The sequence below is a fragment of the Acinetobacter sp. YH16044 genome (assembly GCF_013417145.1).
Classification (GTDB): Bacteria; Pseudomonadota; Gammaproteobacteria; order Pseudomonadales; family Moraxellaceae; genus Acinetobacter; species Acinetobacter amyesii.
Map to the genome: position 1 here is coordinate 1 of NZ_VPEK01000018.1, position 57671 is coordinate 57671.

Here is a 57671-nt window from a genome sequence, read left to right on the forward strand (position 1 = left end):
AAATATTAAAGTGACGGAAAATAGCAAGTAACTTGGACCAGTGTTGATCATTTAGCATTGTTCGAGGCATAGCGAGTGTAAAATTGGGTTTGGCGATTTAATTTTACTATCTCGCTATTTTTTTAATCAACAAATGTCAACAGACCCTAATATCTTCACGAATACTTTGGTTTTTAATTTCACCTTCGCAGTTCACGGCAGCAAAAGTCGTAAACGAACATAAAATTAAACTGATCGAGACGAAATATTTTTTCATGGGCTTACATCTTCCTGAAATAAGCAATTGACCTAAAATTCATGTTAAAAATACTGAAATACCGACAAAGATGTAAGTCTAGACCATCAGGTTTGCGGCTCATTTTTATTATATTTGTGTAATCTCTAACTTGATGAATATCTACAGATATGTGGAAAGTGCTAGAGCGTTAAAGTTGTATGAATAAAGTGTGAACTGCGTAGTAGGGTGTATAGAGGTACATGCTCGCCAATAATAGACATAAAAAAACCACGCTATAAAGCGTGGTTTTTGAATCAGTTCAATCTAATCTGTATTAGATTTTACCAACTAGGTCGATTGAAGGAGCAAGAGTTGCATCGCCTTCTTTCCATTTAGCTGGGCAAACTTCGCCTGGGTGAGCGTGTACGTATTGAGCTGCTTTAACTTTACGAAGAAGTTCTTGAGCATCACGACCGATACCACCAGCGTTGATTTCAACGATTTGGATTTTACCTTCTGGATCGATAACGAAAGTACCACGATCAGCAAGACCGTCAGCTTCGATTAATACGTCAAAGTTTTTAGCAAGAGTCCAGTTCGCATCACCAACCATTACGTATTGGATTTTTTTGATTTCTTCTGAAGAATCGTGCCAAGCTTTGTGAGTGAAATGAGTGTCAGTAGAAACTGAGTAGATTTCAACACCTAGTTTTTGGAATTCTGCATAGTTGTCAGCAAGGTCACCAAGTTCAGTTGGGCAAACGAAAGTGAAGTCAGCTGGGTAGAAGAATACAACAGACCATTTACCTTTAAGATCAGCTTCAGTTACTTCGATGAATTGACCATTTTGGAATGCAGTAGCTTTAAACGGTTTAACTTCAGTATTAATTAAGCTCATCATTATCTCCATGATTGAGGTTTGTTTTTGATTTCCAATAGGGTACAGAAATTTTTCTTATTGCTGAAATAGTATTTTTACATAACTAATATCGGAAAATCCGAATTAATAGTGATTTACTCATTTCCCAATAGACCAGTATTTCATCTCATTTAACCGCAGTTGTGTGAGGATTAAATGACAGGAACTACTCTAAACGTCCTACACAGACATGAAGTCACACCCCTTAAAATTCAAGGGTAAAATTTAAAAAAAGTGATTTAAATTTTTCTATTGTTGATTTAATCCATCTTTAGGCATGCCGATTCGCTCATCAGCGAAGCATTTCTTTTGTTCAATTAGGCGGATGAAGGGGGATATGGCGAATTCATCCTATTTTCAGATTTGAGATCTAAACCGCACCACGCCAGTCGCGCCAGATAAATTCACTTCGGGTTTTCAATTGTTGCATTGGGAAATGCGATGAAACCGAGTAGAATATCGGGTTTCATGTAGTTGTAAGGCGTATTCTTGGTGGCGAAAGATTTAAATGTAGATCAGATGGTGATGGCTCGTGATGTTCACCGTTTAAATCGATTGCGTAAGGGAAAAGACGCCAACGAAAAGCAGCATAAAGAACTGTTTGAAAAGTCGAATGCGAAAGTCCGCGAACGGATTGCCCGCATCCCAAATATTAAATTAAATCAAGACTTACCTGTTACGCAGTATGCAGACAAACTGATCGATGCGATTCAAAAGCATCAAGTGATTATTGTGGCAGGTGAAACCGGTTCGGGTAAAACCACGCAGTTACCGCAAATTGCCATGCTTGCAGGTCGTGGTTTAACGGGTTTGATTGGACATACGCAACCTCGTCGACTGGCCGCACGTAGCGTTTCGCAGCGTATTGCCGAAGAAGTGGGCGAAAAGCTGGGGGAGTCGATCTCCTTTAAAGTTCGTTTCAATGAACAAGGTTCACAAGATTCAATCGTTCGTTTGATGACCGACGGTATTTTATTGGCTGAACTGGCCAATGACCGATTCTTAAATAAATACGACACGATTATTATCGATGAAGCGCATGAACGTTCGCTAAATATCGACTTCATCATGGGCTATCTCAAACAGCTCTTGCCACGTCGTAAAGATCTCAAAGTTATCATTACCTCCGCGACATTAGACGTAAATCGCTTCTCTAATTACTTCAATGGGGCACCTATTTTTGAAGTCGAAGGTCGAAGCTTCCCTGTAGAATTGCGTTATCGTCCGATTTCAGAGCTGAGTATTGTCGGCAGTGATGATGATGAATTTGACGATTTTGAAGAAAATTTACCTCGTGCCGTGGTTTCAGCTGTAGAAGAATGTTTTCAAGATGCGCAGGAAAAAGGTCATCCTGAACATGCCGACATTTTGATTTTTGCCAGCACTGAACAAGAAATTCGTGAGTTACAGGAAACACTGCAAAAGTTTGGGCCAAGACATACCGAAGTTTTGCCATTATATGCTCGATTGGCTTTGGCAGAACAGCAAAAGATCTTTAATCCATCAGGCGGTGGGCGACGTATTATTATTGCCACCAACGTGGCAGAAACGGCTTTAACCGTACCGAATATTCGCTACGTAATTGATAGTGGCTTTGCACGGATATCCCGTTATAACTATCGCTCACGTGTACAGCGTCTACCGATTGAGGCTGTATCACAGGCGGCAGCAAATCAGCGTAAAGGTCGTTGTGGTCGTATCGCGCCGGGTGTGTGTATTCGACTATATTCAGAAGAAGACTTTATGAGTCGTCCTGAATTTACCGAGCCTGAGATTAAACGAACCAACTTGGCCTCGGTTATTTTGCAAATGCAAAGTTTGGGCTTTGGTGAATTAGAAGACTTTGATTTTATTGAGCCGCCAGATCATCGTTTGGTGAATGATGGTCGTAAGCTATTAATTGAATTAGGTGCTTTAAAAGAAAAATCGGCGTATGCACCGCAAGTTGCTTCGGAAAACCAAGCAAAACAAGGCACAAAACATGCGAATAATAAAAATGGTGCTTTAACCAAAATTGGTCAGCAAATGGCGAAAATGCCAATCGACCCGCGTCTTGCACGGATGATTTTGGGCGGAGCGCATTTTGGCGTATTAAATGAAGTCTTGATTATTGTCGCTGCTTTAGCGGTACAAGATCCACGTGAACGTCCTGCGGATAAACAAATGCAGGCCGATCAGAAACATGCTTTGTTCCGTGAGGCTGACTCAGATTTCTTGTTCTATATCAAGTTATGGGAAGCTTTAGTCGCTAACCGTGACATGAGTGAAAATAAGCGTCGAACCTTTGCACGCAACCATTTCCTTAGTTGGTTACGCCTCCGTGAGTGGAAAAAAACCCATGAGCTATTGGTGGATTTGGCTCAAGGCTTAAAACTGTCCTTTAATGAAAAGAAGGCCAATTATGAAAATCTGCACCGTGCGCTATTAACGGGTTTACTTTCATTTATTGCCAACAAAACCGATGAACGTAACGTGTTCATGGCGGTGCGTCAGCAAAAGGCACGTATTTTCCCTGCATCAACCTTGCATAAAACCAATACACCTTGGGTCATGGCTTTTGAGATGGTGGAAACCTCTCAGGTATATCTTCGTACATTGGCGAAAATTGAACCTGAATGGATTCTATTGGCTGCAGGCGATTTATTGAAGCATCATTATTTTGAGCCGCATTGGTCGAAAAAAGCTGGTGTGGTGAATGCTTATGATCAAATTTCTTTATTTGGTTTGATTATTGAGCCACGTCGTCAGATTAATTATGAAAAAGTGGATCATCTGGCGGCGCATGAAATTTTCCTACGCGATGCGTTGACGACGGGACATTTGGGTATTACGCCGCCGTTCTTAAAACACAATTTATTAAAACTCGAAGAAGTTGAGCGCGTTGAAGATAAACTGCGTCGTCGTGATTTGGTGGTGGATGAAGAAACCATCTACCAATTTTATGCTGCAAAAGTGCCTGAAGAGGTGGCAAGTCGTCGTAGTTTTGAAGACTGGCGTGCAACTGTAGAACCGAAAAATCCACGGCATTTATTTATCGATGATGATGCGCTTTGGATGAATGACCGTCCAACGACCCAGCAATTTCCAGACTACCTACGCAATGGTGAACTGCGTTTGGCTGCAAGTTATCGTTTTGACCCAAGTCATGATGAAGATGGTGCAACGGTCAAAATTCCAGTTCAAGCTTTGCCGCAAGTGGATGAAAATATTTGGTCATGGGGTATACCTGGTTGGCGACAAGACCTGATTGAAGCCTTGCTTAAAGCATTGCCTAAGGATAAACGCCGTCACTTGGTGCCAATACCAGATACAGCGCGTAAATTGATGGATCGTGTCGATGCCGTGCATTTGCGCGAGCATATTTTTAGTTTCTTGGCGTTCCAACTACGTGGTGAGCAAATCACAGATAAGGACTTTTCTTGGGAGCGCGTTGAGCAATATCTGCTGCCTTTAATCAAAGTCATTGATGAAAAAGGCCGTGTGATTGAGCAAGGTCGTGATCTAGATGAACTCAAAGCACGCTGTCGTACGGAAACTCACAGCCCAGTTAAGCAGTTAAAAGGTGAGTTTAAAACCTTCCCTGATAATTTTGTGTTCGAAGCATCACAAAAAGTCACGGGTGTGGTGGTGAAACAATACCAAGCGCTTGTTCCAGTCAAAGGCTTTGCAGAGTTGGATGCCAAAGACGAATCGGGTGTGGTGATTCAGACCTTCAATGACCAATTTGAAGCAGTTAAACAACACCGCGAAGGGATCATTCGTTTGGTTCATATGCAGCTGGGGGACTTAGTTCGTCAGTTGAAAAAACAGATTTCTAAACCCTTGGCATTGGCTTATTCACCGCTAGGTGACAAAGCCAAACTAGAGCAAATGTTAGTTTATGCCACACTTCAGCTTGCAATAAATGAGCTACCTGTCAATGTGCAGGAGTACCAAAACCTGATTTTAAATGTAAAGAAATCTTTCTTAACCCATGGGCAACAAGCATTAGCCGTTTTAACTGAAACCTATATTCAATGGCAGGATATACGTCGGAAATTGTTGGTTTTAGATGATTCTGTGTTTGGAAAGAACATTGATGACATTGAAGATCAACTCGATTTGATGCAACTTTCAGATTTTGTTTATGGCAAAACTTCCGATGTGTGGCTCGAATTTCCAAGATATTTGAAGGCATTAGTCTTGCGTTTAGACCGCTTGCCAAATAACCTACAAAGGGACAATTCTGCCATTGATCAAGTTGACCCATGGATGGAAAAATTATTTAAGTTTAAAAATGACACTCGCCTTAAAGAATTGTATTTCATGGTTGAGGAGTTACGCATCTCTATTTTCTCTCAACCAATGAAGACCAAGATGCCAATTTCTCCATCCCGCTTGCAAAAAGTATGGGATAAGCTCGGAATCAGTTAAGATATAGGTAATTTCTAAAAGGAGTTTTACATGGGCATCCGCATTACGGGTACAGGTCTTTATCATCCAGAAGACGTAATTACTAACGAAGAGTTAGTTGAAGCTTTAAATGCTTATGTGGAACAGTACAACAGTGATAATGCTGAAAAAATTGAAGCCGGTGAGCTAGAAGCGCGCCGTGGTTCAAGTGCAGAATTTATCGAAAAAGCATCTGGCGTAAAAGCACGTTATGTTGCTGAAAAAAGCGGTATTTTAGATCCAAAACGTTTACGTCCAGTATTGCATGAACGTTCAAATGATGAATTGTCTATTCAAGCGGAATGGGGCGTAGCTGCTGCAAAGCAAGCGATGGGAAATGCGGGTGTGACTGCTGAAGACATCGATGTTGTGATCTTGTCGTGCTCTAACATTCAACGTGCATATCCAGCCGTTTCAATTGAAATTCAAACTGCGTTGGGTATTCAGGGTTATGCCTATGACATGAACGTTGCATGTTCAGCTGCAACTTTTGGTATCAAGCAAGCCTATGACGCGATCAAATCAGGCGCTCGTCGCGTGTTATTGGTGAACGTTGAGATCACATCTGGTCATACAGATTTCCGTATGCGTGACTGTCACTTCATCTTTGGTGACGTTGCAACGGCTTCGATCATTGAAGAAACTGAAACCAAAGCTGGTTTTGAAGTGTTGGATATTGACCTGTTTACTCAGTTCTCAAACAACATTCGTAACAACTTCGGTTACTTAAATATGAGTGAAGTCGATGCTGACATCGACAACAACCGTTTCCGTCAAGACGGTCGTAAAGTATTTAAAGAAGTGTGTCCATTAGTGGCGAAAATGATCACTAAGCAATTGGATGACAATAAAATTGCGGCAACAGATGTAAAACGCTTCTGGTTACACCAAGCGAATGCCAGCATGAATGAATTGATTCTGAAACTGGTTGTGGGCAAAGAACATGCTCAGCCAGACCTTGTGCCAATCATTCTTGATGAATTTGCCAATACTTCATCAGCAGGTGTCATTATTGCATTGCACCGTACTGCGAATGAAGTAAACCATGGCGAATATGGTGTACTTTGCTCATTTGGTGCAGGCTACTCAGTAGGTTCTGTACTTGTTCAAAAACATGATGCTGCCTAAGGTCAGCACATTTGCAGGTTGAACATGATGCAAAATGGATAAAGCGTTTAAGCGCTTTATCCCGCATGTATTTCACGCCGACCTTTTTTGGCGCTGAATATATTGATGCATCAAAACCTGCAATGTATGTAGGGAATCATACAATTTACGGTGTACTCGATTCACCGGTGATTATTGATTATCTCTACAATGAACATAAAGTGGCTGTGGTCAGTATTGCTGATCATAGCCATTTTTATTTGCCTGGTTGGCGTGGCATGGTCAAAAAGTTCGGTGCAGTCCAAGGTATTCAGGACTATGTCAGAACAGTGATGCAACAAGGTTATTCCATTTTAGTTTTTCCCGGTGGCGGTCGAGAGGTTTTGAAGCGAAAAGGCGAAGCCTATCAACTGATTTGGAAGCAACGTTATGGCTTTTTAAAACTGGCGCAAGAATTTAATTATGATATCGTGCCTTTTGCCGCTTTAGGTGGAGATGAAGTCTTTGAACTGGGTTTTGATGCCAGTGTGATTGTTGAACATCGTTGGTTTAAACAACTATTAAAAATACAAAAAATCGATAAATTATTACGTCATGGTGATGTGATTCCGTCTTTACCCAAACGAATTATCCCCAAGCGCATTCCATTCTATTTTCAATTTTTACCCCGTCAAAGTTTGAGTCATATTCAGAGTGTGGAGGATTTAAAGCTCTATCGAGAGGCACTACAACAAGATATTTACACTGCGATAGAACAGCTGAAGAAAATCCGTTCAGAACAACATTCTACAGATCAATAATAGTGACTACTCTTCAACTTCATCCATTTTTATTCGTCACAGCTCAAAATCATGGTGAATTTTGTCACAACAATAGCTTTTAGATTTTTTTATTGAACGCCTTTGTATTGACCTTTTGTACAGCTATTTGGCTGATTAATGGCAGTAGTCGGAGCATTAAACTTTGACTATAGTGAAGGTTGAAAAATAATCAACGATCGTTAGGGCGGAAGATGGAAAAGAAAAGCTTGACCCCGCAGCTTGAGCATATTGCTCGGCAACTTATTCGAATATCTCCAAGTTTAAAGCAGTTGTATCAAGAGCAAATGGATCTTGCTACAGCACTCAATTCACAAAATATCTTTAAAATTGAACAAGAGCAGCACCGCATTCAACTGTGTAATGGACTGTGGACCTTACAGCTACAAAGTCGTGAATCGATTGGCTATCAGTTTCCTAGAAGTCCATTTAGACCCATCAAAATTGTTGAATTGCATTCGACCGTGCCATGTATTGAAGTAGTAGAAGATTTCTTATTTCATGAATTGTATTTTTTTACTGGCGACCTAAAGCCGCAACATTCACTCTTGCTCAGAGAAAAAGCACAGCAATTTAGACAATTGATCTTACAGTCGATTTTTCAACATCTAAATGGGCCAGCGCGTGTTCAGCAGTTTTTAGCACAGATGACAGCAGTTGAAGCGCAAATTTTTGATCAGCTGATGCAAGAGCAGCAGATTTATCAGACACCGCTATTACAAACGTATATCGAATGCCAAATCTGTCTACCACATTGGTTGATGCAAAAGATTGAGCAGATGTTCGCACTCAACTCACTTACAGAAGCTGAAATATTGCCGATACAGCTCTTGATGGATAGTTTGGACGAGATTTGTTTTGCTACAGCACAATTTTTAGATCCAACGATTTACCGGATCATGAGTTTGAGTTATGAAGATCGGTTCAATTTACAAGAATTAAATGAACATATAGAAGATATTATTTTGTTGCTCGACCATGCATATGAGCGTCCCAATTTGTTGGGTTTTATTCGTTTGATGCATCGGGATGTTTGGGCAGAGCAGGACATATTAAGCCACAGTAATTTTGTGCAAGCTACAGCAATTTGGCAAAAAAAATGTGGAAAACTCCCTTTACTCGATAACAACCGTGCAGTGCGATGGATGTTCAAGCAGTCAGTCGAAGTGTTGGATTGGCTGAGTCGTAATTTTCAACACAGTAATGTACGAGTGGCTGTGACGGCATTAAGTTTTGTCGATACGCAGCATATTCATCCCGCATTGATTCTTACAACCTTACAACATTTTCAATTTGTTGCAGCGCGCTTATTTATTCAAAATTGTCATACGATTGCGCATGAACATGATTGGTTTAATCATGAAAAAAATCTACAGTTTGTTTTACAGCGAAAATATCAGCAGCATGATGACCATCGTGTAGTGATCAGCCCATCGATTTTGTATTTAGATGAGTGGTTGATCTTAATGCGACAGGTGTTAGGCGCGGAGGATCAGGCCATAAAAAAAGTCTATCTACCTTTGAGCCGTATTATGCAGGCCTATCTGCAACATTTAGTACGTTGTACGCAGCATTTACCGCAGGCTTTGATGGATTATATCCGTCCAGAAACCCAAGAAAATCGCCAGTTTTTAAGTATGTTACGACAGCATAAAATTCAACTGCAGGATTTTCGAAATTTATTTTATTTAAAGCATGCTAATTTAAGAGTATCTGTATTTGATGCCTATGTGCGTGATTATGTCAGTGCGACTTATTCTACAGGTCATACAGTCCCAAAAAATATTACCTGGAATGGAGTCTTTCATCAGGCGGTACATTGGCATGCCAAGCAACAAAAGCAGGAAGTGTTAACTCAATTAAAGCGTCAATTTGCGACAACGGTCTGGCAGCCGTTTACAACTGACGACAAAATATATTTTCAAGATTGGGTCTTTGAAGAGTTAAAAACCATCGATCGAATTATTGATGAATCTATTCAGTTTAAACATTGTTTGGCATCAAGTTATAGCGCCAGTATCATTGCAAGAGTATATGTAGCTTTTCATATGTACCATCCCATTTTGCATGTATCGATGACTTTGGGCTGTCATGTGCAAAACCACATTTTGGTTTTTGATCAACTTGAGTATTCAAATAATACCCAAGCAGAAATAGAAAAAGTAAATATCGCCAAAGAATTTTTAAATAGGTTCAATAGCTTAAAGTAAGATTGGCGAAATACGGATTTAGGAAACTGTGTTGTGCGCTTAACTTTTGAGTCAAAAATCGTTAGGCTATAGCCGTTCTTTTACGGTATAGGTCTTATGAAACAAGAAACTGCACTCAAGCTGCTCAAAGCAGGCGAAAATGTGTTTTTAACAGGTTCGGCTGGTGCAGGTAAAACTTATACTTTAAATCAGTACATCAATTATCTAAAAGCGCGCAAAGTGCCGGTGGCAATTACGGCTTCTACAGGGATTGCTGCAACCCATATGAATGGCATGACAATTCATACATGGGCAGGGATTGGGATTAAAGATGCGATTTCCGAAGATGAGTTAAAGCGCTTAAAAGAACGTAAATATTTAAAAGAGCATTTGGAAAATGCCCAAGTTTTAATCATCGATGAAATTTCGATGTTGCATGCCAAGCAATTAAACTTGGTGAATAAAGTTTTAAAATTTTTTAAAGACAGTGAAGATGCTTTTGGGGGGATTCAAGTCATTGTTGCAGGTGACTTCTTCCAGTTACCCCCTGTGGGACGCAAAGGTGAATTAAACCGTGACAAGTTTTGCTTTATGTCTGAGGCATGGGTAGAAGCGAAGTTTCGCGTGTGTTATTTGACCGAACAACATCGTCAGGGTAATGACTATCTCAATGATATTCTAAATGCGATTCGTGCTCAGCAAATTACGGGCGATCATTTGCATGCTTTAAGGCAGACAAGTTCACAAAATATAGGTGAAACCTTTACGCGCTTGTATACCCATAATATGGATGTAGATAGTATTAACTATAAACATCTAAATGAAATTGAACAGGAATCTCGCCAGTTTGATGCTCAATGCGATGGTAATGACAAACTGATTGAAACCTTAAAATCTTCAGTGCGTGCGCCGGAAACTTTGACCTTAAAGAAAAATGCCAAAGTGATGTTTGTAAAAAACAACTTTGACGTGGGCTATATCAATGGCAGCCTCGGTGAAGTGATAGGTTTTGAAGAAGATGATGAATATGGCATCTTGCCTAAAGTAAAACTCACTGATGGCACGACCTTGGTGGTAGAACCTGAAACATGGTCTGTCGATAATGATGATGGTAAAACCATTGCCAGTTTCCAACAAATTCCACTGCGTTTGGCTTGGGCGATCACCATTCACAAATCTCAAGGGATGACCCTGGCAGCGGCTGAAATTAACTTGACGCATACTTTTGAGAAAGGTCAGGGTTATGTGGCATTGTCGCGTTTAAAAACATTAGATGGTTTGCGTTTACTTGGTTTTAATGAACAAGCCTTAGAACTCGACAGTTTGGCCATTAAAGCTGATCGACGCTTTCAGGAACTCTCTGATGAAGCGGAAACCAATTTTGCAGAGGCTGATTTAACCGTACAACATAAAGCCTTTATTCGTCATTGTGGTGGAACGCTGAATGAAGTGGAAATCGAGCGCAATGAAAAGAAAATAGCCAAAACTGGTGCAAAACAAAGCTTTGCCACAGCGACTTTAGATCAAACTCGGGAGTTGTTTGAGGAAGGTTATGAAATTCAGGATATTGCTGTGGAGCGTGGTTTAACACCAGCTACGATTATTAACCATTTGGCTCGTCTGCAAAAAGAGCAAGGTTTAGATATCTCGGTGGCACATCCGGGAGAAGACGTGGTTGAGCAGGTGCGTAAAATCTATAAACGTTTGGCGAAACGACAAGACCCAGCACATTATAATGATGACGGCACGGTTAAGTTGCGTCCAATTGTGGAGTTAACCAGTCCACGCATGGGATATGACCAAGTTCGTTTGGCTTTATTATTTGTGGAATAATGGATATATGGTGCATACGAAAAATACTGATGAATAAAGTGTGGTTAATATCGTTCAATAGATTTAACAGTAGACTGTCTAAAGGATTCGTATTTTTCCTAAGCGATGGTTTACACTGTAGCAAGTTAATTTGCTAACGATTTGAATTATGACTTTTAGTGCATGGTATTCACTGCGTAAATTTGTCTATAACAATTTACATAATGATGATTATGAAACTAAATTTAGTCATTTTCTCAACTATGCTTTGATATTGCTGATTTTAGGTAATGCTGCTGCGGTTTTACTCGAATCGGTCAATGATATTTATTTGTCTTATCAAGTTTACTTTGATTTTTTTGAAAATTTTTCAATCATTGTATTTAGTGTTGAATACGTATTGAGGCTTTGGTCGATTGCAGATAAAGACCCATTTTACTCCGCTTGGCGTAATCGTTTGAATTGGGTAAAAAGTGGTGGCGCAATTATTGATTTATTGGCAATTTTACCTGCATATCTAAATTTCTTTGTCCATTTTGATTTGCGTTTTTTACGTATTTTACGATTACTGCGTTTATTAAAATTAACTCGATATTTTGTGTCGTTGCAAATTTTGTTACGTGTCATTGAACGTGAAAAAGGTTCATTTCAAGCTGTTGTTTTTATTTTATTTATTATGATTATTATGGCCGCAGCTGGGGTGTATTTAGTTGAGAGTAAAGCACAGCCAGAGGTCTTTAGTTCTATTCCTGCGTCCATGTGGTGGGCTGTTGTTACTTTAACGACGGTCGGTTATGGCGATGTAACACCGATAACCCCTGTTGGGCGGATATTAGGTGCAATGATTACGATATTAGGGGTTGGCTTGGCAGCATTGCCAGCAGGTATTTTAGCCAATGGTTTGGCACATGAATTGGAGCAACGCAAACAACAATTAGAACTCAGTTTTCGTGAGTTGATTCAAAATCGTGAAATTGATTTTGTACTTGAGCCTGAAAAAATCGAAGAAATCCGAAAAACAGTGGGTTTAACCCGTGAGCAAACACAGGATATTATTTGGCAATTGTTACGTGAGCAAAAAGAGGAATCATTAAAGCAGGAGCGTGAGCAGTATGCATATTGCCCGCATTGTGGAAAAAAATTACCTGATTTGTAATGTGAAAAAAACACATTAGCTAAAGATGATTCAGTAAAACTTGATGAAGTATATTCATGTGAATAAAAAATAGTTAAATAAAATTTATGATGAATATGATTCATAAATATCATGATATGATAAATATAATTTAAAAATACTGATTTTCAGCTCATTCAGTATGTCGTTTGTGGAACTCATTATGTTGGAATTACGCCATCTCAAAACCTTATTGGCACTCAGAGAACACGGTTCTTTGGTCGCTGCATCTAATGATCTGTGTTTAACGCCTTCTGCACTTTCACACCAGTTGAAAGAGCTAGATCATTGGTATGGGGTAGAGGTGGTGAACCGACGCACACGTCCTGTGACCTTTTCGAATGTTGGGCAACGTTTACTACGCCTTGCTGATGATATTTTGCCGCAAGTTCAAATTGCGCAATCGGACATTACACGTATTGTGCATGGTCAAACCGGCCGAATTATTTTTTCTTCTGAATGTCATAGTTGTTTTGATTGGCTGATGCCGTTATTGAATGTCTACCGTCAGCAATACCCCGATGTAGATTTGGACTTTGCCTCTGGCTTTGAAGCCAATCCGCATGAACTATTACAAACGGGCGAGTTTGATCTTCTGATTACGGCAGATCCGATCAATTTAAAAGGTGTGGAATATTTCCCTATCTTTGAATATGAGTCTCGTTTGGTACTGTCAAATACGCATCCATTGGTTCGTGCAACAAATGTGACTGTTCAAGAATTAGCAGAAGAAACGCTGATTACCTATCCGGTCGATAAACATCGTTTAGATATCATGGCGAAATTATTTTTACCGGCCAATATTCAGCCTAAACACGTCCGTACCACAGATTTGACTCAGATGCTGATTCAGTTGGTTGCAAGTGGTCGTGGTATCGCGGCATTACCTGATTGGGTGGTAAATGAATATGAACAAAAAGGTTGGGTGACATCTCGACGCTTAGATTGTGTTTCACCTGAAGGTTTAAGACGGACTTTGTACGCCGGTTATCGTACCGAAGAGGCTGAAAAAAGCTACTTTGAAGGCTTCCTAAAACAGTTGGCGAAATTCTCACAAAAACGCAATCAATATTATTCCAACTAAGGGGGATCTATGACACAGAGTCTTTTTGTATACGGGACATTACGTCTAGGTCAGCCCAATGCTCATGTGATGGAGCACATAGGTAGCGAGTGGAAGAAAGGTGTGGTTTGGGGTGAGTTAGAACATAAAGGCTGGGGTGCGGCGATGGGCAGTCCGGGCATCCGTTTATCGAAGGCAGGTCAAGCCATTGAAGGCTATGTTTTTATCTCTGAAAACTTAGCAGCTCATTGGGCTGCTTTAGATGAATTTGAAGGTACTGAATATCAACGTGTTGCTGTCGATGTACAACTGGAAGGCGGAGAATGGATGCAGAGTGAAATTTATGCCTTGAAATAATATCGTGAGGGAGAGTCGTAAAATACGTGGGCCATCCATACATCATGACTTTCCCCAACCTTCGATATGTGTATCGATGATTCTGCTTGCTTTGTTGTTTCCTTGAGTGCAATTTTTTAAAGAGCCGTATCTAAAAGAGTTGTATTTAAAGTGCTTGAATGCACAGAAATCACTTTAAGATCGCTATACAAGTGGATGAATAATTTTTAGAATTGAGCTGTATCTCACATTGAACCCTGTTTGAACTCAATCATGCCCAATTCTATAGAACCCTCACCAACTCAACTCATGTCTGTGATTCAAACTCAGACAGCTATTGCCAAACTGGGTTTAGATCTAAATGCAGTGATGACCGTAGTGGCAGAACAGGCGCAGCAGATTACACATGCTAAAGGTGCAGTTGTAGAGTTGGCTGAAGATGGTGATATGGTCTATCGTGCAGTGTCTGGTGGGGCGAGTCATTTACTGGGTTTAAGACTTCATATTGAAAATAGTTTATCGGGTCTATGTATAGCGCAAAAACAAACACTGTATTGCCAAGATTCGGAAACAGATGCACGGGTAGATCGCGTGGCATGTCAACGTGTTGGATTGCGTTCGATGGCAGTAGTGCCATTGATTCATTGTGATGAAGGTGTCGGTGTTTTAAAGATTTACTCTGACCAAGTTGATGCCTTTCAGGAAGCTGATTTACATATATTGAGTTTGATGTCTGAGTTGATCGCTGCGGCGATGTACCATGCAACACGTTTTGGTGCGACAGAGTTATATAAATTGGCGACTCAAGATAGCTTAACAGGTTTAGCTAATCGGGCTTTGTTTGTCGACTTTTTACGCCAAGGGATAGAAAAAGCACGTGCGCAGAAAAAAGTGCTAGGTATCTTGATGATTGATTTGGATGGTCTGAAGCCGATTAATGATCAGTTTGGACATCGCATTGGGGATGCTGCACTGAAAGAAATTGCACAGCGCATTTTGCGTGAAACACGTCAAGATGACTTGGTTGCACGCTTGGGTGGTGATGAATTTGCTGTGATTTTAACCAATATTGCCAACTTAGAGCGTGCGCAAACGGCGATGAATCGAATCGCAGAAAGTTGCGGACTACCGTTTGCATTTGAGCAAATGAGTTTGAAAATTGGTGCCAGTATTGGCATGGCTTTATTTCCAGAGGATGCCGAATCCATCGATCAATTGGTCGAAATGGCAGACTTGAAAATGTACGCCAATAAGCGTGAACGGAAACAAGTAAATATTGAATAACTAATTGAAAATTAATCTAACCTTATTTGTTTTTTGACTGATTTGAATATTTTGAATGGTTATGCTGAGTGCTATTGCATGGCGAAAAGAGCATGATAATTCAATGAAAGGGATGTCAAAAGATTTATTCATTATTGCGGCAGGTTTTATTGCTGCAATGCATATCGGGAAACTACCGCCCGCAATACCTGTATTACAACAGCAACTCGGCATTAGCTTTATTCAATCTGGTTTATTGCTCTCACTGGTACAAGGCGCAGGCATGTGCTTTGCATTGTTGATTGGCAGTTATATCCAAAAAATTGGATTTAAGCTGTGTATTTTACTGGGCTTAAGTTTATTAACGATAGCAAGTGCATGGGGGAGTTTTGCACAAAGCTTTGATGCCTTGTTACTCCTACGTGTCATTGAAGGCTTTGGCTTCTTATTGGTGACTCTCACAGGGCCTGCATTTATCCGTCAGCTTGTACCGCTACAACACATCAGCGCGAAGATGGGGCTGTGGAGTGCTTATATGGGCGGAGGCATGGGGATTGCCTTATTGGTCGCGCCATTTCTAATTGCTCAATATGGCTGGAGCGTAGTTTGGCTCAGTTTCGCTATGATCACTGCGGCATTACTGCTCTGTATTGCGATGTTTATTCCTCAGCCTAATGTGGCGCTGAATACAACACCTGTCATCGGTCTCATTCGGGATACTCTGAAACATCCTGCGGCATGGCTTTTGGCGCTCATTTTTGGGACATATGCAGGGCAATGGTTTGCATTGGTGGGCTTCTTACCGATGATTTATGCGCAAAATCAAATTTCAGCAGAGCTGGCGGGTGCTTTAACAGCCAGTGTTGCCGTTGCGAATGCTGTGGGCACATGGGGTTGCGGACTGTTATTACAGCGTGGTTTTCAAGCTAAAACTTTAGTCCAACTGGGTTTTGCTGTTTTGATCATTTGCTCCTTAGGGTTTTATCTCTCTAAAGATGCGTTACCGTTTTTACTGCAATATTTAACGGTGTTTAGTTTTTCGCTTTTTGGAGGCTTAGTTGCTGCGACGGTTTTTGCGCAAGCACTACATTTTGCACCTTATCCTGCGGCAATTAGTACGACGGTCGGCATGATTTTACAATGCTCTGCCATATCACAATTTGTTCTGCCACCTGTGATTGCCACTGTGGTTTCACAAACTGGAGCGTGGTTTTGGGCGGGGATCTTGATGTCAGCATTATCATTCGTTGGAATCATGCTTAGTCGACGTTTATTTCAAATGCAGCATGGCTCAAATTAAAATTTTGTTAAACCGCTATGTCAGCAACGGCCTTATTGTTTAATCCCAATCAGTAGCGACAAGATGCCTGCTGCAATGAGTGGGCCGACAGGTACACCACGCAGCATGGCAACACCTGCGACTGTCCCAATCAATAGTCCGGCAACCACATCTGGCTGATTGGACATCAGTTTGACACCGCGACCGCCTAACCATGCGACAAAGATGCCAATGGCGATTGCGACGAGGGATTTCCAACTTAAAAAGGATTTTAAAATCGAATCACCGGGTATTTTTCCGCTAGCGATCGGCGTGAGTACGCCAATGGTTAAAATAATAATGCCAATGTTTAAGCCATATTGTTGCAGATAGGGGAAAAATTCACTTAAAGGCGTGATGCGGAAAATAATCAAGACACCTGCTGCTATGGTGATCGCTGTATTGTGGCTAAAGATGCCACAAGCCAATAACACCAATAACACGATCAGATTTAAATCCAACTGAGACATAGGATATTCGTGAGAAACTTCAATAAATAATCAATAGTGTAGCGCAGAAACATTAAAAACTGGCGTTCAAGATCATTTCCGCTATTTTTCCTGCAAGTTGAGTCACTGTTCAGTATAAAATAGCAATATATGGTGTTTATTAGGTTGTTCTATGTTTTTGGAAAAAATGCTGCAATCACAAGGTTTTGGTTCGCGTAAATATTGCCAACAGTTGATTAAAAATGGTGCAGTCGAAATACACGATGAGATTGTAGATAATCCAAAGCAAAAACTGGACTTAAATGATTTAACTTACAGTGTGCATGGTCAGGACTATGTCTATCGTGAGCATATATATATTGCGTTAAATAAACCTCAAGGTTATGAATGTTCGCATCAGGCAACCCATCATTTTAGTGTTTTTGAATTATTTGATGATGTGCTGTTAAATCGTGGTCTGCAATGCGTCGGGCGACTCGATCAAGACACCACGGGACTGTTGCTGCTCACGGATGATGGTCAATATCTACAAGCGCTTACACACCCTAAAAAGCATGTTGCCAAAGTGTATTCGATGCATACCGCAGATCCTGTGACGCCTGAGCAAATACAACAATTAGAACAAGGCGTGGAGCTTCGAAACGAAAAAGGCATCTTCGCTGCAACCGATGTACAGCTATTGGCTTCACAGCAATTACAAATGACTGTCCATCAAGGGGTATATCATCAAGTGAAGCGGATGTTGGCGGCTGTCGGTAATAGAGTTGAAACTTTACATCGAGCTCAAATTGGACAATTAAAGCTTGAAGATATTGCTGAGGGTGAATGGATTTATTTGAATGCAGCGCAAATTGAACAATCGAAATTTCGTGAAAATCTAAATCCACAGTAATGGGTATTGGGCTTTGATACGTCATCATTTGAAGGATGAATGTGCGGTATTAAAGCCCCTTAATATGTCTGCTATCTACTGATCAAAAGATTCGTTTCTAATATGCGTTGATGATGTATTTTAATGCCGAGCAAGGCATTAGCGAATAAAGTAATGATAAGTTTGAAATTCATCATCTTTAATGAAGCCCATCGATTCATAGAGCTGATGTGAGTGATAGTTATTTTTTTGAGTTTCGAGGCTGATTCGAAGCGCACCTTCATGTTGTGCAAAGAGAACAGCGGTATCGATCAATTGTTTAGCTGAACCTTGACGACGATATACAGGGCTGACATAGACATCATCTAAAATATAGTAAGTTGAACAAGCCACAGATGAAAAGCCTAAATACAGTAAGATAAACCCAGTAATCACTTCATCTTTTAGACAAATAAAAATTACGCTTTCATTATTTTCAAAACGTTGTCTTAGAAATTTATATGAGATATCAAGATTAGAAGAGGTGCCATAAAATTGGCGATATTCATCAAATAAAACAGCAAGTGGATGAAGGTCTGCTTCTGTTGCGCGTCGAACGATCATTTTTTTCTATACTCCATGCTATTTTTATCAGTCTTGCATGAAGCATATCGAAATTTCGAAATTGGTTGATTTATAAATTGTTTATAAATGCGACAGTGTTAAGTTTTGTCACCTTCACCCAAAATTGCATTGAGTTCTTCAAACAAGTCGAGATGATCATCATCTAATAATGGATCATTATTTAAAATTTCTAATTCAGCAGGGCTAATTTCAATGGTTGAAATAGCTTGGGCTTCTTGTTGTTTTAATTTGCGTAACTTAATCAATTGTTCAATATTGATATTTTGGTTTTCAATAGAGAAGGGGATCGATTTGGTTAAAACAACTTGTTTAAAGAATAGACGTACAGCCTGTGCAGGTGTAATGCCTAATTGTTTAAACACGGCAAAGGCCTGTTTCTTTTCCTGTGAATCGAGACGGATTTGGTAGACTTCAGTTTTTCTCATATTCTTAGAAAGCTTTTAAATACTTAACTTTTCGCATTTATTCTAATCAAAACTGTTATAAATTCAAGAAAGTTTGGCAGTATTTTATCAATTTAATGTAATGACAATAGATTTACAGTGTCAATTCATAGGCAGAACTGAATTGAAAAGCCTGCTCTGTCACAGGATCGATAAACTCAAGATGTTTCGCAAGTAGTTGTAAAGGTTGGCTGAAATCATCCTCTGCCTTATGTTGCACTACAGGATAAAATGGGTCATTTTGAATTGGAATGCCCAAAGCATTTAAATGCACACGAAGTTGGTGTTGCTTGCCGGTATGCGGCTTTAATTCATACTTGGCATGGTTTCCATGCTGCTGGAGGAGCTGAATGAAGGTTTCACTATTAGGCTCACCATCTACCAGTTGCATTGTATAAAAAGGTTGACCTTTTTCCATGCGATAGCGAGTTGTGATTGGGAAATTTAATTCATCTCGATAAGCTGCAATGGCATGATAGGTTTTTTGAACGTTTCGAGTGGCAAACATTTGTTGATACAGCCCACGGCTTTCGACACATTTGGAAAACAGCACCACACCTGCAGTTTCACGGTCTAAACGATGAATCGGCGTTAGCTGTTCAAGCTGCGTTTGTTTTTTGAGTCGAACCAATAAGGTTTCTTGTACATACTGACCGGTTGGACTCATGGTGAGAAAATGTGGTTTATCGACCACAATGAAATGATCATTTTCAAACAAAATCTGATGCTCAAAAGGAACATGGATTTCATGCGCTAAGAATCGATAATAATAAACATGACGATTGGCTTCAAAAGGACTGTCTATCGTTAAAACGTCACCATTTGCGGCATAGACCAATCCATCCTTAAATCGTTGTTGCCACTCTGCTGCTTGGATATGAGGAAATTGTTCACACAAATATGCATAGACGCTAGAGGCTTGCGTGTGTTGACCGTCTAGGAAGACTTTGCTGGCACTGACACCATTGATCATCGGGGGAGTAAATTCAAAACTGTGCATGAAGAAAGATCTAAAAACTGAGCAAATGAAGCAGAGAACACATCATGAAAAATGCTCAATCTGTAGTGTGAACATATCCATTTTAGCCAGTGCGATGCTATCATATTTAATTCTTATGTACATGTTGTGAGTAATATGCAGTATTCATTCAGTCTGGAACTTAATAGTGAAGTCGATACCCAAAACTTAGCTACCGTACTGGCGACGCATTTTACGACGGGTGTAGCGTATTTAATTGGTGACTTGGGTGCAGGAAAGACCACGTTAACACGTTATTTTTTACAACACTTGGGTCATCAAGGTGCGGTAAAAAGTCCAACCTATACATTAGTTGAACCTTACAATATTCAAGGACAAGATATTTTTCATTTTGATTTATATCGTCTGAATGACCCCTATGAGCTTGAACTTATGGGTATCCGTGATTATTTAGAAACGCCGAACGCCCTATTTTTATTTGAATGGCCATCTAAAGGGGGCGACGAAATCCCTGCGGCTGATTTAATTATTAATATTGAAAAGTCTGCGGATGAAAGTACCCGTACAGCGACTTTAAGCTCTTCTTCAGAAACTTTGCAAAACGCTTTGGAGCAAAAATTTAACCATGCTGAATGAAATCAGTGCCCGCCGCATTCGAACGCTTGATCCTGCCTTAGCCAACCAAATTGCCGCAGGGGAAGTGATTGAACGTCCCGCTTCTGTGGTCAAAGAATTACTGGAAAATGCCATTGATGCAGGGGCGACTGAGCTGATTGTTCGTATTGAACAAGGCGGCAGTACACTGATTGAAATTATAGACAATGGTCGGGGCATCCACCCTGAAGATTTACCTTTGGCGGTCATGCGCCATGCCACCAGTAAAATCCAAACTGCTGAAGATTTACATGCCATTGTAAGTCTGGGCTTTCGTGGGGAAGCCTTGGCTTCGATCGCTGCGGTGTCTCGTTTGACACTGACCAGTAGCCAAAATGATGACGGTGTAGGCTATCAGGTCGAAGTAAATGGCACCGCATTTGATTCGCAAGAAATTCAGCCTGTGGCAGCGACGCAAGGCACAACCATCCGTGTGCAAGATTTATTTTTTAATGTGCCTGCACGGCGGAAGTTTCTCAAAAAACCGGGGACTGAGTTTGGACATATCGAAGAAATTGTCCGTCGTTTGGCACTGACTCATTTTGATATTCGTTTTGTCCTTGAGCATAACAATAGTATTAAGCTGAACTTGCCTATTGCAGACAGTGGCGCGCTGCGTTTTCAGCGGGTGCAACAATTATTAGGCCGTCAATTCACAGAAAATGCGTACTGGATGGATGCTGATAGCGTCAATATGCGTCTTAGCGGTTGGTTGGGTCATCCTTCAGATGCACGTGCGCAAGCCGATATGCAATATGTCTATGTGAATGGACGTATCGTAAAAGACAAGACCGTTTCACATGCACTTCGCATGGCCTATGACGGTATTTTGCATGGACATCAACATGCGGCTTATTTGTTGTTTATGGAAGTTGATCCTGAAAATATCGATGTGAATGTGCATCCAACGAAGCATGAAATACGTTTTCTAAATCAACGTGAAGTACATGAGTTTGTGCGCCATTTTGCCAAATCGACTTTAGCGCAATTTCAAACCGCGACAGCCGAATTGTCATCTGCAATGAAACTCGACGGGCAGGCACATGAAAATATTATTCCGCAGCCGCGTCATCAGGAACAATTTTCATTACATCAATCTCAGCCAGTTGCAGAGCAAGGCTCAAATTTTGTCAGTCCAGAGATCTCAGGCGGACTCACTGACTTTAGTTCACCTGCAACAGTGCAATATGCTTCTAATCATGCGCCAACAGGGCAGGAAGCTTATACACAGCAATATTCAAATGCGTCGAACAATGCTGGATATCAGTCAAATTTAGCGGGTTCCAGACAGCTCAATAATGCATTGCAAAGTTATTTGGCGCCTTTACGTCAAACTGAGTCGTTAAATGATCCGGATACCGCATTGGCTGAACATATTCAGCAGAAAGTTGATGAGCATCCTTTGGGGATTGCCATTGCGCAATTGCATGGTATTTATATTTTGGCCCAAAACACCGAAGGTTTAATCATTGTTGATATGCATGCGGCACATGAACGCATCGTTTTACAACAAATGAAAACGGCTTGGGATAAACCTGAGTTTTGGACATCGCAGCAATTGCTGATTCCTAAAGTCGTCAGCATCAGTAGGATGCAAGCGATGCGCGTCGATGAGCTCAAAGAACAATTGGCACGCCTAGGTTTAGAAATAGATCAATATGGCGATGAGCAAGTCATTGTTCGAGGTGTTCCTGCTATTTTGCATAAAGCAGACTTTGATGCGCTAATTCCAGATTTACTAAATGATTTAGACCCAAGTGATCAGGTTGCAGGGTTACTACAAAAGCGTGATCAAATATTGGCAGGCATGGCCTGTCATGGCGCTGTACGCGCACACCGTATTTTAAGTCTATCTGAAATGAATGCATTACTGCGTCAGATGGAACAAACTGAATTTGCCAGCCAATGTAACCATGGGCGTCCGACGTGGCGTGCGTTTCCATTGGCACAGCTAGATAAACTTTTTGCTCGGGGAGAGTAGTTTTACATGTCAAATCAATTGCCGGTCATCAACTTAATGGGACCAACTGCAAGCGGTAAAACCGCCTTGGCATGTGAGTTATACGAGCAAGGTGGATTCGAATTAATTTCAGTCGATTCTGCTTTGGTTTTTCAGGATATGGATATTGGTACGGCCAAGCCAAGTAAAGCTGAGTTGGAGAAATATCCACATCATTTGATTGATATTATCAGTCCGCTAGAAGTGTATTCGGCAGCGAACTTTGTGGAAGATGCGTGTGTGCTGATTGATGATATGCATGCACGAGGTAAAACACCGATTTTAGTTGGTGGTACAATGTTGTATTACAAGGCTTTATTGGAAGGGTTGTCTTCAAATTTACCAAGTGCAGACTATGCTGTACGTGCTGAAATTGAAGCCAAAGCTGAGTCGCAAGGTTGGGGTGCTGTATATGCAGAACTGTGCAATGTAGACCCATTGGCAGGTGAAAAATTTAAACCGAGTGATAAGCAACGAATTATCCGTGCGCTCGAAGTTTTTAAGTTAACAGGTAAACCCATTACGCAGTTACAAGCTGAGCAACCTAAAAACGTACCATATCGTTACAATTTTCATAATTACGCATTATTGCCCGACCGATTAGAACTACATGAGCGTATAGCTCAACGACTAAAAATAATGTGGGAAATTGGATTTTTGAATGAAGTGAAAGCTCTCATTGAAAAATACGATTTAGATGAAAATTTACCCTCTATGCGTTCAGTTGGATATCGTCAAGCTTTAGTTTTTTTGAAAAATAGTGATCAAAGTAGCGAAAAACAGCGTGAAATGGAGGATAAGGCACTTTTTGCAACACGACAACTTGCAAAACGTCAATATACTTGGTTAAGATCTTTGCAAGAAACGCATAAATTTACTACATATTTAACTGCGCAGCAGGCTCAAGAAGACTTGCGAAAGTGCTACGGATAAAGCAAAATTTACAGACTACCTTTTTGATAATTTTTAATTGAAAAGTAAAGGTAGCTTTTGCGCTGATTTTTATTATTTTTTGGAGTTATAACATGTCTAAAGGTCAAACTTTACAAGATCCGTTCTTAAATTCTCTCCGTAAAGAACGTATTCCAGTGTCGATCTTCCTTGTAAACGGTATTAAATTGCAAGGTCATATTGAATCTTTCGACCAATACGTTGTTTTATTAAAAAATACTGTAAGCCAAATGGTTTACAAACACGCTATTTCAACTGTTGTTCCAGCACGTAACCCACGTCCTGCTGGTGCTCCTGCTGGTGCTCAAGGCGCTGCTGGCTTCGGTGGTCAACAAGGCGGCTTCGGCGGCGGTCAACAAGGTGGCTTCGGTGGTCAAGGTGGCTTCGGTGGTCAAGGTGGCTTCGGTGGTCAAAGTGGCTTTGGTGGTCAAGGTGGCTTCGGTGGTCAAGGTGGCTTCGGTGGTCAAGGTGGCTTTGGTGGTCAAGGTGGCTTCGGCGGTCAAAGTGGCTTCGGCGGTCAAAATGCTGGTTTTGATGGTGAAACTAAATTTGAAGATGCTCAAGACGACGAAAACAACAATCGTTAATTGAGTTAAAAAAACCTCCCAAATGGGAGGTTTTTTGCCTATAAAAGAGTAGATTGTTTTCATTTCGAGTATGTAATAAATACTAAAGTGCTGAATGATGATAAGAATCGACATAAAAAAACCAGCCGAAGCTGGTTTTTTTGTTTATTCACTTATTTCTTTTTACGATCTAGAGTAGGATCTTTAATTTCAACATAGGCATTGTTGCGAATTTCACGTAACCAGCTGTCCAGTTCAGTGTCAAATTGACGCTCACCTAAAATCTGACGGGCCATACGTTCTTGTACTTCATGTGTCATATCTTGTTGACGTGTATCGGTCACTTGAAGGATGTGCCAACCAAACTGTGACTGAAAAGGCTTGCTGATTTCACCTTTCGCTGTTGATTTCATCATTGCTTCAAATTCTGGAACCATAACACCTGGGCTAACCCAACCTAAACTACCACCATTGGCAGCAGAACCTGTGTCATTCGAGAATGTTGAAGCCAAGACTGCAAAATCTTCACCTTTTCGCAGGCGGTTATACAAGCTGTCGATCATTTGTTTTGCGTTTTCAGGACTCACCACTTCAGATGGTTGAATCAAGATATGGCGAGTTTGGTATTGAGGAACAATGGCTTTTTGTTCGCCACCTTTACGGTCGACCAATTTTAAAACATGAACGCCATCACGTACTGAAATTAGTTCAGTGGTTTGACCGACTTGCAAAGGTGCTACACGTGCGGCAAGCTCATCTGGAATATCAGATAAGTTGCGGAAGCCCATATCGGCACCGTCAACTTTAATGTCTTTGGTGCTGTATTTACTGGTAATCGCTTTGACATCGTTGCTTGCCGCAAGTTCTTTACGAATGTCTTCAGCGATTTTAACGGCATTATCACTGCTAGCAACGCGTACATGTAAGACATGAACTTGATTACCTAACGCAGCTTGACCTTGTGGTGAGCTTAAGAAGTTTTTCACATCTTGGTCACTGATTTGAATACGAGAAGTGACCAACTGTTGGCGTAGGCGTTGTAACGCGATGTCTTCAGCGATACGTGCACGTAAACCCGCATAGGTATTTGGTGCAACAGCATCTAATTTTTGCTGAAACGCTTCTAAGCTTGGAGAGCCGGCATCTTTCGCAACTTTAAGTACGGCTTCATTGAGTGATTTTTCATCCGCTTTGACGTTATAGCGTTTTACTTGTTCAAGCTGTGCTTGGCGTGTAATCAGTTGTTCTAAAGCTTGTTGCTGCAAATATTCAGTCGGTGGGACGGTTTGTTTTTTTACTTGAAGTTGGTGAGTGATCTCGGCAATGCTTTGATCAAGATCACTACGTAGAATCACGCTATTGTCAACGACAGCTACAATTTCATCTTTAGGTTGCGCAGCAGCAAATACAGATACAGAAGTTGATAGGCAAAGTGCCAAGGCTGACGCTTTAAAAATTTGTTTTAACTGTTTTGTCTTCATTAACGTTCTGTCCAAGATTGATTAATATTGTTAAAACCCAACACTCGGTTTTCAAGCAAAGAGGTTAATTTATTGTTGAAGCCACCTAAACCTTTTAGAGTGAACTCCGCCATAATGGCACGTTTTGGTTTAACATCTGAAGATGTTACATCATCTAAATCGTTATAGTACGAACGACCATAAACTGAAACACCCCAGCAGCATGACTCGTAGTTCACACCAAGTAAATATTCACGCGCAATACTGTTGTCGAGGTCATATTGTGCATGACCGATAAGACGCCAGTTATTGTGAATAGGTTGAATAAACGATGCTACTGCTTGGTCATAGCTGTCTTGGCGGTTCGGAATGTCTTTACGATGGAAATAACCGACATTGTATAAATTGCCTTTATTTCCTGTGTAATACATTTGAATATCGCGCTGAGCATTATCACCATTCGCCATCCATGCAGAATTGGCATTCACACTGATGCTGTCAGATAGCTGGCTAGAAATGCTCACGACAGGGCCGGTATGGCGTTCGGTATCAAATTTATCAGAGACGTTGTTTAGCGTGACGCGGCGGTCTTCGAAATAGAAACTTTGACCAACGCTAGCTTTTAAACGCTCAAGACCTACATCATCAAATAAACTATAGCTTAAGCCTAGAGATGCGAAGTTGTTGTCTTCTAAACGGTCATTACCGTAGAAACGACGCGGGCTAAACAACTGGTCATAGTTAATTGACGCTGTGGTTGAGTCAAAGTTCGGGTTAGTGTCTTGGTTTTTGTATGGAGAATACGCGTAGAAGAAACGTGGCGTTAAAGTTTGTAGATAACGACCTTCGCGCTCCATCACAAGACCCGCATCTAAAGTAAATTGCGGTACAATGACCGATTTACTTTCACTACTAGAGTGATTGTTATTTGTATTGGCACGATCAACAGTATCTTGATCATAAATCGTGTTTACGTTACGAATAGACACTTCTGGAATTACAAAAGACCATGGGTTGCGATAGTTATAACGCACACTAAAGTCGTTATAAATACGTGCACCACTTGGCTCATACATTGTCGCATCACTATTGTTTTGCGGAATATTATCGCCACGCAGATTCTTTTTAAAATATGCTGTATCGTTGTTAAATTCGTACTGTAAGCCGAGCGGATTACCAGTCTTGTAGTTCAGTAGGAATTGCGGCAAGCGCGCATACGGACGGTCTTCATCACTGACAGTTTTATCCAGTGTTTGGAAGTCTTCAACTTTAAGCTGTGCTTTTAGGCCGGGGATACCATTTTTATAATTGAGTTCCCATGCACGGCGTAAGTTCAGGTCAGTTTTTGAGTTTGGATTATTATTGAGATCTGAGAAATAGTCTTTATCAGATGCATAGTTATATTCTAAATTTGTCGTGAATTGATCGTTAATTTTCCAGTTATGGAGGAAATGTAAGTCTTTACGATCTTGATCGTCATACTTTTGGTCGGATGGTAAATAACCACCCCACACCATCCCTGAACCAAAGTTTTTGGTCAAATAACGGAATTCACCTTCCATCATTGCGCCACGGTCTGCAATATAACGTGGTGTTACCGTAGCATCATAGTTTGGCGCAAGGTTTAAATATACAGGTACTGCAAGCTCAATACCACCGTCATTGGTAAAACCAAAGCTTGGGGTCAAAATACCTGTGGTACGACGGTCATCAATCGGGAAGTTGAAATAGGGCACAGCCATTACAGGAACATCTTTTACATAAAGTGTTGTTCCTTTGGTTTCACCACGACCAGTTTCTTGATTCAGCTTAATTTTGTCTGCTTGAATTTTCCACGTTGGTTTTTCATCGGGTGGACAGGTGGTATAAACCGCATTTTCTAATTCAAGGGTTTCGGTTGAAGTACGCGAAATTTTTTCAGCACGACCATGCGCATGCTGCTGTTCAGCAATAAAGAAGCTGTTATTTAAATCACCTTGTTGGGTTTTTAAATTGTAATCAATAGAGTCACTTTGAGAAATCAGCCCTGACTGTGCCATTTGTACGCGGCCAGAAGCATTGGCATGGGTTTGGGTTTTATCAATTTTGATTTGATCGGCACGAATTTGACGACCTTCTTGGTCAATCAGAACATTACCTTCAAGAATGGAATCGCCATTCGGGTCAAAATGACCATAGTCTGCGGTAATGGTAGAGGTTGCGTCTTCTGGGGCAACAGCTTTTGTTGTTGGAGCAACTGGGGTAATCCAGGTGCCTGTACAAAACGCAGAACTTAATTGATTGGTGTTGCGAATCTGTGCTTCAGGTGCAGATTTATCGACATAATATTGTTCGAAGAACTGCTGCCCAGGGTAAGCTTCTGAAATGCTTTGTTTGAGTTGTTCTGTATCGTCATCCGTGGACGGGTTTGAAACAGGTGCTGCATAGCTTGGTAACGAGCTACCACATAGAAGGGTTAAGATCGCAGTCGCTAAAGGATTAAATTTAAACTGATGCTTCATTTGTCTCATTAACCAGGTATGCTTAATCGCAATTAATTATTGTCGCATCATAGAGAAAAAGTTGATAAGTAGCTACACTTAGCACTTTAAAAACTCAGCCTGTATTAGAATTTATCGCAAATGAATACACAACGTGAACAATTGATACAAACATGGATTTCATCTGTACTCGGTTCAGATCAATTTGAAATTAACTTCTTAGCAGGCGATGCAAGCTTCCGTCGTTATGCACGAATCAAATTGAATAATAAAACATTTATGCTCATGGATGCACCACCAGAAAAAGAAGATTGTGGTCCTTTTGTGTCGATTGATGAATTTTTTGATGCACATGGCGTGCGTGTACCACATATCGTGGCCAAAGACCTCGATCAAGGCTTCTTATTGTTAGAAGATTTTGGTGATGTTTTATTGTCTACGTTGTTGAATGATCAAACCGTAGACGCACATTATGCTCAAAGTTTTAAACAGTTGATTCAATTGCAGTCAATTGATGGAACTGCTCATTTTCCTGCATATACCTATGAAAAGCTGATTTCTGAAATGGAGCTGTTAACCGATTGGTTATTGCCATCTCTACAAGTGCAGCCTACTGAAGAAGAATCGGCACTGATTAAACGTACCTTTGCTATCTTAGCCAATGCTGCATTGGCTCAGCCTCAAGTGATTGTGCATCGTGATTTTCATAGCCGTAATTTGATGGTACTTGATGGTGAGCAAGATCAGGGTGTGATTGACTTCCAAGATGCTGTGATTGGTGCAGATACTTATGATTTGATCTCAATCACACGTGATGCCTATGTGCAGTGGAATGCAGATCGTGTTTATGCATGGTTTAAGACGTTCTATGATTTGCTACCTGCATCGGCTAAAGAAGGTCGTAACTTTGAGCAATTCAAACAAGACGCTGACCTGATGGCGATTCAACGTCATATCAAAATTTTAGGTATTTTTGTGCGCTTATTTGAGCGTGATGGTAAGTCAGGTTATCTCAAAGATTTGCCGCGTGTGATGTGGTATTTACTTGAAGAAAGTAAACCATATGCAGAATTACAACCTTTTATGCAATTTATTCACGCTAAAGTATTGCCGAAATTTGAAGCCAAATACGGCACTTATGAGGTTGTTGCATAATGAAAGCCATGATTTTAGCAGCGGGTCTCGGAAATCGGATGCGCCCTTTAACATTGTATAAGCCAAAGCCTTTGCTTGAAGTGGGTGGAAAACCACTGATTGTTTGGCATATAGAAAAGCTAAAAAAAATAGGTGTCACTGAAATCATCATCAATTCTGCATGGCTTGCAGATATCCTGATTGGTACTTTAGGTGATGGTTCGCAGTTTGGTGTAGATATTCGTTGGACACGTGAAGCGGAAGGTTTGGAAACAGCTGGTGGCATTATTAATGCTTTACCTTTGCTTGGGACAGAACCGTTTATTTTAGTCAATGGTGACGTTTGGACGACTTACGATTTTTCAGCCTTGCTCAATGTTGAGCTAAAAGATGATTTGGCACACTTGGTTTATGTGACTAATCCAACGCAACATCCAAAGGGTGATTTTATCTTGGATGCAGGGCGTAGTTATACCTTTGAGCAAGAACATGCAGGCGAGGCACTCACCTATAGTGGGATCGCGGTCATTCATCCAAATATGTTTGATGGATTGGAAGCGGGCAAGCGTCCGCTCGCACCTTTATTGAAAGAAGCTATGTTGGATGGAAAAATTTCTGCAGAGAAAATGCAAACTGCATGGGTTGATGTTGGCACACCTGAGCGTTTAAGTGATCTAGATCTACAGATTCGCCAAGGCATGTACGATTAAGTGCATATTCGCTAAGCGTTAGCTACTGTTCCACGGCTTAGAAATCGGTATACTTCAGTTAATTTTTATTGAGATGTCTTCTTTATGCATCCTTTTTTTCAAGACTTAAAGCAAGGTAGTCAAAAGCTTGGCTTAGATTTGAGTGAAGAAGCATTAAATCTATTGCTGAAATACCAAGATGCCCTAGTGCTGTGGAACAAAGCATATAACTTAACCGCTATTCGTGATCCTAAAGAAATGTTAGTTAAGCATTTATTGGATAGCTTAAGTATCCTAAATGATTTGCCTGTAGGTCGTTTATTGGATATCGGTACGGGTGGTGGCATGCCGGGCATGATCATTGCACTGTGTCAGCCTGAACGTGAATGTGTGCTTTTAGATGCCAACGGTAAAAAAATTCGATTCTTAAAACAATTTATTGCTGACTTAAAACTAAAAAATGTCATTGCGGTACAAACACGTGTCGAAAATGAAGACAGCATTCATGAACTGGGTCAGTTTGATGTGATTACCAGTCGTGCTTTTGCATCATTAACGGATTTTGTGGATGCCTCTAAACCGTATATGCATGCGCAAAGTATTATTGCGTCGATGAAAGGCTTAATTCCTGAAGAAGAAGTTGAAACACTGAAAAGTGATTTCAAGATTGATATCGTTGCATTACAAGTTCCACGACTTGATGAGCAGCGTCATTTAATTTTTCTTAAACGTATTTAAAATTTTCAAAGGACTGGGGTTACCATGGCTCAAATTATTGCGATTGCAAACCAAAAGGGTGGCGTAGGTAAAACCACAACGGCTGTGAACTTGGCTGCATCTTTAGCCATATTAAAAAAACGAGTTTTACTTGTGGACATGGATTCACAAGGCAATGCCACGATGGGTTCGGGCATTCAAAAAAATGATTTGCTGTATTCAGTCACAGATGTCTTACTCGGCGAAGTGCCGATTGAAACCGCCATATATAAAGCGGAAGTGGGCTATAAAGTTTTAGGTGCAAACCGTGACTTGGCCGGTGTTGAACTGGCGATTGCGGATCAAGACGGTCGTGAGTTTATTTTGCGTGAAGCGTTGGCAAGTGTTGAAAAAGACTTCGACTATATTATTGTCGATTGTGCGCCAAGTTTAAGTTTGATCACTGTCAATGCACTTGCAGCGGTACGTGCGGTGCTGATTCCAATGCAGTGTGAATATTATGCATTGGAAGGTTTGGCTGACTTAACCCAAACCATTGACCGTATTCAGCAAGCTTTAAACCCAGATCTAGAGATCGTGGGTGTGCTTCGTACCATGTACGATGCGCGTAATGCCTTAACACGTGATGTGTCTGCTGAGCTTGAACAATACTTCGGTCAGAAACTTTATGACACGGTCATTCCGCGAAATATTCGTTTGGCTGAAGCGCCTGCGCACGGTTTACCAGTAATTTATTTTGAAAAAAGCTCGAAGGGTGCAGTTGCTTATTTGAACTTGGCAGCTGAGATGTTAAAAAAAACCAAAGTAAAAAAAGGAACTAAAGCATGACCGTAAAAAAACGCGGACTGGCTAAAGGTCGTGGTCTGGATGCCTTACTCGGCTCAATTCAAAAAGAAAAACTACAGCTCGAAGCAAAAGCTTTAGATCATGGACAGTTAAAACAAATTGATGTGCATTTATTGAAACGCGGCGAGTATCAACCGCGTCGTTTCATTAAAGAACAAGATTTACAAGAACTTGCTGCATCGATTGAAAAGCATGGTGTCATGCAGCCAATCGTCATTCGTCCTGTCGAAGATGAAAAGCATCCCTACGAAATTATTGCTGGTGAGCGTCGTTGGCGTGCAGCTCAGCTTGCAGGTTTAACTGAAGTACCTGCCATTGTTCGTGACTTGAGTGATCAAGTTGCCATTGCTTTGGCATTGATTGAAAACATTCAACGTCAAGATTTGAACCCAATCGATCAAGCCATGGCTTTGCAACGCTTCCATGACGAGTTTGGTTTAAGTCATCAAGAGATTGCCGACACGGTCGGTAAAGCACGGACCACGATTAGTAACTTACTACGCCTCTTGTCTTTAGCGGATCAAGTCAAAGACTTTATGCAGCAAGGTTTGCTCGATATGGGGCATGCACGTGCGATCTTGACGCTAAAAGCCAAAGATCAGTTGAAAGTTGCTGAAATGGTGATTGAAAAAAGTATGTCTGTACGTCAAACCGAACAATTTGTTCGTGATTTGAATGCACCAAAACAACAAAAAGCGAAACCAAGTGTTTCATCAGACATTCAGCAACTGACACAACGTCTCTCTGATCGTTTCAGTGCAGATGTGAAAATTGATCATAATAAACAAGGGAAAGGCAAGCTGGTGATTAGCTACCATACTCTTGAAGAGCTAGATGGCATTTTAAATATTTGTCTAGCTGAATAATTTTTAAATTCGATTTATTGGGGAAAATCAAATGTGGGAATTAGTCAAAGCGGGCGGGTGGTTAATGATCCCGCTCGTCATTTGTTCGATCTTTACGGTAGCCATTACCATTGAGCGCTTTATTCGTTTAAAGAAATCAATGGTGTTACCAAAAGACTTGATGATGAATGTAAACACATCGGTGAAAGATGTGGTGCAGCAGCTAAAGCAAAGTCCAACTTTACAGCAAAGTACATTGGGTCGTGTATTGGGCGCAGGTTACGCTAGTAAAGATCAAAACGAGCAATATGCACGTGCGCAAATGGAAGTCACAGCGTCACAAGAAATTGGTTATTTAGAAAAAAATATCAACTTTTTGGGCACCTTAAGCGCTGTTGCACCGTTACTAGGTTTGTTGGGTACGGTGATCGGTATCATTGAAGCATTCTTAATGATTGATATTGGTACCAATAGTGATCCAGTGTTGATGATGCCGGGTATTTCTAAAGCCTTGATTACCACTGCTGCCGGTATGTTAATTGCTGTGCCTGCATTATTTGCGCATCGTTATTTCCAACGTTTGGTTCAGGAATATGTGGCTGAGTTAGAACAGCAGTCGACATTATTTCATGCCGCTTTGTTTTATAAAAAAACACCTGAAGTAGAAAGTCAGGACATTCAGAAAGCCAGCTGAGTGGAGACTGCGCATGAAATTTAAACGTCGTCAGGTTGAAGATATTCATATCAACCTCACACCGATGATTGACTGTTTGATGTTTATTTTGGTGTTCTTGTTGCTCTCGACTACCTTTAATCAGATGAGTCGAATGAACCTCACTTTGCCAGATGCACAAGGTGTTCCACCTAAAAACTATGATCAAAAAATTGAAGTTGTGGTGGATTCATCAGGCCATTATTCTGTCAATGGTCAGTCATTGGCCAGTAAAGAAGTTTCTGATTTGAATACTGCAATTAAACAGACAGCCAATGATCGTCGTGATTTAATGTTTGTGATTGCAGCAGATGCAAAAGCAACACATCAGGATGTGATTCGGGTGATGGATGTTGCAGGTCAACTTGGATTTGTGAATATCAACATCAGTACCAAAGTTCCAACTCGAGGTTATTAGTGAAGCACGATTTTAAGGTCTATTTACGCCTATTAAGTTATTTAAAACCTTTTTGGGGAATCGGCCTGCTGGTTTTGCTTGGTTTCGGTATTAATGCTGCGACAGAAGTTTCTGTCGCAAAATTATTGGAACGCATTATTGAAGCCATTCAAAACAAAGATCAAAGCTTTACAACCTTATTTCCACTCTTGGTGGTTTTATTGATGTTCTTCCGTGGACTCGGTTTGTTCATGGGGGGATATTTTACCGCAGTGATTTCTCGAAACTTAATCTTTAATATTCGTCAGCAAGTGTTCGCAAAACTCATGCGTTTACCTTCGCAATATTATTTAGATAATTCGAGCGGTCATATCACTGCAAAAATTATGTATAACGTTGAGCAGTTGACGGCGGCATCGTCTGAGTCACTGAAAACGATTGTACAACAGGGTCTGATTACCATCGCATTATTGGGTTATTTGCTCTATACCAATTGGCGTTTAACCCTGTGTATTTTGATTTTTGGCCCAATTATTGGTCTGATCATCCGTAAAGCGTCCAAGCGCATGCGTAAATTATCCATGCAAGTACAAAGTACCATGGGTGACGTTAACCATGTGGTGCAAGAGACAGTACAAGGCAACTTGGTAGTGAAGGGCTTTGCAGGGCAAGATTATGAACAAAAACGTTTTTATGAAAGCTCAATGGAGAACTTACGCCGCGGCTTAAAAATGGTTGTGGTGCAGCAACTCAATAGCCCAATTGTTCAGCTGATTATGTCGATCGCGCTCAGTATCGTGATGTATATCGCGCTACGCCCAGAGATTTTACAAGATACAACCGCGGGTGAGTTTGTAGCGTATATCACTGCCGCAGGTATGCTGAGTAAGCCAATTAAAACCTTGACGGATGTCAACGAAAAACTACAACGAGGCATGGCGGCAGCTTATTCAGTTTTTGAATTGCTCGATATGCCAGAAGAGGTGAATAACGGCACGCTGAAGCCTGCTTTAAAAGGCGAAATCGAATTTAAAAATGTCAACTTGATCTATGCCGATGGTCACCATGCGATTCATGACTTCAATTTAAAAGTCAATGCAGGACAAACCGTTGCATTGGTTGGGCGTTCAGGTGCAGGTAAAACCTCACTGGTCAATCTGTTGGTGCGTTACCAAGAGGTGTCTTCTGGACAGTTGTTGCTTGATCAGCATGATATTGATGATATTGAGCTCAATAGCTTGCGTACTCAGATTTCGATGGTCAATCAGCAAGTGGTTTTGTTTAACCGTACTGTGCGTGAAAATATTGCTTATGGACAGCTCGAGCATGCAACAGATGAACAAGTCATTGCTGCTGCTAAAGCTGCATTTGCACATGATTTTATTATGGATTTACCGCAAGGTTATGACACGCCGTTGGGTGCCCAAGGTTTAAATCTGTCTGGTGGTCAACGTCAACGGATTGCAATTGCGCGTGCGATTTTGAAAAATGCACCGATTTTAATTTTAGATGAAGCGACCAGTGCACTAGATAACGAATCTGAATTTTTTATTCAGCAAGCATTTGACGCTGCGATGCAAGATCGTACCACGATCGTGATTGCGCATCGTTTATCGACCATTGAAAATGCAGACTGTATTGTAGTGATGGATAAAGGGCGTATTATTGAACAAGGTTCTCATACGGAATTGATGGCACAACGTGGTGCATATTACCAACTTCATCAGCGTAATTTTGAGGAAAATTAAGTCATGTCTTTTGCACAATTGATTCAGGATGCTTGGAATGAACAGGCAAAGTGGCTCGTTGTGTTTAGACCTTTGTCATGGCTTTATCGTGGTGGCTTTTTACTCAATAAAAAGCTCTATCAATCAGGTATTAAGCAAAGCTATAAAGCGCCTATTCCAGTCATGGTCATTGGAAATATCACAGTGGGTGGGAGTGGCAAAACCCCCTTGCTCATTCACTTGGTCAGTTATTTAAATAGCTTAAACCTGCGTGTTGGTGTGATCAGTCGTGGCTATGGTGGTCAAGGACCATTTCCGGCCTATGTGGATTTAGACTCGACGGCTGAAATCGTGGGTGATGAACCGAGCTTAATCGTTCAGTCTACAGGCGTGCCGATGGCGGTTGGTCCAAACCGCCAGCAGAGTATTGAATTGCTGCTGTCTAAGCATGAATTGGATTTGATTATCTGCGATGATGGTTTACAGCATTGGGCGCTTCAACGTCAGTTGGAGTGGATCGTACTGGATAACAACCGTGGTTTAGGCAATGAAAAATTATTACCTGAAGGTTATTTGCGTGAACCGAAAAAGCGCCTTGCCAGTGGGACGGTCATTGAACATTCAGCAGATCCAAGTTCTCCACTGAATATGCACCTTGAAGCGGCGCAACCTTATTTGCTCAATAAAGATCTTGTGACGACATTTGATGCAAATAAAGATTTTTATGCTGTGGTGGGTATCGGCTTTCCGCAACGCTTTTATAAAACCTTAGAAAATATGGGGATTCATCAATTTCAATGTCATGAATTCCCAGATCATTATGAATATGAACTGAGTGATTTGCAGTTTGAAGATGCCAATCCCATCATTACCACTGAAAAAGATGCAGTTAAAATTTTAGTGATCCTCAAAAATAATCCAGATTTTAAAAGAGAAATATGGGTTGTTCCTGTAGATGCAGTGTTGTCACCTGCGTGTTATGAAACTTTGCATGCGCAGTTGAAACAACTGGGTCTGAAACTTCCCGAAGGCATTTAATTTATGAAACATATTGTTATTCCTGCACGTTTTTCAAGTTCACGTTTACCGGGTAAGCCTTTACTTGAAATTCATGGCCGTCCGATGATTTTACGTGTGGTCGATCAAGCCAAAAAAGTTGCAGGATTCGATGACCTTTGTGTCGCTACAGATGATGAGCGTATTGCAGCAGTATGTCGTGCGGAAGGGGTTGATGTGGTATTGACCTCTGCAGAACATCCATCTGGTACAGATCGTTTAAGTGAAGTTGCACGCATCAAAGGTTGGGCGAGTGATGATATTATTGTCAATGTGCAAGGTGATGAACCTTTGCTTCCCGCTCAATTGGTAAAACAAGTTGCACAATTACTTGTTGATCAACCGACATGTTCGATGTCGACGCTCTGTGAGCCGATTCATAGTCTAGATGAGTTTCAACGTGACAGTATCGTCAAAGTGGTGATGTCAAAGCACAATCAAGCGCTGTATTTTAGCCGTGCGACTATTCCTTATGACCGTGATGGTGCAAAGCAAGCTGAACAAACCTTGCATGATCAGGCTTATCGTCATTTAGGCCTATATGCATACCGCGTAAAACTCCTACAAGAATATGTCACTTGGGATATGGGTGTGCTGGAAAAATTAGAAAGCCTTGAACAATTACGCGTTTTGGAAAATGGTCACCGTATTGCCATTGCTGTGGCAGAAGCGAACCTTCCACCGGGCGTAGATACTCAAGCTGACCTTGATCGTTTGAACCAAATGGATGTTTCGAACTTCGAATAAGGTTAAACGATTTATGCAAAATGAAATTGTGGCGCAAGTGTACCCTTGGCAGAAAAATACATGGAATACATTAACCAGCCGTTTTCCACAACTGGGACATGGCGTGCTTTTGTATGGCAAAAAAGGCTGTGGTAAAGAGGCATTTGCAAAACAATTTCTTGCATGGGTGCTGTGTCAAAAACGTGATGAGCGAACTGAGCCATGTGGTGAGTGTGGGAGTTGCCAGTGGTTAAAGTCAGATACACATCCAAATTTTGTCCACATCAGTACAGATGAAGACAATAAAAAGCAAAATGCCAAAATTAAAATCGAAAAAATTCGTGATTTATTGCCTTTTGTACAGCAAACCGTAGACGGTTGGCGAGTTGTGTTGATTGAGCCTGCTGAAGCATTAAACATTGCATCATCAAATGCATTGCTGAAAACACTGGAAGAGCCGGGCGAGCGGATTGTGATTATGTTATTGGCAGAGCATTATTTGAAATTGCCAGCAACAATTCGCAGTCGAATGCAGCACTATGCATTGGATCGTATCGAACCAGAACAATCAAAACTTTATTTACAGCAGCATTTGCCCGATAGTGGTGAAACTCAGCGCAAAGTTCTCATGAACTTAGCCAGTCAAATGCCATTACAAGCGATTTCATTGGCAAGTAGTGAATGGTTAAATATGCGCCAAGAATTTCTACAAGATTGGCAAAAACTTGTGAGACAAAAAAACATGCCGATGGCAATTGCGACCAAGTGGAATAAAGCACTGAGTTTTAGTGATTTTAGTCAAATGTTTGAATACTTGTTGTCCGATATAATTTGTGTCAAGCTAAATCAATCCATAAAAAATATAGATTTGGATTTTGGAGTGTTGGCAGAGCAATATTCGCTCGAAACACTCTTTGGGATTTATACAGAATTACAGCAGTCTAAGCGGTTCATCGAGCAGAACGTACAGGGGAATCTGGTCGTTGATGAGCTTTGCATCAAACTGATGAATGTTTAATTAAGGGGAAACATCATGCAACCACGTATGGGCGGGATTGTTCACGCTAATATTCCAGATGTGGAAACACTTTTTGCGAGCTACATGCCTTATGTCGTTGGTGGCGGTTTATTTGTACCATCAAAGCAAGCTGTGAAAATGGGTGATGAGGTTTTCTTATTGGCGACTTTGCCTGAACAAAGTATAAAAATTCCTTTGACAGGGAAAGTGATTTGGATTTCGCAAAAGCAAAATGGCATTAAACCACAAGGCTTTGGAATTCAATTAAGTGGCGAAAAAGGCGTTTATTTCAAAACAGAAGCAGAACGTTTACTTGCAGGGCTTAAATCTGAGGGGCGTAGAAGTTACACTATGTAGTTACAACAGTGAAGACTTGTAGGTACATATTGTGTTTGTAGATACCCATTGCCATTTAACCATGCTTGACTTAAGCCCTTATGAGGGTAATTTAGATCTTGCATTGGATCAGGCTCGTCAAGCCGGGGTCTCAAAATTTATGAGTATCTCGGTTGATCTAGATGACCATATCGAACTTTCAAAAATTGCATCACGTCATGCTGATGTGGGTTATTCCGTTGGGGTGCACCCATGTGAAGATCCTGCAACGATGGCTCGGGCAACAGAAGAATATCTCATTGAATTAGCACAACCTGAAAAGGTTTGGGCGATTGGTGAAACAGGGCTGGACTATTTTCATAGTACCGACTTTGTTGCAGAGCAAAAAGAATGTTTTGCCCGCCATATTCGCGCATCGCAAGCCGTGAAAAAACCGGTGGTTGTACATACTCGTTCTGCAAAGCATGATACGGTGGATATTATCCGTGCAGAGAAATCTACTCACGGTATTTTGCATTGTTTTACTGAAGATTGGGAAACGGCAAAAGCTGTCTTAGATTGTGGTTATTACGTGTCATTTTCAGGCATTGTTTCTTTTAAAAATGCACAAGATTTGCGTGATGTGGCCAAGCAAGTGCCACTGGATCGCGTGCTGATTGAAACAGATAGCCCATACCTTGCACCGATGCCCTATAGAGGAAAGTCTAATGAACCAAAATACGTTCCTTATGTAGCCAAAGCCTTAAGTGATGTATATGATAAGTCAATTGAAGAGATGGCTTTCATTACAATGCAAAACTTTGAAAATCTCCTCAATCTTAAGTAAATAATTTGAATTGATATAAGAGTAAGAGAGTATAGGGTGAAGATGGATCGTCAAGCTCAGTTTAGAGCAAGAGAGGCATTAATTTTCCAAGTGGCAGAGCAGCTGCTATTGGAAAATGGCGAAGCAGGGATGACACTAGATGCGCTAGCGGCAGAACTCGACTTGGCAAAAGGGACGTTATATAAACATTTTCAAAGTAAAGATGAACTATATATGTTGCTCATTATTCGTAATGAACGCATGTTATTGGAAATGATTAAAGACACCGATAAAGCTTTTCCTGAACACCTTGCTTTCTTTATGTTGCATCACTTACATCACCCAGAACGTACTGTGTTGTTTCACCAAATTGAAGAGCGTTTATCGACAACGGGTGTGGGTATTCAGCACTTGTTTAGTGAACTATATCAGGTACGCAAACAGCGTCTAAGATTGATCATCCGTATGACTGAGCGTTATTTGGAGTCGATTCAAAGTAGCATGCCAGTACGTGATTATCTTGCTTCGATTTGGTCACTTACACATGGCGCTGCAGCAATTTTGAATTCAAGTTTTTATCAGCGTTATTTGGGTTCAAGAGACACATTAAGGGTTGCTTATATTGATCAAGCCTTAGCATTACCAAAACAAGTGCATGCGGTTGCTCAATTCGCTTAAAGGCTGCTTATGAAAATAGCATCACCATCATCGGTTCGTGGCTTCACCCTCGTAGAATTGATGATGGTGATTGTGATTATGGGCATCATGGCCTCATTGGTGCTTTTGAATATCGGTGGGACAGATCAACGCAAAGCCATGCAAGCACGCGAAGTGTTTGTGATGGATCTGAAGCGAATTTTACGCGATGCAAATGATCAAGCTTTGATATTGGCCTTGCAGCAAAACGCTGGAACTGATGTCAATACGCAGAGTTATGCAGTACAAGAATATTTAACAGAACAAAAACGTGTAGAAAATAGTATTTTAAATCAGAACAATAAATGGCAAAACTATAAAGATTTTGAAACCCGAGTATTACCTGAAAATGTCTCTTTTACGATTCAGCCTTTAGATCAGCAGTATGAAAATGCCAATAATGATGATTTGTTAAATACCAATGCACCTAAGTTGATTTGGTTGGGCAATGGTGAGGTAAAGCCTGTGCGTATACAGTTTTATTTTGAAGAACGTCCCATTGGTAATGAAATCGAAATTGATCATTTAGGGAAAGTCAATGCGGGCTAAAGGGTTTACGCTACTTGAAGTCATGGTGGCATTGGCGATTTTTGCGACTGCGACAATGGCTTTGTCTAATGTTGCGATGCAATATACACAGTCGACAGCACACGCAATTTTAAGAAATAAAGCACAATTTGTCGCGCTGAATGAAATCGCTAAGATGGAAATCAATCGTGAATGGATGACAGGTACTGCATCTAAACAAGTCACTGAACAAGGCGAACAATGGCAAATTGACAAAAAAGCCCAAGCCACCATTAGTCCAAATGTACAACGTATCGATATCCAAGTGAGTTTGATGAATGCTGAAACTGGGGATGTAGAAGCAGGGATTAGCAGTTTGGTGTTCTTTAACTATAAGGCTCCGTTGGATGAAAATAATAACTAGAAAAAAACGTACATCTCAAGATATGCCTGTGCTTGTGCAGCAAGGAATGAAGAATCAAGCAGGATTTACCTTAGTTGAGCTTTTGGTTGCGATTGCCATTTTTGCAGTGCTGTCTGCTTTGGGCTGGAAGGTCTTTGATTATGTCTCGAAAGTGAAGGAACGAAACGCAACCCATGAGGCAAGGCTTAGTCAGTTGCAAGATGCCCATCAGCAAATTCTCAGAGACACAGTACAAGCTGTGCCCTTAACTGCCAATATTAATGGAGATATTCAACCAGCGTTAGTATTGCAAAATGGCCGATTTAATTTCAGTAAGACAGGTGTCACTGATCCATTAAATCAGGGCATTGCACCTGACGAGCGAGTGGAATATCAATACAAAGCTGATGAAAAAAAATTGTATCGGCTAAAATTTAAAAATCTCAACCAAACGGGGCATGATCAGCCAGATTCGAGTGTTTTACTGGATAATGTTGAACAATATAAAATCACGGTACTCAATCCAAATGAGTTAGAGAATTGGCCAGATGCTGCCGCTGATTTGAATAATGAAAAAACCATTCAACTGTTACCGCGGGGTATCAGGATGCAGCTCACAGTGGATGGGACAAACTACGAATGGTTATTCAGTTTGTTAAATACTGATTTTTTATTGGATAAAAATAAGAATGGTTAGCGGTCAGGTAGTAGAGTCATTTGAAGTTCGGAGTTGCGTATGAAACAGCAACGTGGTATCGCTTTGTTAACTATCCTGATGATGGTAGCTTTGGCAACCATAGTTGCAGCAGGTATCGCAAAACAACAAGCCCATACTTCTGAAAATACCGCTTATGTGATGCGCCAAAATCAGTCGTTGTTATATGCGAAAAGTGCCGAAGCATTTTTTGCTGAACTTTTAGTAAATGATGCCGAAAATGCAGGGCAGGTGGATCACCTCCAAGAAAATTGGGCTCAGCCTATGCCCGCCTTTCCAGTGGAAGGTGGAACTGTTGCAGGTGTGCTGCAAGACGAATCTGGAAAATTTAACCTCAATAGTTTGGTTTCAGAAGAGGGTGTAGTAAATGACAAAGCAAAATTATGGTTTGAAAAAATATTGCAGCGTGTTGGTTTACCCGCAGAATTAAGTCAAGCCGTGATTGATTGGCAAGATGAAGATGATGAGACCTCTGGCCCGATGGGAGCAGAGCTGGCGTACTATCGTGGTTTAAATAATGCGGCACTACCGCCAAATGCAAAATTTCATAGTGTGGAAGAACTGAAATCAGTCCGTGGTTTTGAAGGTGCTCAATATAAACTGATTGCGCCCTATGTGAGTAGCTTGCCCTCGCATGAAACAACGGTAAACATTAATACCGCTCCTGCATTTTTGTTGGCAACCATGGATGATCGTTTAGATGTCAATGCAGTCGAACAAGCTTTGCAACAAAAAGCTGCCAAATTTGAACATTTTGAAAATATCAATGATTTATGGGCAATGGAGCCATTTGCACAGGTGAGCACAGAAAATCGAGAAGTTTTAAACTCACAATTGGGTGTGCAGTCGAACTATTTTAAAGCGCAAATTGAAATTATTTTAAATGAAAGAAAGCGTCAATTTACCAGTGAGTTAGTGCGAAAAGATAAAGATGTATATGTGGCTTTTCGCAGTATGGCACCATTTTAGGTCTTAAATATCGCTAAATTTTCATGATGCCTTTTCCCAATTGTGCTGAACAGCAAAATTAATGCCTCTTGTTAGACTTTTGCATTATAATCTCTGAGAACCCATAGATTATTTGATTGCATTACGACATATGTTAATTCGTAAGTTATTTAAGTTTGAAAATGCGCATATCGTGCGTAATTGCACGTCAGACCGCTGCAAACGTTCCATTCATGGACACAGTTATAAAGTCGAACTATTACTTAAAGCGTCGAAACTTGACCATGGACAAATGGTTTACGATTTCGGTTTGCTCAAAGGGGTAATTAAAGACTTATTTGACAGTTTTGATCACGCGATTTGTTTTTGGCAACACGATGATGCTGAGTACATTCGTGCCTGCAAACAGTTCAGTGCACGTTGGGTCGAACTACCCGTATCGCCCTCAGCGGAACAATTTTCACGAATCTTCTTTTACTTAGCACAACAAGTTCTAAAATCAACAGAAACTCAAAATGGTGAGGGTGATGTTGAGGTGTATTCTGTGATTGTGCATGAGACAGACACAGGCTATGCGCAAAGCTTCTTAGAAGATATCAACAACGCACAAATGGGGTTGTTGCAGTTAGATCAAATCGTCTTCTCCGAACAGGTTCAGTCGGAATGGAACGATACTCAGATGTATGAAAAATTAAAACAGGGTCAAAAATTTTTAAACCCTGCAGTTGATTTACAAATTAGAATTTAAGTAAATATTTGGTTTTATTAGGATTGGTTAACAGTGATGTCTTTAACAGAAGAGCAACAAGCAAAACTCGCTAAAGTGCAGCTTGAGCCTAGCTGGAAATATGCCCTAAGTGAGTTTTTGCTTAGCCCCCGCATGGATGAGTTAAAAGACTTTCTGCTACAACAAATCAAACAGGATAAAGTGATTTATCCACCAAATCCGCTAATTTTTAATGCCTTAAACACGACGCCTATGGCAAATGTAAAGGTGGTGATTTTAGGCCAAGACCCGTATCATGGGCCAAATCAGGCACATGGCTTGAGTTTTTCGGTACAAAAGGGGGTTGCATTACCACCTTCTTTACGTAATATTTTCCATGAGTTAAATACCGACCTTGGGGTACCTGTGTCAAAACATGGGGACTTAACACGCTGGGCAGAACAAGGTGTTTTGCTTTTAAATGCGGTACTGACTGTTGAGGCTGGGCAACCAACTTCACATCAAAAACGTGGCTGGGAAGATTTTACAGACCATGTGATTGATGTTTTAAATGAACAACGTGAGCATATTGTCTTTATTTTATGGGGGGCATATGCACAGCGTAAGGGACAACGCATTGACCAAAATAAGCACTTGGTGCTAAAAGCCGCGCATCCATCACCTTTGGCTGCAAACCGCGGTGGTTTTTTTGGTTGTAAGGTGTTCTCAAAAAGTAATAATTATCTTAAACAAAATGGCATTGAGCCAATAGACTGGCAGCTGGACGCATGACTTATTCTCCCGTTTCAAAAAATTATCACCCAGATCTGATTGTTGAAGAAGCGAAAAATGGCTGGCGCATTGTTCGCCTGAATCGCCCAAAATCGCTTCATGCATTAGATGAATCTATCTGTACAGCGTTGCTTGAAGTCTTTCAGGACTTTCAACACGATGATGCAGTAAAAGCGATTTGGTTAGATTCCACTACGCCAAAAGCATTTTGTGCAGGTGGCGACGTACGCAAATTGCGACAATTGGTGGTCAATGATGAAGTTGAAACGGCGAATAAATTCTTTGAACAAGAATATGCTCTAGATTTGCTGCTGCATAACTATGCAAAGCCGATTTTGGTTTGGGGCGAAGGTTATGTCATGGGTGGTGGTTTAGGTCTGTTTATGGCTGCACCTTTCCGCTTGGTAACACCTTATTCACGTTTAGCAATGCCTGAGATTAATATTGGTTTGTATCCAGATGTAGGTGCGACGCGTTTCCTTGCTGACCGTGGCGCCATTGGTTTGTTTACTGGGTTAACCGGCTCGATTATGACCGCAGCAGGTGCTTATGGTATCGGCTGGGCAACGCATATTTGTGATGCTCAGCGTGATAATGTACTTGAAACTGTCATTAATATTGATTGGGATCATTATCCAGCGGGCGATTTTCGTGCCATTGATGACACTTTAAATAGTATGCATCGTCCTGTGGGGCCGGGGCCATTACAAAACTCGTTAGATGTGATTCAAAGTGTGTGCCGTGGGCATAATTTTGAACATGACTATGAATCAATTATTGGTTTAAGTGATGCGCGCAGTGATTGGTTACGCCAAGCCAGTGAAAATCTACAAAAAGGTTCACCTGCAACCGCCGCATTAACATGGTTGTTGTGGCAGTGGGGCAAGCAAGTGCATTCTTGGAATGAAGTGTTTGAGCTAGAAACCCAAATTTCGGATTGGAAAATTCGTCACGCGGACTTTGTTGAAGGTGTGCGCGCCCGTCTAGTCGATAAAGACCTGTCTCCAGAATGGAAAAAAGGTACAGATCTTTCCCTCAAAGGAATTCTGGCTGATGAGCCTCCTGTAACCAATATTGACAGTTGGAATGCACTGTTAAGACAGTATGGTGTAATTTATTAATTGATGTCTGAACCAAACTTATATAGTGATGAACATTGGATGCAGCTTGCTTTCGAGCAGGCTGCACAAGCTGCCGAATTGCAAGAAATTCCTGTAGGCGCAGTCATTGTGAGTCAAAATCAAGTCATAGGTGCAGGGTTTAATGCGCCGATTTCTCTGAAAGATCCCACCGCACATGCGGAAGTACAAGCTTTGCGTCAAGCTTGTTTAAATATCGATAATTACCGTTTACCCGATGATGCAACCTTATATGTAACATTGGAGCCATGCACAATGTGTGTGGGTGCTTTGGTACATTCGAGAATTAAACGTGTGGTATTTGCGACGACTGAGCCTAAAGCAGGTTCTTTGGTCAGTTCGCGTCAATTATTAAATTCAGGCTACTATAACCATATCTTTGAGTTTGAGCATGGTTGCCTACAAGAGCAATGCTCCCAACAATTAAGTGATTTTTTTAAAATGCGTCGTGAACAAAAACGACTGATGAAGTTACAGGAAAAAGCCACTTTGACTGAACTTAATTTAAAAAATCAAGTAAACTCTACTGACAATTAATATTGTCAAATAAAATAGGGTACACCATGAAATCCATTCAAGTAAAAAAAGAATTTAATGCACCAGTCGAGCAGGTTTTTGACTTACTTTCAAAACATTCGACCTATAACGTGGCTTTTGCACCGATTCAAGTGGTGCGTGTCAAAGATTCAGCAGATCCTGAGCGTCCTGATGGTGTGGGTTCAGTGCGCCGAATGGGCTTTGGGCCAGTGAAGCCGTTACAAGAGCAAATTACCTTACTTGAGCCAAACCAACGCATTGAATATAAAATTATTAAAAACCCATTGGTGAAACATCATTTGGGTGTGATTCAATTCGAAGCGATCGATGCTGCGCGTACTTTAGTCACTTATACGATTGAATTACAGGCGCGTGCGCCATTCGTTAGTCAATTAATCCTTGCGCAACTGAAGTCAGCGATTAAAATTGGTTTTTCAAAACTTGCAAAAACCGTATAAACAAAAGTGGAAGAGCAATGACAGTTCAAATCATTACAATTGATGGCCCAAGTGGCTCAGGTAAAGGAACATTGGCAGCAAAAATTGCGGCACATTATCAGTTCCACTTACTCGATTCAGGTGCGTTATATCGTCTGTTGGGATTGTCATTGCATAAGCAAGACTTAATTGATGCATTAGACTCAAAGCTCGATGAGTGCGTAAAAATTGCAACAAATTTAGACATACAATTTGTGACAAATGAAACAGGTGTTTCAGTGCTTTTAGACGGTGAAGATGTCTCAAAAGTTATCCGTACAGAGAGAGTCGGAGAGTATGCCTCAAAAGTTGCTGCAATTCCTGTACTTAGAACTGCGCTTTTAGAACGTCAGCATGCCTTTGCCCAAGCACCTGGTTTGGTTGCAGATGGCCGTGATATGGCAACAACGATTTTTCCAAATGCCCAAGCCAAGATTTATTTAACGGCTTCTGCTCAGTCCCGTGCGGAGCGCCGTGTAAATCAGTTGCAGGCTATGGGCGTGGATGTTAAAATAAACGACATTTTAGCTAATATCGAAGCGCGTGATAAGCGAGATATGGAACGCACAGTCGCTCCACTCAAGCCTGCGCCAGATGCTTATTTCATTGATAGTTCAACTTTGAGTATTGATGAGGTATTTACGCTGATGACGAATTACATCGATCAGCAATTAGCAAACTAAAGAATTTTCAGCAGAAGCATAGCTTGATCAGTCTTATACGGACTATGTAGACGCTTAATTAAACCGGCCTTGTCTGATCCAAGACCGCTGACTTTACTAGGTATATCATGACCGAATCTTTTGCAGCCCTCTTTGAAGAAAGCGAATTAAACCTCAACGTTGAAAAGGGTGCTGTCATCCAAGGCGTTGTAGTAAATATCGACTCTGACTGGGTAACAGTTGACACTGGCCTTAAATCAGAAGGTATTGTTGACCGCGCTGAATTCTTAAATGAACAACGTGAACTTGAAGTTCAAGTTGGCGACACTGTTGACGTAGTTGTTGAAGCTCTTGACAACGGTATGGGTCAAACAGTTTTATCACGTGAAAAAGCGAAACGTGCTGAAACTTGGACTAAACTTGAAAAAATCTTTGAAGACGGCGAAATCGTTACTGGTGTTATCTCTGGTAAGGTTAAAGGCGGTTTCACTGTTGACATCGGTCCAGTTCGTGCGTTCCTTCCAGGTTCTTTAGTTGATACTCGTCCTATTCGTGATACTACTCACTTAGAAGGTAAAGAGTTAGAATTTAAAGTAATCAAACTTGATGCTAAACGTAACAACGTTGTTGTATCTCGTCGTGCTGTTATGGAAGCTGAATCTTCAGCTGACCGTGAAGCTCTTCTTGCTCAGCTTGAAGAAGGTCAAACAGTTACTGGTACTATCAAAAATCTTACTGACTACGGCGCGTTCGTTGACCTTGGCGGTATTGATGGTCTTCTTCACATCACTGACATGGCTTGGAAACGTATCAAGCACCCTTCAGAAGTTGTTGAAGTTGGTCAAGAAGTTACTGTTAAAGTACTTAAATTCGACCGCGAACGTAACCGCGTATCTTTAGGCCTTAAACAATTAGGCGAAGATCCATGGTTAGCGATCATGAACCGTTACCCTAAAGGTTCTATCGTTAAAGCTCGTGTAACTAACTTAACTGACTACGGTTGCTTCGCTGAAATCGCTGAAGGCGTTGAAGGCTTAGTACACGTTTCAGAAATGGACCACACTAACAAAAACATCCACCCATCTAAAGTTGTTCAGATCGGTGACGAAGTTGACGTTATGGTTCTTGAAGTTGATGAAGAGCGTCGTCGTATTTCTCTTGGTATCAAACAAACTCGTGCTAACCCATGGGAAGAGTTTGCTAAAGAACACGACAAAGGTGAAAAAGTTTCAGGTACGATCAAGTCAATCACTGACTTCGGTATCTTCATCGGTTTACCAGGCGGTATCGATGGTCTAGTTCACTTGTCTGACATTTCTTGGAACGAACAAGGCGAAGAAGCTATCCGTCGTTACAAGAAAGGTGACACAGTTGAAGCGGTTATCCTTTCAGTAGACGCTGAAGGCAACCGTATCAGCCTTGGCATCAAACAAATGAACAGCGATCCGTTCAACGATTTCTTAGCTGCTAACGAACGCGGTGCGCTTGTTAAAGGTACTGTAACTGCAGTTGACGCTAAAGGCGCTACTGTTAAGTTAGCTGACGAAGTTGAAGCGACTCTTAAAGCATCTGAAATCAACCGCGACCGCGTTGAAGATGCAACTAAGTTCCTTGAAGTTGGTCAAGAAGTTGAAGCTAAAATCATCAACGTAGACCGTAAATCACGTTCTATCAACTTGTCTATCAAAGCGAAAGACGAAGCTGAAGAAAAAGAAGCGGTAGCTAACTTGAACAAGACAGCTACAGCATCTTCAGACAATGGTCCTAAGACTATTGGTGATTTGATCAAAGCTCAAATGAACCACTAAGTAAGTGTTTGAATTGTATTATTAATGTAAATTAATTAATATTTTTTACACAATTACTGTAACGGTAGCGTAGTAAGTGATTATTACGCTACCGTTTTGTATTTAAACAGGTTATTATCAGGAAACTGATCCTAGGTAGCTTGATAATTAAAGAGGTCGCAGATGACTACTGAAGCACTTAATAAGTCTGACTTAATAGAGCGTATTTCTCTTAAAAACCCACACTTAGCTGAACCCTTAGTGGAAGAGGCCGTTAAGATAATGATCGATCAAATGATCGAAGCGTTATCTACAGACAACCGAATTGAAATCCGTGGTTTTGGTAGTTTTGCATTACATCACCGTGAACCACGTGTGGGTCGTAACCCAAAAACAGGTAAATCAGTAGAAGTTGCAGCAAAAGCTGTACCGCACTTTAAACCTGGTAAAGCTTTACGTGATGCGGTAAACGAATCTGCAAACTAATTCAAAACATTGTTAGGGGTGTTTATGCGTTACGTATTGGTCGTAATTTTACTGGTTCTATTTGGATACTCATTGGCTTTGGTTCTGCAAAACGGAACTGAACTTTCAGTCGATTTGTTATTTACACAAGTGCCTGCAATGCGTTTAGGGCTTTTATTGCTATTAACCTTGTCTTTAGGTTTGGTGTTAGGTCTTTTATTGGCAGTGCAAGTATTTCGAGTATTTCAAAATAACTGGGAAATTAAACGTCTACGTAAAGATATTGACCGCCTACGCAAAGAGCAAATTCAAACTGCTCAACTGGCTGCTGCTGAAGCGGCTGCACATACGCGTCATGAAAAGACAGTTTTAGATATTGATGCGAATGAGCGTCCTTCTAACCCGTTATAATTGGGTTTTAGAAGTAAATTAACTACTTTTATGAGTAGATTTAAATTTTATATTTAACACTCCGGTGGATCATCGGGGTGTTTTTTTATGGGCTGAAAAAATAAAACGCTTATCTCAAATAAAATAATGAGATAGGTCAATTAAAATTAATCATTTCAAATAACATGAGTTTTATAGCTTTCTGATCAAGTTGAATCCATTTATAATGCACTAATTTTGTCAAAATGAAGGGTAAGTCTCTTGAGTATCATCGTTGCACTAGATGCTAAAAGCCAATATGACGCACTTACAATTGCAGAGCAGTTAGATCCTGCATTATGTCGAGTTAAGGTTGGTAAAGAGTTATTTACCCATGAGGGTCCAAGTGTCGTTAAGGCATTGCATGATAAAGGTTTTGAAGTATTTCTAGATCTAAAATTCCACGATATTCCAAACACTACAGCGCAAGCAGTTTGTGCAGCTGCGGATATGGGTGTGTGGATGGTGAATGTTCATGCATCAGGTGGTCGTAAAATGATGGAAACCTGTGTAGAGCGCCTAAAAGCAGGCAATTACAATACTCAGCTGATTGCTGTTACTGTTTTGACCTCGATGGGTCGTGAAGATCTTGCTGATTTAGGTTTAGATGTTGAACCCTTTGAACATGTGAAACGTCTTGCGACTTTAACGAAAGAAAGTGGTTTAGATGGTGTAGTGTGTTCGGCACAAGAAGCAAAAATGCTGCGTGAGACTTTGGGTGCTGAGTTTGCTTTAGTGACACCGGGTATCCGTCCTGCGGGTTCTGCTGCTGATGATCAAAAACGAATTGTGACACCTAAACAAGCCATGCTCGATGGTTCTACACATTTGGTGATTGGTCGTCCGATTACCAAATCGGACAATATGCGTCAGACTTTAAAAGATATTTTAGCGACACTTTAATATTTACCTTCTCTCTCTAACTCTCTCCCAAAGGGAGAGAGAAAGTCCTCTGCCTTTGGGAGAGGATTTAGGTGAGGGGTTAGATAGCCGCCAATATACTCACCAATATTGGTGCAAGTACAGAAAGGATAAAGCCGCTGACCATAGCATGTGGAATAAAATCATTACCACAGGCTTGTTTGACCATGGGTAGGGTGACATCCATAGCTGTTGCACCCGCAGATGAAATTGCAGAGCGTGGGTAGCGCCAGCCAATAATATACATAAATACAATCGCAAAAATTTCTCTGAATAAATCATTCATCAGCGCGATACTGCCTAGATGCGCATTCTTTAATTCAGTCACGACGATGCCTGTCATCGAATAGAAACCGTAGCCTTGTGACAACATAATCAAATCTTTCAAACTGATTTGTGGCAATAGATAGGCAGCAGCAAAAGCGCCCAAAAGTGAACCGACGATACAGCCGAGTGGAACAAGTAGAATTTTCCAATTTAACCAAGAACGATCGAGCGGTGAGTAGGCGAGATCAAGCCCAATCAGAAACATGAAGACTAAAAGTAGATCCCAAGTACTAATATGTGGCTGAAGACTAAAATGTGCTGCAATTTCGGCAAAAGCATAACCTAAACCTAATGCAATAAAAGCATAGCTAATATTGATGAGTGAGCTTGTCACTAACTGCATGGACACTTTGCCATGACTGGGTTTATAGCCTAAAAGCTTAAATAAAATATAGCAGCAAATAAAAGCACCCACTGAGGTCAATAGTGCAATAAGTACTGATGAAGAAAGGATTTGCAGAGGTGCTGGAATAGTGTGTAATGTTTCAGAAAATTCGATCGCAATCGCAAATAACAAAATATAAGTAAAATACGGCAGCAGTTTAAAGGCGATTTTTTCAAGCCAAGTGGGTAGGCGACGTGCAAGAATAAAACCAAGCCCTAAACAGGCCAAGAGCTGGAAAATCAGCCAGAAAGATTGCATACAAAAATAGGCAGATAATGAATACCTGCCTATTATGACCTGTTATTGCTTAAGCTGCATGACTAGATTTTGTTTTACTGAGGAGTCGAAAATCGGCTGGATTTATTTTTCGAGTAGCCAGCCAATATTTCCATGTATAAGTTGGCCACAGTGCAAAATTTTTACCGCCATTTTGTTGATACCAGCTTACGCAGCCTGATTGCCATACCGTGCCATCAAGCATGTCTTGTACATGAGTGTTAAATTGGTCTTGCACCTGATCTTTGACAGCGATGGCTTGAACATTAGATTTTGAAACCAATTGCATCATTTGTAAGATGTAATCGACTTGTGCCTCAATCATAAATACCACTGAATTATGCGCAAGTACGGTATTGGGGCCTAATAATTGGAATAGATTTGGAAAGCCTTTGGTGCAAATGCCATAAAAACTTTCTGCGCCAGCTTGCCAAACTTGTTTGAGTTCTTGAGCATTTTCACCAATACATTTAAATGATTTTAAATAAATTCTTGGATCGGTAATAAAGCCTGTGCCATAGATCAGACAATCGATTTCACGGGATTTTCCATCTTTGGTAATAATGGCATTTTCAGTGATTTCTTGTATTGCATCACTGACCAATTCCACATTAGGTCGATTAAAGGTTGGAAAGTATTTATTAGAAATTAAAATGCGTTTACAACCCATGATGTAGTTTGGCGTTAGTTTCTTGGCAAGTTCAGCATCTTTGACTTGGTATTTAATATACAGTTCTGCCAGTTTTTGCGCATATTTCATGGTGGTTGGTTTAACAATTGGTACGACACGTGATTCGTTGGTCCAATACAGGCGAGCGCGGTGAATTTTTCGAAACCAATCATATTTTTTAAATAATGATTTTTCTAAACCATGATAACTACGTTCATCTCGTGGAATGACCCAAGCCGCGGTACGCTGAAAAACATACAGTTGCTGTGTTTGTGGTGCGATTTCTGGAATGTATTGGATGGCACTGCCGCCTGTACCAATCGATGCGACTTTTTTACCTTCTAATGGATATTGATGATCCCATTGCGAAGAATGAAACACTTTACCCTTAAATTTTTCAATGCCCGGAATGTGTGGAATTTGCGGGACATGTAGCGGGCCAGATGCAAAAATCACGTATTGAGCGATAATTTTAACGCCATCTTTAAGTTCTAAATGCCAGTCACAGGTTGATTCATTGTATTGGCTTGAAAGCACTTCACTGTTAAAGCGACAGAATTGTTTTAAATTATATTCACGGGTGACCTGTTGGATATAGTCAAATATTTCCGGCGCTTCAGCATAACGTTTTGACCAATCTGTTTTGGGTGCAAAAGAAAGCGAATACATATGTGATTGCACATCACACGCAGCGCCAGGGTAGCGGTTTTCACGCCAGGTTCCACCAAAATCATTGGCTTTTTCGAGGATCAGAAAATCTTGATTACCTTGTTGTAAAAGTCGTATCGCCATAGCAATACCACCAAAACCACCGCCGATGATGGCGATTTGTGTATGTATTTCAGAATTGGCGTTTGGGGTTTGCACTGTTTTTGTTTGCGCTTCCTGCATCATTTTTTTAATTCCAAGCTAAGAATACTTGAGTTCATAACCAGAACAATATGATTGAGGTGACAGAAAAATTGATCGAAACGGCAATGTTCATAATTGCAAATTTGTAGTAAAAAAGAAGAAATTTAATGTCATTTTACGATTTATGAAACGATCTATTCTAAGCCTGATGTATTTAGTACAAGGAATGCGAAAAGCAGGCGTAGATGTCGATCAACGTTTGCAAACTATTGGGCTGCGTGTCGATGCACTCGATCCAACTTCAGTGATCCATCCAAGTTTGGAGTGGGATGTACTGAAAGTCATTGGTAAAGATGTAGAACCTGAGCAAGGTTTATTTATTGGTCAGCATTATACGTTGGCGGGTTATGGCCCTTTGCTGATGTTATTGGTCACCAGTGATACTTTACGCCAAGCTTTAAATCAGGGGATTCGCTTTCAACAGTTGACGCATCTAACTGGGCGTTTAAGTTTGCAAATCAGTCAGCATAAAGTGGCTTTATGCTATCAACCGCAAGATGTGTATGCGCCACTGGGTGCATTATTGGCACAGTCAGAGATTTCAGGAACGTATAAATTCATCCGTGATCTGTACAAAATGATGGGGCTATCTACACCGCAAGTTCAAATTGATTTGCCGTTTGCTGAACCCAAAGATCCTGAAAAATTAAAAATGTTTACAGATTATTATGGCTCACAAGTTCGCTTTTTCGCGCCATTTGCGGCATTTTGGTTTGATGAGGATGTTTTAGATATTCGAATTCCATCCGCTGATATTATTACTTTTCGATTATATGAGTCGAAATGTATCGCAGAGTTAGAGCGTTTAAGCGCCGATGAAGATGCGCCATCATTGGTTCAGCGTGTCCAAGATTATTTGGAATTACAAAGTGGTGCGATGCCAAGTATGGCAGCAACTGCTCAAGCGTTGAACTTGCCTGAAAGAACTTTGCGTCATCAACTGCAACAGTTAAATACCAGTTATAAGCAAATTCGTGAAGATATTATTAAAGATAAAGCACTCCGTATGATTGAATATAATGAATATTCAATTGAAATGATTGCAGAATTGCTCGGCTATTCAGAACCTGCGGCGTTTAATCATGCGTTTAAACGTTGGTTTGGGCATAGTCCGAGACAATATAATAAATAGCCAATGCGCTTTACTGCCAAAGTGTTATATCTTCGAGTTTATTCTTCGTTATAATTCATTTAGCCCAAAAAAGTATTTAATGATATGTCAGATTTTCAGTCACCACACAACACCGCATTTACTCCGATTTCACCGGCTGAGCGTTATGCTCAAGCCTTAGCATCTGGTCAGTTTTTACCAGATCAGGAACAGGCGCAAGCGGTGCATGAGTTGGATCGAGTTTGGCAAGAATTAATCCAACGTTTTAAGGCTTCTAAAAAAGCGTTTCGTCGTTTCCGTCGTCAAACTGCACCGAAAGGGGTGTATATGTGGGGCGGTGTAGGACGTGGTAAAACGTGGCTGATGGATCAGTTTTATGATTCTGTGCCATTTCGACGCAAAACACGTATGCATTTCCATCACTTTATGCAGTACGTGCACCGTGAATTAAATAAGCTTTCAGGTCAGCGTAATCCACTAGACCTTGTTGCCGACCAAATTTATAAAGAAGCAGTCGTGATCTGCTTTGATGAATTCTTTGTATCCAATGTCACGGATGCAATGATTTTGAGTGATCTATTCCAAAAATTATTTACGCGTGGGATCACCCTTGTTGCAACATCTAACATCGCACCAGATGGTTTATATAAAAACGGGATCCACCGTGACCGTTTTATCCCAACCATCGAAATGGTAAAAAAGAACTGTGTGATTTTAAATGTAGACTCAGGCGTAGACTATCGTTTACGTGTATTGAAACAAGCGCAGTTGTTTAAGTCGCCTTTAACACATGAACATAAGTTGTGGATGGCACAGCGTTTTACAGCATTAACGCAAACCCAAACGGTTTCACAAGAGCCAATTATTATTAATCAGCGTATTGTAGAAACCATTGGTCATACGGAAGATGTGCTGTGGTGTGAATATTCTGAGCTTTGCCTAAAACCACGTAGTCCAGCGGACTTTATTGAAATTGCCAATATTTATAATACGGTCTTAGTGAGTAATGTGCCGCACATGACGGATTATTTGTCTGAAGGGACTCGTCGTTTTATCTATCTAGTTGATGAGTTTTATGACCGTGGTGTGAAGTTGTTGCTTACTTCAGAAGATACGATTATTGAATTATATCAAGGTGAAAAATTGGCATTTGAAATTGAGCGTACACGTTCGCGCTTATTGGAAATGCAATCTGATGATTATCTACATACCTCTCACCGTCAAATCAATGCACCAGAATCTACGGCAGAAAATTAAGCGTTTCTGTTGGAATGAAAAAAGAACGTCTTGATGGCGTTCTTTTTTTTTGATTTTTAGTTTTAGAAAACATGTATAAATTAAGAAAAGCTGTGGAACGAACAATAGAAGTTAAAGCAAAGTCTCATGATAAAAGCATCATTAAATAAGAAGTATGGCTGTTTAATAATTCATCGATAAAAGCGTTAAATTTAAACTGATTGGTTGAAGTTGTAGCATCGACATTGGCAGCATTTCATGGCTTAATCGAGTGAGTTTGTTTGACGCTTGGGTCTATTTGTTCAGTTTTAGAACAAAATTCTGCACTTAAGTCTAATTTCGACATTTCAAAAACTTTATACACTGTAAAAAGGTATTCAGGCTGATGATGACGTCGTATTTCTGATCTTTATTATGTTGAATGATGAGGGTATTTCATTACATAGAAAATGATCATTATTTAGGAATGTGATAGTACTATTCAGCAAAGTATAAATGGGTATACTAGAATCTCTTGTTATAAAAAATAGCAATATCAGGAAAGACAATGACTGCACGTATTCAAAAAGGCAAGTTAGCGATTGCTAAAGAACTTTACGATTTCATCGAAAATGAAGCACTACCGGGTTCAGGTTTAGACAGTGAAACTTACTGGAAAAACTTTGAACAAGTCGTTGTCGATCTTAGCCCAAAGAACAAAGCACTATTGGCTAAGCGTGACGACATTCAAGCTAAAATTGATGAATGGCACCGCAACAACAAATTTGAACTCGAAGCTTACAAAGCTTTCCTTACTGAAATTGGCTACTTATTACCAGAAGTAGAAGATTTCCAAATCAGCACAGAAAATGTAGACGAAGAAATCGCATTATTGGCTGGTGCGCAATTGGTAGTACCTGTGCGTAATGCACGTTACTGCTTAAACGCTGCGAACGCACGTTGGGGTTCACTCTACGATGCTCTTTACGGTTTTGACGTGATCTCTGAAGAAGGCGGCGCGGAAAAAGGTAAGGGCTATAACCCAGCTCGTGGCGCAAAAGTTATCGAATTTGCTAAAAACTTCTTAAATGAAACTTTCCCGCTAGCTAATGGTTCGCATGCAGATGCAACTAAATATGCAGTAGAAGGCAAAAAGTTAGTTGTAAGCCTAAAAGATGGCTCAACTGCAACTTTAGCGAAAGAAGCTCAGTTTGTTGGTTTTAATGGTGACGAAGCTGCGCCAACTGAAATCGTACTTTTAAACAATGGTTTGCATGTAATCATTGAAATTGATGCGACGAGCCCAATTGGTTCAACTGATGCTGCGGGCGTTAAAGACTTAGTTCTTGAAGCTGCAGTAACCACAATTCAAGACTTAGAAGACTCAATTGCAGCAGTTGATGCTGAAGAGAAAGTTGAAGGCTACCGTAATTGGTTAGGCTTAATGAAAGGTACACTTTCTGAGTCAATCGAGAAAAATGGTAAGACCGTTACTCGTACATTGAACAAAGACCGTACGCACAAAAACTTGATCGGTGGTGAAACTACGCTTCACGGTCGTTCATTGATGTTGCTTCGTAACGTAGGTCATTTGATGACAAACCCTGCGATCCTTGTAGATGGTGCTGAAATCTACGAAGGCATCATGGATGCATTGATCACACCGTTATTGACGTTTGCAGACATTAAAGGCGAAAACGAAAACAAGAACTCTCGTAAAGGTTCTATGTACATCGTTAAACCAAAAATGCATGGTCCAGAAGAAGTTGCATTTGCAGTTGAATTATTTGAGCGTGCTGAACAAGCGCTTGGTCTACCTGCGAAGACTTTGAAAATCGGTATCATGGACGAAGAACGTCGTACTTCTGTGAACTTGAAAAACTGTATCGCGCAAGCGAAAGATCGTACGATCTTTATTAATACAGGTTTCATGGACCGTACGGGTGATGAAATCCATACTTTCATGGAAGCAGGTCCATTCGTTCGTAAAGGCGAAGTGAAGTCTCAAATCTGGTTCCCTGCATATGAAAACCGTAACGTGATGATCGGTCTTCAAGCCGGCTTACGTGGTAAAGCGCAAATCGGTAAAGGCATGTGGCCAAAACCAGATATGTTGCTTGATATGTACAAAACTAAGATTGAGCATCCAGAAGCTGGCGCAAGCTGTGCATGGGTTCCGTCTCCATCTGGCGCTGTAATTCACGCGATCCATTACCATCAGTGCAATGTTTCTGAGCGTCAAAAAGAGTTGTTGAATACTCAGCCGCTATCTTTAGATGACTTGTTAACGCCGCCTTTAGCGACAGATACAAACTGGTCTGAAGAAGAGAAAACCAAAGAACTCGAAAACAACCTTCAAGGTATCTTGGGTTATGTTGTTCGTTGGGTTGATTTGGGTGTAGGTTGTTCAAAAGTACTAGACATCAACAACGTTGGTTTGATGGAAGACCGTGCAACTTTA

General features: G+C 40.8%; 55 protein-coding genes (1 of these 55 running past the window's edge). 46 read left to right on the forward strand and 9 right to left on the reverse strand.

The window, feature by feature from the left end:
- Positions 1-551 precede the first annotated feature (551 nt).
- Entirely contained in the window at positions 552-1115 is a 564-nt protein-coding gene (ahpC, locus tag FTV38_RS11195) for an alkyl hydroperoxide reductase subunit C (RefSeq protein WP_005097370.1), read from the reverse strand.
- A gap of 513 nt (positions 1116-1628) precedes the next feature.
- Here ahpC and hrpA point away from each other — a divergent pair.
- The 10 genes from hrpA to FTV38_RS11245 all read left to right on the forward strand — a co-directional run bounded on the left by hrpA (position 1629) and on the right by FTV38_RS11245 (position 16629).
- Positions 1629-5549 (forward strand): ATP-dependent RNA helicase HrpA, encoded by a 3921-nt coding sequence (gene hrpA, locus FTV38_RS11200; protein ID WP_180022508.1) that lies wholly within the window; start codon positions 1629-1631, stop codon positions 5547-5549.
- Between the two features lie 30 nt (positions 5550-5579).
- Positions 5580-6695: a beta-ketoacyl-ACP synthase III gene (locus FTV38_RS11205; protein WP_180022509.1), complete on the forward strand. Its 1116-nt coding sequence runs from the start codon at positions 5580-5582 to the stop codon at positions 6693-6695.
- Positions 6696-6706: 11 nt separating this feature from the next.
- Positions 6707-7474 carry a 1-acyl-sn-glycerol-3-phosphate acyltransferase gene (locus FTV38_RS11210; RefSeq protein WP_180022510.1) on the forward strand — a complete coding sequence of 256 codons (768 nt, stop codon included), beginning with the start codon at positions 6707-6709 and terminating at the stop codon, positions 7472-7474.
- A gap of 212 nt (positions 7475-7686) precedes the next feature.
- Complete coding sequence (locus FTV38_RS11215; RefSeq protein ID WP_180022511.1) at positions 7687-9702, forward strand: hypothetical protein; 2016 nt, start codon at positions 7687-7689, stop codon at positions 9700-9702.
- 96 nt (positions 9703-9798) lie between these two features.
- Entirely contained in the window at positions 9799-11514 is a 1716-nt protein-coding gene (locus tag FTV38_RS11220) for an AAA family ATPase (protein ID WP_180003112.1), read from the forward strand.
- A gap of 148 nt (positions 11515-11662) precedes the next feature.
- Positions 11663-12649: an ion transporter gene (locus FTV38_RS11225; RefSeq protein ID WP_180007353.1), complete on the forward strand. Its 987-nt coding sequence runs from the start codon at positions 11663-11665 to the stop codon at positions 12647-12649.
- 181 nt (positions 12650-12830) lie between these two features.
- Entirely contained in the window at positions 12831-13751 is a 921-nt protein-coding gene (locus tag FTV38_RS11230; protein ID WP_078189020.1) for a LysR family transcriptional regulator, read from the forward strand.
- 9 nt (positions 13752-13760) lie between these two features.
- Positions 13761-14087 carry a gamma-glutamylcyclotransferase gene (locus tag FTV38_RS11235; RefSeq protein WP_180022512.1) on the forward strand — a complete coding sequence of 109 codons (327 nt, stop codon included), beginning with the start codon at positions 13761-13763 and terminating at the stop codon, positions 14085-14087.
- A gap of 252 nt (positions 14088-14339) precedes the next feature.
- Complete coding sequence (locus FTV38_RS11240) at positions 14340-15350, forward strand: sensor domain-containing diguanylate cyclase (RefSeq protein WP_180022513.1); 1011 nt, start codon at positions 14340-14342, stop codon at positions 15348-15350.
- A 61-nt stretch (positions 15351-15411) separates the two neighbouring features.
- Complete coding sequence (locus FTV38_RS11245; RefSeq protein WP_257228773.1) at positions 15412-16629, forward strand: CynX/NimT family MFS transporter; 1218 nt, start codon at positions 15412-15414, stop codon at positions 16627-16629.
- A gap of 32 nt (positions 16630-16661) precedes the next feature.
- Here FTV38_RS11245 and FTV38_RS11250 read toward each other — a convergent pair whose 3' ends face one another.
- On the reverse strand, positions 16662-17117 hold the full coding sequence (locus FTV38_RS11250; protein WP_180003104.1) for a DUF441 domain-containing protein: 456 nt from the start codon (positions 17115-17117) through the stop codon (positions 16662-16664).
- Positions 17118-17268: 151 nt separating this feature from the next.
- On the opposite strand from FTV38_RS11250, the gene FTV38_RS11255 reads away from it, so the two are divergent.
- Entirely contained in the window at positions 17269-17988 is a 720-nt protein-coding gene (locus FTV38_RS11255) for a pseudouridine synthase (RefSeq protein ID WP_180022515.1), read from the forward strand.
- A 138-nt stretch (positions 17989-18126) separates the two neighbouring features.
- On the opposite strand, the gene FTV38_RS11260 is transcribed toward FTV38_RS11255, so the two are convergent.
- The 3 genes from FTV38_RS11260 to FTV38_RS11270 form a co-directional block, all read right to left on the reverse strand.
- Positions 18127-18570 carry a GNAT family N-acetyltransferase gene (locus FTV38_RS11260; protein WP_078193684.1) on the reverse strand — a complete coding sequence of 148 codons (444 nt, stop codon included), beginning with the start codon at positions 18568-18570 and terminating at the stop codon, positions 18127-18129.
- Between the two features lie 98 nt (positions 18571-18668).
- Positions 18669-19016, reverse strand: a complete 348-nt coding sequence (locus FTV38_RS11265) for a type II toxin-antitoxin system RelB/DinJ family antitoxin (protein WP_078193683.1) — start codon at positions 19014-19016, stop codon at positions 18669-18671.
- A gap of 112 nt (positions 19017-19128) precedes the next feature.
- A complete protein-coding gene (locus FTV38_RS11270) occupies positions 19129-20034 on the reverse strand; it encodes a pseudouridine synthase (protein WP_180022516.1) in 906 nt (301 codons plus the stop codon).
- Positions 20035-20169: 135 nt separating this feature from the next.
- Between FTV38_RS11270 and tsaE the strand changes: the two genes are divergently transcribed.
- The 4 genes from tsaE to hfq all read left to right on the forward strand — a co-directional run bounded on the left by tsaE (position 20170) and on the right by hfq (position 24204).
- Positions 20170-20649 carry a tRNA (adenosine(37)-N6)-threonylcarbamoyltransferase complex ATPase subunit type 1 TsaE gene (tsaE, locus tag FTV38_RS11275; protein WP_180022517.1) on the forward strand — a complete coding sequence of 160 codons (480 nt, stop codon included), beginning with the start codon at positions 20170-20172 and terminating at the stop codon, positions 20647-20649.
- On the forward strand, positions 20639-22648 hold the full coding sequence (gene mutL / locus FTV38_RS11280) for a DNA mismatch repair endonuclease MutL (RefSeq protein WP_180022518.1): 2010 nt from the start codon (positions 20639-20641) through the stop codon (positions 22646-22648). Before tsaE ends, mutL begins: the two co-directional genes overlap by 11 nt.
- A gap of 6 nt (positions 22649-22654) precedes the next feature.
- Positions 22655-23599 (forward strand): tRNA (adenosine(37)-N6)-dimethylallyltransferase MiaA, encoded by a 945-nt coding sequence (miaA, locus tag FTV38_RS11285; RefSeq protein WP_180022519.1) that lies wholly within the window; start codon positions 22655-22657, stop codon positions 23597-23599.
- Between the two features lie 92 nt (positions 23600-23691).
- Complete coding sequence (gene hfq / locus FTV38_RS11290) at positions 23692-24204, forward strand: RNA chaperone Hfq (RefSeq protein WP_180007345.1); 513 nt, start codon at positions 23692-23694, stop codon at positions 24202-24204.
- Between the two features lie 152 nt (positions 24205-24356).
- Here the strand turns inward: hfq and FTV38_RS11295 are convergent, their stop codons facing one another.
- Positions 24357-25664, reverse strand: coding sequence for a peptidylprolyl isomerase (locus FTV38_RS11295; protein WP_180022520.1), 1308 nt, complete (start codon positions 25662-25664; stop codon positions 24357-24359).
- Positions 25664-28144, reverse strand: a complete 2481-nt coding sequence (locus tag FTV38_RS11300; protein ID WP_180022521.1) for an LPS-assembly protein LptD — start codon at positions 28142-28144, stop codon at positions 25664-25666. The genes FTV38_RS11295 and FTV38_RS11300 overlap by 1 nt, the downstream gene beginning before the upstream one ends.
- A gap of 120 nt (positions 28145-28264) precedes the next feature.
- Between FTV38_RS11300 and FTV38_RS11305 the strand changes: the two genes are divergently transcribed.
- The 28 genes from FTV38_RS11305 (at position 28265) to pyrF (ending at position 50296) form a co-directional block, all read left to right on the forward strand.
- The gene (locus FTV38_RS11305; protein WP_078193676.1) at positions 28265-29278 is read left to right on the forward strand and encodes an aminoglycoside phosphotransferase family protein; all 1014 of its coding nucleotides are present in this window, start codon (positions 28265-28267) and stop codon (positions 29276-29278) included.
- Positions 29278-29967 carry an N-acetylmuramate alpha-1-phosphate uridylyltransferase MurU gene (murU, locus tag FTV38_RS11310; RefSeq protein WP_180007341.1) on the forward strand — a complete coding sequence of 230 codons (690 nt, stop codon included), beginning with the start codon at positions 29278-29280 and terminating at the stop codon, positions 29965-29967. The genes FTV38_RS11305 and murU overlap by 1 nt, the downstream gene beginning before the upstream one ends.
- An 84-nt stretch (positions 29968-30051) precedes the next feature.
- Positions 30052-30684 carry a 16S rRNA (guanine(527)-N(7))-methyltransferase RsmG gene (gene rsmG / locus FTV38_RS11315; RefSeq protein WP_180022522.1) on the forward strand — a complete coding sequence of 211 codons (633 nt, stop codon included), beginning with the start codon at positions 30052-30054 and terminating at the stop codon, positions 30682-30684.
- Positions 30685-30708: 24 nt separating this feature from the next.
- Positions 30709-31491: a ParA family protein gene (locus FTV38_RS11320; protein ID WP_078188958.1), complete on the forward strand. Its 783-nt coding sequence runs from the start codon at positions 30709-30711 to the stop codon at positions 31489-31491.
- Positions 31488-32375, forward strand: a complete 888-nt coding sequence (locus FTV38_RS11325) for a ParB/RepB/Spo0J family partition protein (RefSeq protein ID WP_168378888.1) — start codon at positions 31488-31490, stop codon at positions 32373-32375. The genes FTV38_RS11320 and FTV38_RS11325 overlap by 4 nt, the downstream gene beginning before the upstream one ends.
- A gap of 31 nt (positions 32376-32406) precedes the next feature.
- Entirely contained in the window at positions 32407-33048 is a 642-nt protein-coding gene (locus FTV38_RS11330) for a MotA/TolQ/ExbB proton channel family protein (protein ID WP_078188956.1), read from the forward strand.
- A gap of 13 nt (positions 33049-33061) precedes the next feature.
- Positions 33062-33484, forward strand: a complete 423-nt coding sequence (locus FTV38_RS11335; RefSeq protein ID WP_180022523.1) for a biopolymer transporter ExbD — start codon at positions 33062-33064, stop codon at positions 33482-33484.
- Positions 33484-35211, forward strand: a complete 1728-nt coding sequence (gene msbA / locus FTV38_RS11340; RefSeq protein ID WP_180022524.1) for a lipid A export permease/ATP-binding protein MsbA — start codon at positions 33484-33486, stop codon at positions 35209-35211. The genes FTV38_RS11335 and msbA overlap by 1 nt, the downstream gene beginning before the upstream one ends.
- Before the next feature lie 3 nt (positions 35212-35214).
- Positions 35215-36228 (forward strand): tetraacyldisaccharide 4'-kinase, encoded by a 1014-nt coding sequence (gene lpxK, locus FTV38_RS11345; RefSeq protein WP_180022525.1) that lies wholly within the window; start codon positions 35215-35217, stop codon positions 36226-36228.
- 3 nt (positions 36229-36231) lie between these two features.
- Entirely contained in the window at positions 36232-36993 is a 762-nt protein-coding gene (kdsB, locus tag FTV38_RS11350) for a 3-deoxy-manno-octulosonate cytidylyltransferase (RefSeq protein ID WP_180022526.1), read from the forward strand.
- Between the two features lie 13 nt (positions 36994-37006).
- Positions 37007-37990, forward strand: a complete 984-nt coding sequence (locus FTV38_RS11355; RefSeq protein ID WP_180022527.1) for a DNA polymerase III subunit delta' — start codon at positions 37007-37009, stop codon at positions 37988-37990.
- 15 nt (positions 37991-38005) lie between these two features.
- On the forward strand, positions 38006-38347 hold the full coding sequence (locus FTV38_RS11360) for a PilZ domain-containing protein (protein ID WP_111885061.1): 342 nt from the start codon (positions 38006-38008) through the stop codon (positions 38345-38347).
- A gap of 31 nt (positions 38348-38378) precedes the next feature.
- Positions 38379-39152, forward strand: coding sequence for a TatD family hydrolase (locus FTV38_RS11365; protein ID WP_180022528.1), 774 nt, complete (start codon positions 38379-38381; stop codon positions 39150-39152).
- Between the two features lie 42 nt (positions 39153-39194).
- Entirely contained in the window at positions 39195-39809 is a 615-nt protein-coding gene (locus FTV38_RS11370; protein WP_168378896.1) for a TetR/AcrR family transcriptional regulator, read from the forward strand.
- Between the two features lie 9 nt (positions 39810-39818).
- Positions 39819-40376, forward strand: a complete 558-nt coding sequence (locus tag FTV38_RS11375; RefSeq protein ID WP_180022529.1) for a type II secretion system protein — start codon at positions 39819-39821, stop codon at positions 40374-40376.
- Positions 40366-40758 (forward strand): type II secretion system minor pseudopilin GspI, encoded by a 393-nt coding sequence (gene gspI / locus FTV38_RS11380; RefSeq protein WP_180022530.1) that lies wholly within the window; start codon positions 40366-40368, stop codon positions 40756-40758. Before FTV38_RS11375 ends, gspI begins: the two co-directional genes overlap by 11 nt.
- Before the next feature lie 46 nt (positions 40759-40804).
- Entirely contained in the window at positions 40805-41434 is a 630-nt protein-coding gene (gspJ, locus tag FTV38_RS11385) for a type II secretion system minor pseudopilin GspJ (RefSeq protein ID WP_111885090.1), read from the forward strand.
- Positions 41435-41473: 39 nt separating this feature from the next.
- Positions 41474-42421 (forward strand): type II secretion system minor pseudopilin GspK, encoded by a 948-nt coding sequence (gspK, locus tag FTV38_RS11390; protein WP_180022531.1) that lies wholly within the window; start codon positions 41474-41476, stop codon positions 42419-42421.
- A 130-nt stretch (positions 42422-42551) separates the two neighbouring features.
- Entirely contained in the window at positions 42552-43148 is a 597-nt protein-coding gene (locus tag FTV38_RS11395; protein WP_180022532.1) for a 6-carboxytetrahydropterin synthase, read from the forward strand.
- A 36-nt stretch (positions 43149-43184) separates the two neighbouring features.
- A complete protein-coding gene (gene ung / locus FTV38_RS11400) occupies positions 43185-43898 on the forward strand; it encodes a uracil-DNA glycosylase (RefSeq protein ID WP_078193660.1) in 714 nt (237 codons plus the stop codon).
- Positions 43895-45019 carry an enoyl-CoA hydratase/isomerase family protein gene (locus FTV38_RS11405; RefSeq protein WP_180022533.1) on the forward strand — a complete coding sequence of 375 codons (1125 nt, stop codon included), beginning with the start codon at positions 43895-43897 and terminating at the stop codon, positions 45017-45019. The genes ung and FTV38_RS11405 overlap by 4 nt, the downstream gene beginning before the upstream one ends.
- A gap of 3 nt (positions 45020-45022) precedes the next feature.
- Positions 45023-45574 (forward strand): tRNA adenosine(34) deaminase TadA, encoded by a 552-nt coding sequence (gene tadA, locus FTV38_RS11410; protein WP_078188939.1) that lies wholly within the window; start codon positions 45023-45025, stop codon positions 45572-45574.
- 26 nt (positions 45575-45600) lie between these two features.
- A complete protein-coding gene (locus FTV38_RS11415; protein WP_078188937.1) occupies positions 45601-46032 on the forward strand; it encodes an SRPBCC family protein in 432 nt (143 codons plus the stop codon).
- Positions 46033-46049: 17 nt separating this feature from the next.
- Complete coding sequence (gene cmk / locus FTV38_RS11420) at positions 46050-46733, forward strand: (d)CMP kinase (RefSeq protein ID WP_180022534.1); 684 nt, start codon at positions 46050-46052, stop codon at positions 46731-46733.
- Positions 46734-46840: 107 nt separating this feature from the next.
- Positions 46841-48520 (forward strand): 30S ribosomal protein S1, encoded by a 1680-nt coding sequence (gene rpsA, locus FTV38_RS11425; protein ID WP_168378903.1) that lies wholly within the window; start codon positions 46841-46843, stop codon positions 48518-48520.
- Positions 48521-48682: 162 nt separating this feature from the next.
- Positions 48683-48985 carry an integration host factor subunit beta gene (locus tag FTV38_RS11430; RefSeq protein ID WP_067767464.1) on the forward strand — a complete coding sequence of 101 codons (303 nt, stop codon included), beginning with the start codon at positions 48683-48685 and terminating at the stop codon, positions 48983-48985.
- A gap of 24 nt (positions 48986-49009) precedes the next feature.
- Positions 49010-49375 carry a lipopolysaccharide assembly protein LapA domain-containing protein gene (locus tag FTV38_RS11435; protein WP_078188931.1) on the forward strand — a complete coding sequence of 122 codons (366 nt, stop codon included), beginning with the start codon at positions 49010-49012 and terminating at the stop codon, positions 49373-49375.
- A gap of 240 nt (positions 49376-49615) precedes the next feature.
- Positions 49616-50296 carry an orotidine-5'-phosphate decarboxylase gene (gene pyrF / locus FTV38_RS11440; protein ID WP_168378904.1) on the forward strand — a complete coding sequence of 227 codons (681 nt, stop codon included), beginning with the start codon at positions 49616-49618 and terminating at the stop codon, positions 50294-50296.
- 79 nt (positions 50297-50375) lie between these two features.
- Here pyrF and FTV38_RS11445 read toward each other — a convergent pair whose 3' ends face one another.
- A complete protein-coding gene (locus FTV38_RS11445) occupies positions 50376-51284 on the reverse strand; it encodes a lysine exporter LysO family protein (RefSeq protein WP_180022535.1) in 909 nt (302 codons plus the stop codon).
- 49 nt (positions 51285-51333) lie between these two features.
- Complete coding sequence (locus tag FTV38_RS11450) at positions 51334-52863, reverse strand: NAD(P)/FAD-dependent oxidoreductase (RefSeq protein WP_180022541.1); 1530 nt, start codon at positions 52861-52863, stop codon at positions 51334-51336.
- A 145-nt stretch (positions 52864-53008) separates the two neighbouring features.
- Between FTV38_RS11450 and FTV38_RS11455 the strand changes: the two genes are divergently transcribed.
- The 3 genes from FTV38_RS11455 to FTV38_RS11465 all read left to right on the forward strand — a co-directional run.
- Positions 53009-54016, forward strand: coding sequence for an AraC family transcriptional regulator (locus FTV38_RS11455; protein WP_180022536.1), 1008 nt, complete (start codon positions 53009-53011; stop codon positions 54014-54016).
- Positions 54017-54100: 84 nt separating this feature from the next.
- Positions 54101-55252 (forward strand): cell division protein ZapE, encoded by a 1152-nt coding sequence (gene zapE, locus FTV38_RS11460; protein ID WP_111885050.1) that lies wholly within the window; start codon positions 54101-54103, stop codon positions 55250-55252.
- A 526-nt stretch (positions 55253-55778) separates the two neighbouring features.
- Positions 55779-57671, forward strand: partial view of a malate synthase G gene (locus tag FTV38_RS11465; protein WP_180022537.1) — the 5' portion only. The gene runs 270 nt beyond the window's last position; the window shows 1893 of its 2163 coding nt (coding positions 1-1893); the start codon lies at positions 55779-55781; its stop codon lies off the right edge, out of view.

What these genes read in the sequence shown, in the direction of transcription:
- FTV38_RS11240 (WP_180022513.1), top strand. Translation starts at nt 14,340, where the DNA reads ATGCCCAATTCTATAGAACCCTCACCAACTCAACTCATGTCTGTGATT.
- FTV38_RS11430 (WP_067767464.1), top strand. Translation starts at nt 48,683, where the DNA reads ATGACTACTGAAGCACTTAATAAGTCTGACTTAATAGAGCGTATTTCT.
- FTV38_RS11335 (WP_180022523.1), top strand. Translation starts at nt 33,062, where the DNA reads ATGAAATTTAAACGTCGTCAGGTTGAAGATATTCATATCAACCTCACA.
- FTV38_RS11215 (WP_180022511.1), top strand. Translation starts at nt 7,687, where the DNA reads ATGGAAAAGAAAAGCTTGACCCCGCAGCTTGAGCATATTGCTCGGCAA.
- gspI (WP_180022530.1), top strand. Translation starts at nt 40,366, where the DNA reads ATGCGGGCTAAAGGGTTTACGCTACTTGAAGTCATGGTGGCATTGGCG.
- kdsB (WP_180022526.1), top strand. Translation starts at nt 36,232, where the DNA reads ATGAAACATATTGTTATTCCTGCACGTTTTTCAAGTTCACGTTTACCG.
- FTV38_RS11295 (WP_180022520.1), bottom strand. Translation starts at nt 25,664, where the DNA reads ATGAAGACAAAACAGTTAAAACAAATTTTTAAAGCGTCAGCCTTGGCA.
- rsmG (WP_180022522.1), top strand. Translation starts at nt 30,052, where the DNA reads ATGCATCCTTTTTTTCAAGACTTAAAGCAAGGTAGTCAAAAGCTTGGC.
- FTV38_RS11255 (WP_180022515.1), top strand. Translation starts at nt 17,269, where the DNA reads ATGTTTTTGGAAAAAATGCTGCAATCACAAGGTTTTGGTTCGCGTAAA.
- FTV38_RS11450 (WP_180022541.1), bottom strand. Translation starts at nt 52,863, where the DNA reads ATGCAGGAAGCGCAAACAAAAACAGTGCAAACCCCAAACGCCAATTCT.
- zapE (WP_111885050.1), top strand. Translation starts at nt 54,101, where the DNA reads ATGTCAGATTTTCAGTCACCACACAACACCGCATTTACTCCGATTTCA.
- FTV38_RS11325 (WP_168378888.1), top strand. Translation starts at nt 31,488, where the DNA reads ATGACCGTAAAAAAACGCGGACTGGCTAAAGGTCGTGGTCTGGATGCC.
- FTV38_RS11300 (WP_180022521.1), bottom strand. Translation starts at nt 28,144, where the DNA reads ATGAAGCATCAGTTTAAATTTAATCCTTTAGCGACTGCGATCTTAACC.
- FTV38_RS11360 (WP_111885061.1), top strand. Translation starts at nt 38,006, where the DNA reads ATGCAACCACGTATGGGCGGGATTGTTCACGCTAATATTCCAGATGTG.
- FTV38_RS11235 (WP_180022512.1), top strand. Translation starts at nt 13,761, where the DNA reads ATGACACAGAGTCTTTTTGTATACGGGACATTACGTCTAGGTCAGCCC.
- FTV38_RS11445 (WP_180022535.1), bottom strand. Translation starts at nt 51,284, where the DNA reads ATGCAATCTTTCTGGCTGATTTTCCAGCTCTTGGCCTGTTTAGGGCTT.
- FTV38_RS11260 (WP_078193684.1), bottom strand. Translation starts at nt 18,570, where the DNA reads ATGATCGTTCGACGCGCAACAGAAGCAGACCTTCATCCACTTGCTGTT.
- FTV38_RS11220 (WP_180003112.1), top strand. Translation starts at nt 9,799, where the DNA reads ATGAAACAAGAAACTGCACTCAAGCTGCTCAAAGCAGGCGAAAATGTG.
- gspJ (WP_111885090.1), top strand. Translation starts at nt 40,805, where the DNA reads ATGAAGAATCAAGCAGGATTTACCTTAGTTGAGCTTTTGGTTGCGATT.
- FTV38_RS11405 (WP_180022533.1), top strand. Translation starts at nt 43,895, where the DNA reads ATGACTTATTCTCCCGTTTCAAAAAATTATCACCCAGATCTGATTGTT.
- FTV38_RS11305 (WP_078193676.1), top strand. Translation starts at nt 28,265, where the DNA reads ATGAATACACAACGTGAACAATTGATACAAACATGGATTTCATCTGTA.
- murU (WP_180007341.1), top strand. Translation starts at nt 29,278, where the DNA reads ATGAAAGCCATGATTTTAGCAGCGGGTCTCGGAAATCGGATGCGCCCT.
- gspK (WP_180022531.1), top strand. Translation starts at nt 41,474, where the DNA reads ATGAAACAGCAACGTGGTATCGCTTTGTTAACTATCCTGATGATGGTA.
- tsaE (WP_180022517.1), top strand. Translation starts at nt 20,170, where the DNA reads ATGCAGTATTCATTCAGTCTGGAACTTAATAGTGAAGTCGATACCCAA.
- FTV38_RS11265 (WP_078193683.1), bottom strand. Translation starts at nt 19,016, where the DNA reads ATGAGAAAAACTGAAGTCTACCAAATCCGTCTCGATTCACAGGAAAAG.
- FTV38_RS11435 (WP_078188931.1), top strand. Translation starts at nt 49,010, where the DNA reads ATGCGTTACGTATTGGTCGTAATTTTACTGGTTCTATTTGGATACTCA.
- ung (WP_078193660.1), top strand. Translation starts at nt 43,185, where the DNA reads ATGTCTTTAACAGAAGAGCAACAAGCAAAACTCGCTAAAGTGCAGCTT.
- FTV38_RS11455 (WP_180022536.1), top strand. Translation starts at nt 53,009, where the DNA reads ATGAAACGATCTATTCTAAGCCTGATGTATTTAGTACAAGGAATGCGA.
- FTV38_RS11330 (WP_078188956.1), top strand. Translation starts at nt 32,407, where the DNA reads ATGTGGGAATTAGTCAAAGCGGGCGGGTGGTTAATGATCCCGCTCGTC.
- tadA (WP_078188939.1), top strand. Translation starts at nt 45,023, where the DNA reads ATGTCTGAACCAAACTTATATAGTGATGAACATTGGATGCAGCTTGCT.
- mutL (WP_180022518.1), top strand. Translation starts at nt 20,639, where the DNA reads ATGCTGAATGAAATCAGTGCCCGCCGCATTCGAACGCTTGATCCTGCC.
- FTV38_RS11375 (WP_180022529.1), top strand. Translation starts at nt 39,819, where the DNA reads ATGAAAATAGCATCACCATCATCGGTTCGTGGCTTCACCCTCGTAGAA.
- FTV38_RS11225 (WP_180007353.1), top strand. Translation starts at nt 11,663, where the DNA reads ATGACTTTTAGTGCATGGTATTCACTGCGTAAATTTGTCTATAACAAT.
- hfq (WP_180007345.1), top strand. Translation starts at nt 23,692, where the DNA reads ATGTCTAAAGGTCAAACTTTACAAGATCCGTTCTTAAATTCTCTCCGT.
- ahpC (WP_005097370.1), bottom strand. Translation starts at nt 1,115, where the DNA reads ATGAGCTTAATTAATACTGAAGTTAAACCGTTTAAAGCTACTGCATTC.
- FTV38_RS11370 (WP_168378896.1), top strand. Translation starts at nt 39,195, where the DNA reads ATGGATCGTCAAGCTCAGTTTAGAGCAAGAGAGGCATTAATTTTCCAA.
- FTV38_RS11320 (WP_078188958.1), top strand. Translation starts at nt 30,709, where the DNA reads ATGGCTCAAATTATTGCGATTGCAAACCAAAAGGGTGGCGTAGGTAAA.
- lpxK (WP_180022525.1), top strand. Translation starts at nt 35,215, where the DNA reads ATGTCTTTTGCACAATTGATTCAGGATGCTTGGAATGAACAGGCAAAG.
- FTV38_RS11395 (WP_180022532.1), top strand. Translation starts at nt 42,552, where the DNA reads ATGTTAATTCGTAAGTTATTTAAGTTTGAAAATGCGCATATCGTGCGT.
- FTV38_RS11245 (WP_257228773.1), top strand. Translation starts at nt 15,412, where the DNA reads ATGCTGAGTGCTATTGCATGGCGAAAAGAGCATGATAATTCAATGAAA.
- miaA (WP_180022519.1), top strand. Translation starts at nt 22,655, where the DNA reads ATGTCAAATCAATTGCCGGTCATCAACTTAATGGGACCAACTGCAAGC.
- cmk (WP_180022534.1), top strand. Translation starts at nt 46,050, where the DNA reads ATGACAGTTCAAATCATTACAATTGATGGCCCAAGTGGCTCAGGTAAA.
- FTV38_RS11205 (WP_180022509.1), top strand. Translation starts at nt 5,580, where the DNA reads ATGGGCATCCGCATTACGGGTACAGGTCTTTATCATCCAGAAGACGTA.
- FTV38_RS11270 (WP_180022516.1), bottom strand. Translation starts at nt 20,034, where the DNA reads ATGCACAGTTTTGAATTTACTCCCCCGATGATCAATGGTGTCAGTGCC.
- FTV38_RS11230 (WP_078189020.1), top strand. Translation starts at nt 12,831, where the DNA reads ATGTTGGAATTACGCCATCTCAAAACCTTATTGGCACTCAGAGAACAC.
- FTV38_RS11355 (WP_180022527.1), top strand. Translation starts at nt 37,007, where the DNA reads ATGCAAAATGAAATTGTGGCGCAAGTGTACCCTTGGCAGAAAAATACA.
- rpsA (WP_168378903.1), top strand. Translation starts at nt 46,841, where the DNA reads ATGACCGAATCTTTTGCAGCCCTCTTTGAAGAAAGCGAATTAAACCTC.
- FTV38_RS11250 (WP_180003104.1), bottom strand. Translation starts at nt 17,117, where the DNA reads ATGTCTCAGTTGGATTTAAATCTGATCGTGTTATTGGTGTTATTGGCT.
- FTV38_RS11415 (WP_078188937.1), top strand. Translation starts at nt 45,601, where the DNA reads ATGAAATCCATTCAAGTAAAAAAAGAATTTAATGCACCAGTCGAGCAG.